This is a genomic window from Stenotrophomonas sp. NA06056, from assembly GCF_013364355.1.
Lineage (GTDB): Bacteria > Pseudomonadota > Gammaproteobacteria > Xanthomonadales > Xanthomonadaceae > Stenotrophomonas.
Genome location: NZ_CP054931.1, coordinates 4462501 through 4519894 on the forward strand (window position 1 = coordinate 4462501; position 57394 = coordinate 4519894).

General features: G+C 67.3%; 48 protein-coding genes (1 of these 48 cut by a window edge). 24 read left to right on the forward strand and 24 right to left on the reverse strand.

The window, feature by feature from the left end; all coding sequences use genetic code 11:
• A protein-coding gene (locus HUT07_RS20140; RefSeq protein ID WP_176022405.1) for a benzoate/H(+) symporter BenE family transporter crosses the window boundary here: on the forward strand, positions 1 to 8 show its 3' portion. 1180 nt of this gene lie to the left of the window's left edge; only the last 8 of its 1188 coding nucleotides appear in the window; the start codon falls outside the window, past its left edge; it ends in the stop codon at positions 6 to 8.
• Between the two features lie 5 nt (positions 9 to 13).
• Here the strand turns inward: HUT07_RS20140 and HUT07_RS20145 are convergent, their stop codons facing one another.
• The 4 genes from HUT07_RS20145 to egtB all read right to left on the reverse strand — a co-directional run bounded on the left by HUT07_RS20145 (position 14) and on the right by egtB (position 5349).
• Entirely contained in the window at positions 14 to 799 is a 786-nt protein-coding gene (locus HUT07_RS20145; protein WP_176022406.1) for a DUF2628 domain-containing protein, read from the reverse strand.
• A 31-nt stretch (positions 800 to 830) separates the two neighbouring features.
• Positions 831 to 2906: a lytic murein transglycosylase gene (locus tag HUT07_RS20150; RefSeq protein WP_254898945.1), complete on the reverse strand. Its 2076-nt coding sequence runs from the start codon at positions 2904 to 2906 to the stop codon at positions 831 to 833.
• 197 nt (positions 2907 to 3103) lie between these two features.
• Positions 3104 to 4081: an L-histidine N(alpha)-methyltransferase gene (gene egtD / locus HUT07_RS20155; RefSeq protein WP_176022407.1), complete on the reverse strand. Its 978-nt coding sequence runs from the start codon at positions 4079 to 4081 to the stop codon at positions 3104 to 3106.
• Positions 4078 to 5349: an ergothioneine biosynthesis protein EgtB gene (gene egtB, locus HUT07_RS20160; RefSeq protein WP_176022408.1), complete on the reverse strand. Its 1272-nt coding sequence runs from the start codon at positions 5347 to 5349 to the stop codon at positions 4078 to 4080. Before egtB ends, egtD begins: the two co-directional genes overlap by 4 nt.
• A gap of 143 nt (positions 5350 to 5492) precedes the next feature.
• Between egtB and HUT07_RS20165 the strand changes: the two genes are divergently transcribed.
• Positions 5493 to 6794 carry a GGDEF domain-containing protein gene (locus HUT07_RS20165; protein WP_176022409.1) on the forward strand — a complete coding sequence of 434 codons (1302 nt, stop codon included), beginning with the start codon at positions 5493 to 5495 and terminating at the stop codon, positions 6792 to 6794.
• Here the strand turns inward: HUT07_RS20165 and HUT07_RS20170 are convergent.
• On the reverse strand, positions 6776 to 7168 hold the full coding sequence (locus HUT07_RS20170; RefSeq protein ID WP_176022410.1) for a YchJ family metal-binding protein: 393 nt from the start codon (positions 7166 to 7168) through the stop codon (positions 6776 to 6778). The genes HUT07_RS20165 and HUT07_RS20170 overlap by 19 nt on opposite strands.
• A gap of 72 nt (positions 7169 to 7240) precedes the next feature.
• Between HUT07_RS20170 and HUT07_RS20175 the strand changes: the two genes are divergently transcribed.
• Positions 7241 to 8020: a sulfite exporter TauE/SafE family protein gene (locus HUT07_RS20175; RefSeq protein ID WP_176022411.1), complete on the forward strand. Its 780-nt coding sequence runs from the start codon at positions 7241 to 7243 to the stop codon at positions 8018 to 8020.
• A 194-nt stretch (positions 8021 to 8214) separates the two neighbouring features.
• Here the strand turns inward: HUT07_RS20175 and HUT07_RS20180 are convergent, their stop codons facing one another.
• The 4 genes from HUT07_RS20180 to folE form a co-directional block, all read right to left on the reverse strand.
• On the reverse strand, positions 8215 to 11595 hold the full coding sequence (locus HUT07_RS20180) for an ATP-binding protein (RefSeq protein WP_176022412.1): 3381 nt from the start codon (positions 11593 to 11595) through the stop codon (positions 8215 to 8217).
• A gap of 16 nt (positions 11596 to 11611) precedes the next feature.
• Positions 11612 to 12313 carry a DUF4194 domain-containing protein gene (locus HUT07_RS20185; RefSeq protein WP_176022413.1) on the reverse strand — a complete coding sequence of 234 codons (702 nt, stop codon included), beginning with the start codon at positions 12311 to 12313 and terminating at the stop codon, positions 11612 to 11614.
• On the reverse strand, positions 12300 to 13769 hold the full coding sequence (locus HUT07_RS20190) for a DUF3375 domain-containing protein (protein ID WP_176022414.1): 1470 nt from the start codon (positions 13767 to 13769) through the stop codon (positions 12300 to 12302). Before HUT07_RS20190 ends, HUT07_RS20185 begins: the two co-directional genes overlap by 14 nt.
• 109 nt (positions 13770 to 13878) lie before the next feature.
• Positions 13879 to 14490: a GTP cyclohydrolase I FolE gene (folE, locus tag HUT07_RS20195; protein WP_089241981.1), complete on the reverse strand. Its 612-nt coding sequence runs from the start codon at positions 14488 to 14490 to the stop codon at positions 13879 to 13881.
• A gap of 683 nt (positions 14491 to 15173) precedes the next feature.
• On the opposite strand from folE, the gene HUT07_RS20200 reads away from it, so the two are divergent.
• The 6 genes from HUT07_RS20200 (at position 15174) to HUT07_RS20225 (ending at position 20863) form a co-directional block, all read left to right on the forward strand.
• Positions 15174 to 15629 (forward strand): MarR family transcriptional regulator, encoded by a 456-nt coding sequence (locus HUT07_RS20200; protein WP_008265191.1) that lies wholly within the window; start codon positions 15174 to 15176, stop codon positions 15627 to 15629.
• Between the two features lie 108 nt (positions 15630 to 15737).
• The gene (locus HUT07_RS20205; RefSeq protein ID WP_025875651.1) at positions 15738 to 15947 is read left to right on the forward strand and encodes a DUF1656 domain-containing protein; all 210 of its coding nucleotides are present in this window, start codon (positions 15738 to 15740) and stop codon (positions 15945 to 15947) included.
• The gene (locus HUT07_RS20210) at positions 15944 to 16861 is read left to right on the forward strand and encodes an HlyD family secretion protein (protein ID WP_176022415.1); all 918 of its coding nucleotides are present in this window, start codon (positions 15944 to 15946) and stop codon (positions 16859 to 16861) included. The genes HUT07_RS20205 and HUT07_RS20210 overlap by 4 nt, the downstream gene beginning before the upstream one ends.
• Positions 16858 to 18327, forward strand: a complete 1470-nt coding sequence (locus HUT07_RS20215) for an efflux transporter outer membrane subunit (protein ID WP_176022416.1) — start codon at positions 16858 to 16860, stop codon at positions 18325 to 18327. The genes HUT07_RS20210 and HUT07_RS20215 overlap by 4 nt, the downstream gene beginning before the upstream one ends.
• Positions 18328 to 18330: 3 nt before the next feature.
• The gene (locus HUT07_RS20220) at positions 18331 to 20370 is read left to right on the forward strand and encodes an FUSC family protein (RefSeq protein ID WP_176022417.1); all 2040 of its coding nucleotides are present in this window, start codon (positions 18331 to 18333) and stop codon (positions 20368 to 20370) included.
• Between the two features lie 94 nt (positions 20371 to 20464).
• Positions 20465 to 20863, forward strand: a complete 399-nt coding sequence (locus HUT07_RS20225; protein ID WP_176022418.1) for a hypothetical protein — start codon at positions 20465 to 20467, stop codon at positions 20861 to 20863.
• Positions 20864 to 21194: 331 nt separating this feature from the next.
• Here the strand turns inward: HUT07_RS20225 and recD are convergent, their stop codons facing one another.
• The 3 genes from recD to recC are packed head-to-tail and all read right to left on the reverse strand — an operon-like array spanning position 21195 to position 30096.
• Positions 21195 to 23078, reverse strand: a complete 1884-nt coding sequence (recD, locus tag HUT07_RS20230; RefSeq protein WP_176022419.1) for an exodeoxyribonuclease V subunit alpha — start codon at positions 23076 to 23078, stop codon at positions 21195 to 21197.
• Positions 23075 to 26755, reverse strand: a complete 3681-nt coding sequence (gene recB, locus HUT07_RS20235) for an exodeoxyribonuclease V subunit beta (RefSeq protein WP_176022420.1) — start codon at positions 26753 to 26755, stop codon at positions 23075 to 23077. Before recB ends, recD begins: the two co-directional genes overlap by 4 nt.
• Positions 26752 to 30096: an exodeoxyribonuclease V subunit gamma gene (gene recC, locus HUT07_RS20240; protein WP_176022421.1), complete on the reverse strand. Its 3345-nt coding sequence runs from the start codon at positions 30094 to 30096 to the stop codon at positions 26752 to 26754. The genes recB and recC overlap by 4 nt, the downstream gene beginning before the upstream one ends.
• A 194-nt stretch (positions 30097 to 30290) precedes the next feature.
• On the opposite strand from recC, the gene HUT07_RS20245 reads away from it, so the two are divergent.
• The 6 genes from HUT07_RS20245 to HUT07_RS20270 are packed head-to-tail and all read left to right on the forward strand — an operon-like array spanning position 30291 to position 34374.
• Entirely contained in the window at positions 30291 to 31079 is a 789-nt protein-coding gene (locus HUT07_RS20245; protein WP_176022422.1) for an ATP-binding cassette domain-containing protein, read from the forward strand.
• Positions 31079 to 31828: an MlaE family lipid ABC transporter permease subunit gene (locus HUT07_RS20250; RefSeq protein ID WP_006404088.1), complete on the forward strand. Its 750-nt coding sequence runs from the start codon at positions 31079 to 31081 to the stop codon at positions 31826 to 31828. Before HUT07_RS20245 ends, HUT07_RS20250 begins: the two co-directional genes overlap by 1 nt.
• 58 nt (positions 31829 to 31886) lie before the next feature.
• Positions 31887 to 32411 carry an outer membrane lipid asymmetry maintenance protein MlaD gene (mlaD, locus tag HUT07_RS20255; RefSeq protein WP_006404090.1) on the forward strand — a complete coding sequence of 175 codons (525 nt, stop codon included), beginning with the start codon at positions 31887 to 31889 and terminating at the stop codon, positions 32409 to 32411.
• Complete coding sequence (locus HUT07_RS20260) at positions 32408 to 33070, forward strand: ABC transporter substrate-binding protein (protein ID WP_089241959.1); 663 nt, start codon at positions 32408 to 32410, stop codon at positions 33068 to 33070. Before mlaD ends, HUT07_RS20260 begins: the two co-directional genes overlap by 4 nt.
• The gene (locus tag HUT07_RS20265; protein ID WP_176022423.1) at positions 33060 to 33371 is read left to right on the forward strand and encodes an STAS domain-containing protein; all 312 of its coding nucleotides are present in this window, start codon (positions 33060 to 33062) and stop codon (positions 33369 to 33371) included. The genes HUT07_RS20260 and HUT07_RS20265 overlap by 11 nt, the downstream gene beginning before the upstream one ends.
• A gap of 1 nt (position 33372) precedes the next feature.
• Positions 33373 to 34374 carry a VacJ family lipoprotein gene (locus HUT07_RS20270; RefSeq protein WP_176022424.1) on the forward strand — a complete coding sequence of 334 codons (1002 nt, stop codon included), beginning with the start codon at positions 33373 to 33375 and terminating at the stop codon, positions 34372 to 34374.
• Positions 34375 to 34478: 104 nt separating this feature from the next.
• Here the strand turns inward: HUT07_RS20270 and HUT07_RS20275 are convergent, their stop codons facing one another.
• From HUT07_RS20275 to rmuC, 3 genes are all read right to left on the reverse strand, one after another.
• Positions 34479 to 35024, reverse strand: a complete 546-nt coding sequence (locus HUT07_RS20275) for a glutathione peroxidase (protein ID WP_176022425.1) — start codon at positions 35022 to 35024, stop codon at positions 34479 to 34481.
• A 126-nt stretch (positions 35025 to 35150) separates the two neighbouring features.
• Entirely contained in the window at positions 35151 to 35552 is a 402-nt protein-coding gene (locus HUT07_RS20280) for a hypothetical protein (RefSeq protein WP_176022426.1), read from the reverse strand.
• Positions 35553 to 35622: 70 nt separating this feature from the next.
• Entirely contained in the window at positions 35623 to 37173 is a 1551-nt protein-coding gene (gene rmuC, locus HUT07_RS20285) for a DNA recombination protein RmuC (protein ID WP_176022427.1), read from the reverse strand.
• Positions 37174 to 37218: 45 nt separating this feature from the next.
• Between rmuC and HUT07_RS20290 the strand changes: the two genes are divergently transcribed.
• Positions 37219 to 37824: a glutathione S-transferase N-terminal domain-containing protein gene (locus HUT07_RS20290; RefSeq protein ID WP_176022428.1), complete on the forward strand. Its 606-nt coding sequence runs from the start codon at positions 37219 to 37221 to the stop codon at positions 37822 to 37824.
• 257 nt (positions 37825 to 38081) lie between these two features.
• Here HUT07_RS20290 and HUT07_RS20295 read toward each other — a convergent pair whose 3' ends face one another.
• The gene (locus HUT07_RS20295) at positions 38082 to 39089 is read right to left on the reverse strand and encodes a zinc-binding alcohol dehydrogenase family protein (RefSeq protein WP_176022429.1); all 1008 of its coding nucleotides are present in this window, start codon (positions 39087 to 39089) and stop codon (positions 38082 to 38084) included.
• Between the two features lie 89 nt (positions 39090 to 39178).
• Between HUT07_RS20295 and HUT07_RS20300 the strand changes: the two genes are divergently transcribed.
• The 4 genes from HUT07_RS20300 (at position 39179) to HUT07_RS20315 (ending at position 42791) form a co-directional block, all read left to right on the forward strand.
• On the forward strand, positions 39179 to 40153 hold the full coding sequence (locus HUT07_RS20300) for a LysR family transcriptional regulator (RefSeq protein WP_176022430.1): 975 nt from the start codon (positions 39179 to 39181) through the stop codon (positions 40151 to 40153).
• 12 nt (positions 40154 to 40165) lie between these two features.
• Entirely contained in the window at positions 40166 to 40795 is a 630-nt protein-coding gene (gene leuE, locus HUT07_RS20305; protein ID WP_099819407.1) for a leucine efflux protein LeuE, read from the forward strand.
• The gene (locus HUT07_RS20310; RefSeq protein WP_176022431.1) at positions 40792 to 41205 is read left to right on the forward strand and encodes a hypothetical protein; all 414 of its coding nucleotides are present in this window, start codon (positions 40792 to 40794) and stop codon (positions 41203 to 41205) included. The genes leuE and HUT07_RS20310 overlap by 4 nt, the downstream gene beginning before the upstream one ends.
• Before the next feature lie 158 nt (positions 41206 to 41363).
• Complete coding sequence (locus HUT07_RS20315) at positions 41364 to 42791, forward strand: amino acid permease (RefSeq protein WP_099819411.1); 1428 nt, start codon at positions 41364 to 41366, stop codon at positions 42789 to 42791.
• 92 nt (positions 42792 to 42883) lie between these two features.
• Here the strand turns inward: HUT07_RS20315 and HUT07_RS20320 are convergent, their stop codons facing one another.
• The gene (locus tag HUT07_RS20320) at positions 42884 to 44125 is read right to left on the reverse strand and encodes a dipeptidase (protein WP_176022432.1); all 1242 of its coding nucleotides are present in this window, start codon (positions 44123 to 44125) and stop codon (positions 42884 to 42886) included.
• Positions 44126 to 44282: 157 nt separating this feature from the next.
• On the opposite strand from HUT07_RS20320, the gene HUT07_RS20325 reads away from it, so the two are divergent.
• Positions 44283 to 45101 (forward strand): protein klaA, encoded by an 819-nt coding sequence (locus HUT07_RS20325; protein ID WP_176022433.1) that lies wholly within the window; start codon positions 44283 to 44285, stop codon positions 45099 to 45101.
• Positions 45098 to 45964 carry a hypothetical protein gene (locus tag HUT07_RS20330; RefSeq protein WP_176022434.1) on the forward strand — a complete coding sequence of 289 codons (867 nt, stop codon included), beginning with the start codon at positions 45098 to 45100 and terminating at the stop codon, positions 45962 to 45964. The genes HUT07_RS20325 and HUT07_RS20330 overlap by 4 nt, the downstream gene beginning before the upstream one ends.
• Positions 45965 to 46036: 72 nt before the next feature.
• Here HUT07_RS20330 and HUT07_RS20335 read toward each other — a convergent pair whose 3' ends face one another.
• Positions 46037 to 47206 (reverse strand): class I SAM-dependent rRNA methyltransferase, encoded by a 1170-nt coding sequence (locus tag HUT07_RS20335; RefSeq protein ID WP_176022435.1) that lies wholly within the window; start codon positions 47204 to 47206, stop codon positions 46037 to 46039.
• 297 nt (positions 47207 to 47503) lie between these two features.
• Between HUT07_RS20335 and HUT07_RS20340 the strand changes: the two genes are divergently transcribed.
• On the forward strand, positions 47504 to 48460 hold the full coding sequence (locus HUT07_RS20340) for a TerC family protein (protein ID WP_025875596.1): 957 nt from the start codon (positions 47504 to 47506) through the stop codon (positions 48458 to 48460).
• Positions 48461 to 48566: 106 nt separating this feature from the next.
• Complete coding sequence (locus HUT07_RS20345) at positions 48567 to 49337, forward strand: rhomboid family intramembrane serine protease (RefSeq protein ID WP_176022436.1); 771 nt, start codon at positions 48567 to 48569, stop codon at positions 49335 to 49337.
• 43 nt (positions 49338 to 49380) lie between these two features.
• On the opposite strand, the gene HUT07_RS20350 is transcribed toward HUT07_RS20345, so the two are convergent.
• The 6 genes from HUT07_RS20350 to rpmH form a co-directional block, all read right to left on the reverse strand.
• Complete coding sequence (locus HUT07_RS20350; protein WP_176022437.1) at positions 49381 to 50496, reverse strand: glycerophosphodiester phosphodiesterase; 1116 nt, start codon at positions 50494 to 50496, stop codon at positions 49381 to 49383.
• Positions 50497 to 50633: 137 nt separating this feature from the next.
• Positions 50634 to 51983, reverse strand: coding sequence for a tRNA uridine-5-carboxymethylaminomethyl(34) synthesis GTPase MnmE (mnmE, locus tag HUT07_RS20355; RefSeq protein WP_176022438.1), 1350 nt, complete (start codon positions 51981 to 51983; stop codon positions 50634 to 50636).
• A 3-nt stretch (positions 51984 to 51986) separates the two neighbouring features.
• Positions 51987 to 54656 carry a polysaccharide deacetylase family protein gene (locus tag HUT07_RS20360; RefSeq protein WP_176022439.1) on the reverse strand — a complete coding sequence of 890 codons (2670 nt, stop codon included), beginning with the start codon at positions 54654 to 54656 and terminating at the stop codon, positions 51987 to 51989.
• A gap of 130 nt (positions 54657 to 54786) precedes the next feature.
• A complete protein-coding gene (yidC, locus tag HUT07_RS20365) occupies positions 54787 to 56502 on the reverse strand; it encodes a membrane protein insertase YidC (RefSeq protein ID WP_176022440.1) in 1716 nt (571 codons plus the stop codon).
• Positions 56502 to 56996, reverse strand: coding sequence for a ribonuclease P protein component (rnpA, locus tag HUT07_RS20370; RefSeq protein ID WP_176022441.1), 495 nt, complete (start codon positions 56994 to 56996; stop codon positions 56502 to 56504). The genes yidC and rnpA overlap by 1 nt, the downstream gene beginning before the upstream one ends.
• A gap of 5 nt (positions 56997 to 57001) precedes the next feature.
• Positions 57002 to 57142, reverse strand: coding sequence for a 50S ribosomal protein L34 (gene rpmH, locus HUT07_RS20375; protein WP_006404565.1), 141 nt, complete (start codon positions 57140 to 57142; stop codon positions 57002 to 57004).
• Positions 57143 to 57394: the final 252 nt, after the last annotated feature.

The window sequence follows — 57394 nt, forward strand, 5'->3', positions numbered from 1 at the left end:
CCAGCTGAGGGAATCAGCCGGTCAACACGACCCCGACGATACCCAGGGTGACGGACACGGCAATGGCGATCACGGCCCCCATCACGCTGGTATCGCCGCGTGCTGCCAACATGCTGCGCACCGCAGCCTCATTGTCCCTGTTGAGCGACTGGGCGCGCGCGATCTCACGCTGGCAGTGCTGCAGGTACCAGCTGTTGGCCAGGACACCCACGGTGGCGCTCAGACCCAGGTTGATCACCAGTGACAGGGCCTCTGGTACATCGACGAATGCCTCGACGACGCTGGAGGCCGCCAGCACGCCAACCCAGATGGCAGCCATGCGGTACATCTTCCGGTACATCATCCAGATCACGCCAAACAGGAACCCTGGCCAATGCCAGGTGCCCGTCGCGTTCGCTGTGCCCTGGTCCAGGCGCCAACGCTTGCGATAGATCGGGAAGTTGCCGCCGACAACGGCTGCATACAAGCCCATCTGGCCAGTCAGTCCGGCGCCCAGTGGAATGACATCGGGCGTTCCGGAAGCGGTCGGTGCGCGGTAGGGGTCTTGGCTGGCCGCTGCGGCGACGGCGGCCTCATCGGCACGCGGAGCTGCCGAGCCATCGGCGATATCGTCGGCAGCCGGCGCTGCCCTGGCCGTCGACTGCAGCGCCTGCAACGGCTGCCAACCCGCCATGCCTTCGCACCAGAGCAGGGTGTGACCGGCGATGACGCCGTCCTGCTGCAATTTCTGCAGCCCGGCCAGGTCCACTGGACCTTCGCTCTTGCCGTTGCGGGCGTAGTACCACTGTGCTTCCTGCATTGAAGATCTTCCTGTGAGGGCGTTGCGTGGTTTACAGCGATGCGCTGGACAGCGTCTGCACCAGCGTGTGGCGGCCACCTGGGGCGACGGTGACCACGTCGGGCCCGGCGTTGGCGGCTTCCAGGCAGACATAGTCGCGCCAGCCGTCGCCGACATCGGCCATCTTCGCTGCAGCGTCGGTACCCGGGTTCCATGCCACCAGCGAACGGCTGCCTTCGGTACGGATGTCGATGCGGCGCTTGAGCACCGGGTCGCGCAGCACATAGTGCCCGCCGGCTTGGGTGTAGATGCGGTCGCTGCGGCCCGGATCACGCGGATCGCGTAGCGACCACGGGCCCTGCTGGCGACGCGGCTGGGCGTAGTTCTCGAACTTGTCGAGGTAGTCCAGGCCATCGACGCCGTCGACGTCGACCCTGCTGGCGTCACCGACACGGAAATAGTTGTGCAGCGCCTGGGTGAAGGTGGTCGGGGCCTTGCCGGTGTTCTCGGTGACCAGCTGCTGGCGCAGTTCACGGCCGACACGGACGGTCATGGTCAGACGCAGGCCGAGATTGTCCAATGCAGGCGGCGCCAGGGTCAGTTCGATGCTGCCATCGTCGAGGCGGCGCGCCTGCTGCAGTTCCCAGGGCAAAGTGCGCACGAAACCGTGGGCGGGTACGTCATCGCCCTGCCCTTGCCGGCCGAAGTAGGGCCAACATACCGGGCTGCCACCGCGGATGGGTGTGGGCAGTGGCGCGCGCTTGGGCGAGAGCCACATCACTTCGGGCTGGCCCTTGGGCACGAACGAGAGCAGTTGACCTCCGAACACGCTGATCGCGGCAGTGGCCTGCGGTGTTTCCACCAGCCAGGCATCGAGTCCCTGGAACTGGCCGCTGCTGACACCCTTTATCTGTTGCACGCTGGATCGACTCCGGATGGCCGGCGACTGCGCGGCACTGTAGTTGGTGGGAAGGCTGAAGCGGGTGGGCGTGGCCGGAACCTTCGCCTGCGGTTCGCCCTGCAGCGCGCGCAGAATGCGCTGGCCAGCGCGACCATCGGTGTTGGCCCAGCCCAGGCGCTGCTGCTCAGCCTGGATCGCGCGACGGCTGGCAGTACCGATCATGCCATCGGCGGCACCGATGTCATGGCCGCGCGCCAGCAACAGGGTCTGCAGCTGGCGGCGCTCGTCGCGGCCAAGACCGGGATCATCGGTGGGCCAGGCGGTGACCAGACCGTTGCCGCCACGCAGGCGGTCGGCCAGGGTGGCGATGGCCAGGGCATAGCTCTCTGCGGCGTTATAGCTGTAGATCGCATCGTAGTTGCGGAACACCAGCAGCGCCGGGCCTTTGTTGCCGGCCGGCAGCAACAGCGCCGCGCGGGCATCGGCAGGCAAACCGGCCGGCGCCAGCGCACTGCCGTCCAGGCCGGTCACGCCCAGTGCGCGCCAGTCGGCCAGTGCGCGGCGCTGGGTGCGGCCGGACTGGCTGGCGTTGAAACCAGCGGGGACACGGACTTCCATGCCCCAGGGTTCGCCGGTCCGCCAGCCAGCACGCTTCAGATAGTTGGCGGTGGAAGCCAGTGCATCGGGAATGCTGCCGACCAGATCGCGGCGGCCGTCGCCATCACCATCCACGGCAATGCGTGCGTAGGTGCTGGGCATGAACTGGGTGTGGCCGAAGGCACCGGCCCAGGAGCCGGTGAGGCCCTGCGCCTGCAGGTCACCCTTGTCGATGAGCTTGACCAGCGCCAGCAGTTCGCCTCTGAAGAAGGATTGCCGACGGCCGGCACAGGACAGCGTGGCCAGCGACTGCAGCAGCGGGCGCTTGCCGAACACGCGGCCGTAGTCGCTCTCCACGCCCCATACGGCGACGATGGTGACTGGATCGACGCCGTACTGCGCCGATACGCGCTGAAGCAGATCGCGATGCTGCTGCAGCATGGCGCGACCGTCGTCAACGCGTTGGCGATCGACCAGCGCGGCCAGGTAGTCCCAGATGGGCGTGGTGAACTCCGGCTGCGCGTCGAGCAGCGGCAGCACGCTGGGATCGGGCTGCAGTCCGGCGGTGATGGCCGTGAAACGGTCGGCGGCAATGCCCTGGGAGGCGGCAGTCGTCTGCAAAGCCGCCATACAGCGGGCGAACGCGGGATCTGCGGTTGCCGCTGCTGTCGACGGAGCAGCCGCTGGCAGGGCAAGTGCGGCGGCCAGGCCGAGCGTGGTCAGTATGGGCATGGCGTCCTCCGTGTTGCCGGTGCTGCAGCCATGGTAACGCGGAGGGGCGGCCAGGTTGGTCGAGATTGCCGGCCAGCGGCCGGCACTACCTGTGGCTAGGGTGCGGGGCGAAGAAGGCGCAGGCCGTAGGCGGGATCGTCTGCGTTCCAGTGCGCCGCCACCTCCAGCCCTGCCTGCTGCAGGAGGTGGCCGAAGCTGGCGTCGGTGTACTTGTGGCTGTACTCCACGCGGATCGGTTCGCCCGCGCTGAAGTGGAAGGTGCGGCCGTCGAGATGGACGTCCTGCTCGCGCTGACTGACCAGGTCGGTTTCGATGCGCAGGCGCGCGGTGCTGTAACGCGCCTGGTGACGGAAGCCGTCGAGATCGAAATCGCTGCCGACCTCGCGGTTGAGACGCGCCAGCAGATTCAGGGTGAAGGCGGCGGTGATACCGTCGGCATCGTTGTAGGCAGCCTCGATCAGGGCCGGGTCCTTGTGCAGATCAATGCCGATCAGCGCCAGGCCCTGACTGCCCATGGTCTGGCGCATCGCGCGCAGCAGCGCGATAGCGTCCTCATCGGCGAAGTTGCCCAGGGTGGAGCCCGGGAAGAACAGCAGGCGGCGCGCGGCGGGCCGATCCGACGCGGGAACCTGCACTGGGCGGGTGAAGTCGGCGCACACCGGCAACATTTCCACGTCCGGCAGCGCAGGGGCCAGGTGGTCGATGCTGGACAGCAGGGCCGCGCGCGAGATCTCGATGGGCGTATAGGCCACCGGATCCTGCAGCGCGGCCAGCAGGCGCGCGGTCTTGCGGCCACTGCCGCTGCCCAGTTCGACCACATGCACGCGCGATCCGACCGCCTGCGCGATCTCCGGCAGCACCCGATCCAGCAGGGCCAGCTCGGTGCGTGTGGGGTAGTACTCGTGGGTGTGGGTGATCTGCTCGAACAAGCGCGAGCCGCGCGCGTCGTAGAAGTACTTGGACGGCAGCTGGCGCGAGGCGTGCGACAGACCTGCTACGGCATCGGCAAGGATCTGCTGGCGGCCGGGGGTAAGGTCGGTCAGCGCCTGCAGCGCAGCCTGGACGGTGCTCATGAAAGATCCCTTGCCAGGCGCATGCCTGAAAACTGCCAACGCGCCGGTGGCGTGAAGAAGTTGCGGTAGCTGCCACGCACATGGCCGCGCGGGGTGGCACAGCTGCCACCGCGCAACACCCATTGGCCGCACATGAATTTGCCGTTGTACTCGCCCAGGTTGCCGGCGAACGGACGGAAGCCGGGGTAGGCGCCATAGGCACTGCTGGTCCATTCCCAGACATCGCCGAACAGCTGGCGCAGGCCGTCGCCCTGCCCTGCCTGTGGATGCAGATGGTCCTCATCGGCGAAGTGGCCTTCGACCGGCTGCATGGCGGCGGCCGCTTCCCATTCGAATTCGGTGGGCAGGCGCGCACCGGCCCAGCGTGCGCAGGCATCGGCTTCGTAGTAGCTGAGGTGGCAGACCGGCGCATGCGGATCGAGCTCGCGCCAGCCACCCAGGGTGAACTCGCGCAGCAGGTCGTCGTGCCAGTACAGCGGATGCTGCCACTGCTCGGCCTCGCGCAGCGCCCAGCCTTCGCTCAGCCACCAGCGTGGATCGCGGTAGCCGCCGGCGTCGATGAAGGCGCGGTACTCGGCATTGCTGAGTGGGCGTTCGGCCAGTGCATGCGCAGGAAGCAGCACGCGATGCACGGGTGATTCATTGTCATAGGCGAATGTGGCGTGCTGCGGCCAAGCGGGTGCGCCGATGCTGACGATGCGTTCGCTCTGCTCGACCCAACCCTGCGCGCTGTGGCCGCTGACGGCGACAGGCAGGTCATCGCGATAGGCAGGCTGCAGCGGATTGCACCAGAACGCGTGCTTGATGTCGGTGAGCAGCAGCTCCTGGTGCTGCTGTTCGTGGTGCAGGCCCAACTGCAGGTGGTGCAGGGCGTCGCTGCCCAGATCGCCGTCGCGCAGCTGTGTCAGCACCTGCGCATCCACGTGCCGCCGGTAGGCATGGACCTGCTGCAGCGAGGGTCGCGAGAGCAGACCGCGCTGCGGCCGTGCGTGGGCGGGGCCGAGACTCTTGTAGTAACTGTTGAACAGATAGTCCCAGGCCGGATCCCAGGGTGTATAGCCAGGGCGGCTGGCGAGGACGAAGCGTTCGAAGAACCAGGTGGTGTGGGCCAGGTGCCACTTGGCCGGGCTGGCATCGGCCATGCTCTGCAGCAGGGCGTCTTCGGGGCTGAGCGGTGCGGCCAACTGCACGCTGCGCCCCCGCACATGGCTGAAGTGGCGGGCGAGGTCGTGCTGCGGGGCAGCGACGGCGGCGGGTACGCTGTCCATGCAATCAGCTTCGACCGGGGCCGGTGAGCGCGATGTCATGGCCCGGTGCCGTGGTGTTCACATCAGGCGCGTATTCAAGAAGGGCATGGCCACGCCGCTAACGGCAGTGCTGCGGCCGCGTCGTGACCGCGCTGGAATTCCGTGTGTCCCATCATCCGCTCCGACAGCCTGTGCACTATCTGTTCGTGCTGCCCGCCGTGCTGGTCGCACTGGTGCTGTGGGCGAGCCTGGAAAACGACGATGTCGGCCGCGCCGGGCAGCGCATCCTGCCCTGGTTGCTGGCCTGCCTGGGTGCAGGCCTTGCCCTGCTGTACAACCAGGTGCGCACGTTGTGCCTGTTGCTGCTGGTGGCGCTGGCCTTCGCGGTGCTGCACCAGGATCTGGGGCACTACCTGCGCGATGGCCGGGTAACGGCGCTGACGCCACTGCGCTTCCACGCGATCTCGACCTGGCTGCCATTGTTGTTCGCTGTGCATGCGTTGTGGCCCGAGCGCGGGCGCCGCCGCCAGGATCTGCTGCTGAGGGCCACAACCAGCGGCGTTGCCGTGGCGGTTTTCATCCTGTTGGCCGCACAGCAGCCGCAAGGCATGCACGACCTGCTGTCGAACCGGCACTTCCGCTGGATACCGAGCGACTGGAATGCGCTGGCGCAGCTGCCTGCCGTGCTGTTCCTGCTGGCCACCGCCGCACTGGGATGGCAGGCATGGCGCCAGCCGCGGCCGCTGCACACGGCGATGCTGCTGGCCCTGCTGTGCCTGTGGTGGATGCTGCCGCGGATCTTCCTGCAGCCGGTACTGCTGCCGGCGCTGAGCGTGGCGGCGCTGCTGCTGATGTTGGCGGCGACCCTGCAGGAGTCTTTCCACATGGCCTTCGGCGACGAGCTGACCGGCCTGCCCGGTCGCCGGGCATTCAACGAGACCCTCAAGCGCGCCACCGGCACTTACAGCATCGCGATGATCGACGTCGATCATTTCAAGAAGTTCAACGACACCCATGGCCATGACACCGGCGATGATGTGCTGAAACTGGTGGCCTCACGGCTGTCGCGGGTGGGCGACGGTGGCCGCGCGTTCCGTTATGGCGGCGAAGAGTTCGCCGTGGTGTTCCTCGACCGCCCGGCGTCGGCCTGCGTGGAGGCGGTGGAGGCGCTGCGAGTGGGCATCGAACAGAGCCGGATGCAGCTGCGCGATCGCAGCACCCGCAGCCGTGACGATACGCTTGGCCAGCAGCAGCGCGGGCGCGGCGGTGGCGGTGCGGTGGTGCAGGTGACCGTCAGCATCGGCCTGGCCGACAGTCGGGTTGATCCGCGCCCGGCCGGGGTGGTCAAGGCCGCCGACCAGGCGCTGTATGCGGCCAAGGAAGAAGGTCGCAACCGCGTGTGCGCGCATGGCGGCCAGCGCGTGCTGGCCGTGCGCGGCAGCCACGCTCAGACGGCGTCGAGGTAGTACCAGCGACCTTCGATCCGCAGGAAGCGGCTGTGCTCGGTCATTTTCACCGCGCTGCCGCCGCCGACGCGGTAGCGCGCGGTGAAGCGGACCTCGGCACTGTCAGTGCCGGTCACCTGGTGGTCCTGCACGGTCAGGCCCAGCCACTGGGTGCGCTGGCCGGGGGCATCATCGAGCGACAGTTCGGCAGGGCGGGTATCCGGATGCCAGGTGGCGCGCAGGTACTCCGGCAGATGGCGCACATAGGCGCTGTAGCGCGAGCGCATCAGACGCTCGGCGTCGGGCGCGGCGTCGCCGGCATGGAAGCGGCCACAGCAGGCGGCGTAGTCGGCGGCCAGGCCACAGGGACAGGGATCGGGGGCGGTTCGGCTCATGCGGGTATTGTCGCGTGGGCGGCGGCAATGTGACAGGCGTATGCTGTCGCGCCCTCTCCTTGATCGATCGCCGTGCTGGAACTGATTCCTCCTGAGTTGTGGTGGCTGGTGGTGATCGCCTTCATTGCCGGCCTGGTCGATGCGGCCGTGGGTGGGGGCGGACTGGTGCAGCTGCCGGGCCTGTTCACGGTGCTGCCGCAGCAGACGCCTGCGATGCTGTTCGGCACCAACAAGTTCAGCTCGATGTTCGGCACCGGCGCGGCGGCATGGCGCTATGCACGCAACGTGCGCTTTCCGTGGAAGCCGGTGCTGTTCGCTGCCGGTACGGCCTTCGTGTTCTCTTTCCTTGGCGCTACGGCGGTCAGCCTGTTGCCCAAGGACGCGGTGCGGCCACTGGTGCTGGTGCTGCTGGTGGCGATGCTGGCCTACACGCTGTGGAAGAAGGACTTCGGCGCACTGCACCGGCCCCGCGAGATCGGCCGCAACGAGTTGGCGATCGCGCTGGCGATCGGTGCGGCGATCGGTTTCTACGATGGCTTCTTCGGGCCCGGCACCGGCAGCTTCCTGATCTTCCTGTTCGTGCGCTTCTTCGGGCTGGACTTCCTGCGTGCATCGGCAGCGTCGAAGGTGGTGAACCTGGCGACGAACGTGGCGGCGATCTCGTTCTTCGTGCCGACCGGCAACATCCTGTGGCTGTTCGCGCTGCCGATGGCAGCGGGCAACATCATCGGTTCGGTGGTGGGCACGCGGCTGGCGCTGAAGGGCGGCACGCCGTTCATCCGCAAGCTGTTCGTAGGGTTGGTGGTGGTGCTGATCGCACGGATGGCGTGGGATACGTTCCGTAGTTCGTGATCCACCGCGTCGCGGGCGCTTTGATTGTTACGAGGGCGGTCGGGCCAGGCAGAAGCAAAGACAGAACTGCTTCTGGTAGGTGCCAACCTTGGTTGGCACGTTGTTTCCGGTCGCGCAGAGCAGCCGAGCATGGCTCGGCTCTACAGGGGATTGCCGGCCAGCGGCCGGCATTACCCGGGTGCCGACCGAGGCAGTCAGGCCTCGGCTTCTTCCGGTTCGTCGGCCTGCTGGCGGCTGCGCTCCGGCAGCTTCAGGCGCTTGCCTTCTTCGTCGTACTCGATGAGCAGCACGCCCGAATCGTGGCGGCCGCTGATCTCGACGAAGCAGGCGCCGCCGATGAACGGCTCCAGCGTCATCACCGATTTCAGCGGGGTGGCGACCACCATCTGGAAACCGAAGTTGTCGAAGATGTTCATCGCCAGCGCGGTGAACTCGTTGTCGGCCTTGTCGAAGGCTTCGTCGAGCACGACCGCGGCATAGCTGGGCAGCTGGCTGTCGGCACCGCCGAGCTGGTAGCGCAGTGCTGCCGCCAGGCAGGTGGTGGCCAGCTTCTGCCGCTGGCCACCGGACTTGCCGGCGCCGCTGCGGTAGATTTCGACCTGCTGGCGCGTCTCCACATCCAGTTCCACGCCAATGAACTCCACGTGCAGGCGTACGTCCAGCACCACCTCGCGCCAGCGCTTGTCTTCACCTTCCTGAGAACCCAGACGGTTGACCAGCTGGCGCAGGACGGTGAACTGCGTTTCGGCGACGTCGCGCTGCTCGGTCTGCTGCTGCGACAACACTTCGCGCAGCTGGTGGTGGAACTCCAGCACTTCCGGCAGGCGCCGGTCGTTCAGCTCGATGGTCAGCAGGGTGCCACGGTTGAACGGCACCTGCTCCAGGCTGGCGTTGACTTCGTCCAGGCGCTGGCCGATCGACTTGCGGGCCTCGGCGCTGTGCCGCTGCAGCGCGAGCAGGTTGTTCTTGCTCTGGTTCTGCAGCAGGTCGAAGAAGCGTTCTTCGTGCTGCGGCAGGCCATCGCGTTCAAGGCGTTCGAGGCGGGCCAGGAAATCCTCGGCCGAGGCCACCGACACGGTGAAGTCGCCCGATTCTTCCGGCCACTGCTGGATGAAGCGGCGGAAGCAGCCCAACAGCAGGTTCTCGACACGGTTGACGTCCTGCTGCGAAGACGACAGCTGTTCGTTCAGCGCGTTGCTGACCTGGCGCATGTGCGCTTCCAGCGTTTCCAGGCTGAGCGGGCCCTGCTCCTGCAGGCGTTCGGCCAGGCCGGCTTCCTGCGCTTCACCCAGGTTGGGCAGCACCAACGCACGGCTCTGCTGCCGGGCACGGTCCAGGCGGTCGCGTTCGCGCACCAGCTGGCCGCGCTCGACGCGGGTGTCTTCATAGGTGCGGCGAGCCTGCTCGATATCGGCGCGGGTGGCGTCGATCTGCTGGGCGATCCTGGCCAGGTCGGCGTTGCCTTCGCGCAGGGCGTGCAGGCTGGCCTCGATGTCGGCCAGGCGCTGTTGCGGCGCGGCGACGTCGATTTCGTTCCAGCTGATGCCGGCCAACTGGTGGCAGGCCAGGCGACGTTCGTTGTCGCGGTCACGCTGGCCGCGCAGGCGCGCGATGTCGGTATCGCAGCCGGCGATACGGGCGGCCAGCTCCTGCGCTTCCTTCTCGAAAACGGCGAGCTTGTCGCCGTTGCTGAAGCCCAGCAGCCAGCGACGGCGATCGTTCACCGCACTGCGATCGTCCTTCTCGAAGCGGTCGCCCGGATGCTTGACCTGGCCTTCGCGGGTGATGCCGCGGTCGACGTTGCGCAGCTGCTTGGCATCCACGCACTCGTAGTCGAAGCGCTTGCCCAGCTCGCGGCGCAGCCAGCTTTCGAACACGTGGTCGCGCAGTTCCAGCTTGTGCAGCAGTGACTTTGCGGACGGTTCGCGAGCGAACGCCTCGTCGTTGCGACGCACGCGGTAGTAGGTGAAACGCATGCCCAGATGGGTGCGGTTCACCCATTCGGCGACGTCGTTGTAGTGTTTGTCATCGACCAGCAGTGACTGCGCGAAACCACCGAGCACACGCTCGATCGCACCCTGCCAGCTCTGCTCCTCCGAACGGACCTGGATCAGTTCGCCGACGAACGGCAAGGCCGCTTCGGAGATGCCGGTTTCTTCCGCCAAGCGCGCACGCAGCTTCTGCATCGGCGCGGGAATGCTGGAGGGCGTGCGCTGCATCGCCTCCAGTTCACCGCGTACTTCAGAGAAGCGTCGCTCGTCATCACGCTTGCCGCCAAGCCGTTCACTGATGGCATCGTCCAGGGCGCTCGAAGCGCGCTGACGGTCTTCCAGTTCGGATTGCGCCTGCTCGATCAGCTCGGCAAAGCCATGTGCATCGTCGGGCAACGCTGCCTGCAGCTTCTGTGCGGCGTCCTGCGCCTGCGCCTGCTTGGCCAGGCGGCGGTCGCGCTCGGCTTCGGCGCGGCCCTGCTCGCGTTCCAGTTCCTCGATGCGCTCACCGCCCTGCTGACGGCGCTGCAGTTCCAGCTCAGCCAGGCGTTCGGTGTGGTTGTCCAGCGCCGCACGACGCTGTGCTTCTTCCCCCAGCAGGCCACGATCGCGCGTATCCATCTCGCGCAGGCGCGCTTCGATCAACAACTGGCGGCGGCTTTCGCGGAAGCTGTCGATGCCGAGCTTGAGCGCTTCGTCGTCGCCGCGACGGCGGCTCATCGCCTGCAGGTCGCCGTAATGCTCACGCGCCGGCTGCAGGGTTTCGACCTGGCGCCGTGCCGTGACCACGGCCTGGTGCGCGCCATCGAGTTCGGCGAAATCACTGACCAGCCGTTCGGCGGCGTCAAAGGTCTTCGGCGTGTCGAGCATGAAGTCGCGCAGGAAGACGTTGAGGTCGCCCAGGTTCTTCGCGGACTGCGTCTTGTGCAGCAGGCGCAGCGCCATCTCGTTGTCGATGCCGAGCAGGTGGCGGAAGCGTTCGGCGTAGCCGGAGAACGTATCGAAGTGGTGGACGTCAGCCAGTTTCTGCTTGAGCTTGCGCAGGTCCAGGTCGAAGCCGCCGAGGTCCTTGGCGATGTCGAACGGGCGCTCGGCGATCATGTAGTGCTTGCGGACGTCACCGGCGGAGGTGCTGCTGCCGGCAATCCAGAGCAGGCGTACCAAGCTGACCACGCGGCCATCACCGGCGCGGTACTCCAGCACCAGCGCGGTCCAGGTCGCGCCCTTGCGCAGGTACTGGGTGGCGATTTCACCGGTGCCACTGTCCTGCTGATCGGCCCACGCGCCACGCACGTAGGACACCAGGTTGCGGTCGCGGCCGCTGCGCTCGGCTTCACGCGCGGCGGCGTTGAAGTCGACGATGGCCGGAGGTGTCAGCAGTGCGGACATCGCATCGAGCAGGGTCGACTTGCCCGAGCCGGAGCGGCCGACGAACAGGAAGCCGCGCTCGGCGATCGGCACTTCGGTCAAGCCGTTGAAGGTGCCCCAGTTGTGCACCTGCAGGCGACGCATGCGGAACTGCTGCAGACGCGGGTCCGGCAGGCCGTCGTTGAACAGGGCGGGAGTGTGCTTGGAAATGGCCATGCGGTGCTCGGGTCTCTCAGGCTTCAGCGGCCGGGGTTTCACGCAGCTGGCGGTACACCGCCGAAAGCTGGGATACGTCTTCGGCGGAGAACAGCAGCTTCAACGCCGGCGAGACTTCGTGGCGGTCTTCCTGGCCGCCGAGGCGGGTCAGGATGTGGTTGTCCTTCATCTTCTGCACCGCCGAAGCGACGCGACGGTTGAAGCCGGCGCGGTCGGTGGACAGGTTCTTTTCGTAGATGGCCAGTGCTTCAGCCATTTCGGCGTCGGCGACCACGGCGCGGTTGCCGCGTGCATCGGCTTCGCCCAGCTGCTGGCGCAGGTACAGCAGCAGTACCGAATCGATGAAGGTCAACGGCGACGTGCGCAGCAGCACCGGTGCATCGACGTCCTCGGTATCGGCCTGGCGGGTGAACGCCACGCCACTGTCACGGTCAAGCACCAGTTCCAGGAACAGGTCCGACAGCGCCGAGCGGATCCCGGCTTCGCTGCGGATCAGCGCCGGCCACAGCCTGGCATGGCGCAGCTGGTCGATGCTGGGGCCGATCAGCAGCTGGCACAGCGCGCGGCGCGCATCCAGCGGCAGGCGGCCGGTATCGCCCATGTAGTAGACGTCGTTGCCGCGCCGGGGCTGCGCCACGGTTGCCACCGGCTCGGCCTCGTAAGCGTCTTCGGCCAGGTCGGCATGCGGTGCGTCGATGGGATCTTCATGCCAGCTCATGGCGTCTCTCCTGGGTGAACCAAACCAGCGGGATGCGGGCACGACGGATCTGGCCGTCGCCACCACGCCATTCGGCAAGCTCCTGTTCGCCGGCGATCACGCTGCCAAAGCGCGTGCCCAGCGAGAGGTAGCCGATGACACTGCCCAGTCCCTGTGGCGCTTCGCGCTGCGACAGGGCCTGGGCAATGCTGAGTTTCGGCTGCGCATCGAGCAGGTCGTGCAGATCGCGGCGCAGGGTACGGAAATCGATTTCTGACGAGGCCACCAGGTCGCCCACGCTTTCCAGGCTGATGCTGGCCGCATCGTTGTATTCAACGTTGCCATCGACCTGGGCGCTGCGCGGGTCGTGCAGCTTCCACTGCGACCACGAGCGCAGGCGGCTGGTGGTCAGCTGCAGGTCGCGGCCGATGGCGCGCTGCGCAGGGAAGTCATCGCGCAACGCCAGTGCTTCGGACTGCGCCTGTTTCAACAGCTGGTTGAGGCGGCGCTGTTCCAGGTAGCCTCGGCTCTGCACGAAACCGCGCAGGCTGCGCGCGAAGTTCTGCAGCACGTCATGCACCTGGCCACCACGCTCGAGCATGGTGCTGGTGAAGCCGCGCAGGAAATTGCGCTCGTTGCGATCCAGCCGTCGGGCGAAGCCACGGGCCAGCAGCGTTTCCAGCGCAGCATCGAGCTGGGCGCTCTGTTCGGCGTCGTTGAGCAGGCGCCAGAACGCCTGGAAGCTGCGGCCCGCGTCGCTCTCGCCGATCACGTCCACGCCTTCGAACAGCTTGGACAGCACGTCGCCGCGCTCGCCCTCGTCATCGATGATGCGTTCGCGGAAATCACGGTTGAGCTGTTCGAAGTCGTCGCGCACGCGGCGGAAGTCTTCGGTCAGTTCGTCGGCCAGGCCGATGATCTGCCGCGTACGTTCCAGCGCGCGCTTGCCATCCAGCGCGGTCACGCGGCCGGCACCGACACGGGCGATCTCGGCATCGATGCGGTCGCGCTCGTCGCGCAGTGCGGACAGGCGCGCGTCCGGATCGGCCTCGGTCTGCGCGGCCAGCTGCGACAGCTGCTCGATGACCAATGCCAGGCGGCTTTCGGTGGCGGCCACGCGGGCCTGCTCCATGCTGTCGGCGAAGCGGATCGCCTGCAGCGCCTGGGTCGAGAGCTCGTACTGCTCCTGGTCGGCGCCTTCGGGCAACCGGCGTTCCAGCCAGCCCTGCGCCAACCAATGGGCGACGTAGGCCTGCGCGGTCCGCGGCAAGTCGCGCGACAACTCGTCACCGTTGAGCTGGTCCAGCGCGCGTTGCAGGCGCTCGTTGAGGACCGAGGCAGGCAACGTGCGATCGCCGTCCATCAGCAGGCCCTGCAGCAGGCCGATGATTTCCGGTGCATGGTCGGCGGCGAGCAGCTTCCATTGTGGCTGTTCACGCAGGTGGCGGTAACGGGTGATGCGTTCGCGATGCTTCATGCAGCGGGATCGGTCGGAAGGGCGCGGCGGCCGACGCGCGCGCGCAGGCGCGACGCAGGCACGGCGAAGGCGGCGGCCACGCGGGGCCGCCACCGGGAGGCGACGGCGCTCAGCGCTTGCCGCCCACTTCGATGAAGCGCAGGAACTCGGCGCGGGTTCGGGCGTCTTCGCGGAAGCTGCCCAGCATCTTCGAGGTGACCATGCTTACGCCCCGCTTGTGGATGCCGCGGGTGGTCATGCACTCATGGGCGCCTTCGACGACGACGCCGACACCGACCGGCTGCAGCACATCCTGGATGCACTGGGCGATCTGCGCGGTCATCTTCTCCTGCACCTGGAAGCGGCGGGCGTAGGCTTCGACCACGCGTGCCAGCTTGCTGATGCCCACCACCTTGCCGGCCGGCAGGTAGCCGACGTGCACGCGGCCGATGATCGGCGCCATGTGGTGCTCGCAGTGGCTTTCGTATTCGATGTCGCGCAGGACGATCAGTTCGTCGTAGCCGGCCACTTCCTCGAAGGTACGTTCCATGTAGGCGCGCGGGTCGTCGCGGTAGCCGCTGAACCAGTCGCCATAGGCTTCGGCCACGCGGCGCGGGGTATCCAGCAGGCCTTCGCGGGTCGGGTCCTCACCGGCCCAGCGCAGCAGGGTGCGCACGGCATCCTCGGCCTGGACCTGGGTCACATCGCCCTGCGGGGCGGCCTTTTCGTTGTTCTTGCTCATTGCATACAGCGCCCGAACGGGGGGCGAGCATCGTACCCGACCGGGGGGTGGGTCGTCCTCTGGGGACGGTTCATCGGGGGGCGCGTTAGCGCGTCGTTGCTATCGGTTGGGAGGTTGAGAGGGGACTGCGCAGGACACGCCGTAAACCCCCCTCCGGGGTCCGGCCCAGCCGCTGGCGGCTGTGCGTTCGGGCGCTTGCGAGGCATGCCTCGCAGGCAAAACGCCCTCACCCATGGGGGCTCGTTGGCGCCATCCATGGCGCCAACGGTCCTGCGCAGCCCCCTCCCAACCTCCCTGACAGTTTCCTGCGGGCGCGGCCGGACCGCCCGAAAGCGGGGCTAAAAAGGCTGGGGTTCATGGCTTCGGAGGCGGCCCGTCACCGCCCTGGTGGGTGCGGACCGTTGGTCCGCACTGCTTCTGCTCCCGCTCTTGCCTTTAAAGAGCCAACCCACCGCGCTCGCGGGATGTGGGGTGGGTGGCGGAGGGCCGGGCGGGGCAGGGCCGTGAGGCGCATGGATGCGCCGATCGAGCTTACATGGACGTACTTGCAGCGTGCCCTGCCCCGTCCGGCCCTCCGCCGCCCCAACCGATAACCAGCAGGCGCAACGCTTTCCTCAACACACCCACCCATTCAGCAAAACCCATTGATAGGAATGAAATTAGTAGTATCCTATCTATTACTTATGGACCGACCCCTCGACGAGCGCACCGTGCTGCAGATGCAGCTCAGCTCCGGCCTGCTGTACGCAGGGCGGCAGTGGCAGCGCCTGGCCGACAGCCGGCTCGGCAGCTACGGCATCTCCACCGCCTGCACCATGCCCCTGCTGATGATCGGCCGCTCCGGGGGTGGCATCCGCCAGGTGGCGCTGGCCCAGCAGCTGGGCATGGAAGGTCCTTCCCTGGTGCGCTTGCTGGACAAGCTGTGCGCCAGCGACCTGGTCCGCCGCGAGAGCGACGCCAGCGACCGTCGCGCCAACCTGTTGTGGCTGACCGACGCCGGGCAGGCGCTGGTCAGCGAACTGGAAGACCAGTTGATCGGCCTGCGCCAGGACGTGTTCGGCGAGCTTTCCATGGATGAACTGCACGCCGTACTGAAGGCGTGGCGCCTGCTGGCCGAGGCTGCCGACCGCATCACGTAAGCCCACTGCCTGTGAACACCGCCGCTGCCGTGCATACGCCAGCGGCTTTCGCCCGTTGCCGTTGTTCTGTTCCACCTCCCCTTCCCCATACCGCCCCTGCCCCTACCGATGCCCGGTGAATTCAGTCTCCACGGAGTGTTCGTCCCGACCCTGCTCGGGTTGATGGTGTTGGCCTACCTGGTCAACAGCGGCCTGCACGCGCTGCTGCAGCGTGCCGGCGCCTATCGCCACGTATGGCACCCGGCGCTGTTCAACCTGGCCTTGTACGGGATCGTGCTGGGACTGCTGTTCCACCTCCTGCGTTGGATGCAATCGTGAACAAGATCGTGAAGAAAACCGTGCCGGTGCTGCTCACCTGTGCAGCCGTGATCGTCGCCCTGCTGGTGCTGCGCCAGCTGTGGGTCTACTACATGGATGAGCCGTGGACCCGCGATGCACACGTTGGCGCCGACGTGGTGCAGGTGGCGCCGGATGTGTCCGGCCTGGTCGAAACGGTGCAGGTTGCCGACAACCAAGCGGTGAAGAAGGGCGACCTGCTGTTCGTGATCGACCGCGCGCGCTATCGCATCGCGCTGGAACAGAGCCGCGCCAGCCTGGCCGAACGCCAGGCGTCGGTCGCACAGCTGCGCCGCGAGATCGGCCGCGACCGCAGCCTGCAGGACCTGGTTGCCGCCGAGGATGCCGAAGTGCGCCGGGCCAAGCTGCAGGCTGCACAGGCCGCACTGGCCACTGCGCAGGCCGCGGTGGACCTGGCCGAGCTCAACCTGGCCCGCACCGAAGTGCGTGCCCCGGCCAACGGTCGGGTCAACGACCGCACCATGCGCGTGGGCGACTACGTGGTGGCCGGCAAGCCGGTGCTGGCGCTGCTGGATACCGGTTCGTTCCGCATCGATGGCTACTTCGAGGAAACCCGCCTGCGCGGCGTGGCCCCTGGGCAGCGCGTGGACATCCGCCTGATGGGCGAGGACATCGCGCTGACCGGACATGTGGAAAGCATCGCCGCCGGCATCGAGGACCGCTACCGCAGCAACGGCAGCACCCTGCTGCCGAACGTGACCCCGGCGTTCGACTGGGTGCGGCTGGCGCAGCGCATCCCGGTGCGCATCGCCATCGATGAGGTGCCTGCTGGAGTGGAACTGATCGCCGGCCGCACCGCCACGGTGACCGTGGACACCGGCCGCCACGTGCAGAACAAGAAGGCCGGCGCAGCGCCGACACAGGCGGGCCTGTGAACGCCGCCCTGCCCCGCCTGGGCCTGATCGTCGCGCTGGCCAGCCTTGCCGCCTGCAGAACCGTCGGCCCGGATTACGCCCTGCCGGAAGGCTCGGCGTTCAAGCGGCCGGAGGCCAATGCGGCCTTCATCGATACCCAGAACCCGCAGGTGACCGCCAACCAAGCGCTGCCCGACCGTTGGTGGTCGCTGTACAACGACCCGGTGCTGGATGGGCTGATCACCCAGGCGCTGCGCGACAACGTCGAACTGAAGGCCGCCGATGCGCATCTGCGCCGCGCCGCTGCCGTGTACGAACAGGCGATGGACGCCGGTGGCTTCGAGTACGAAGCCGAAGCCGGCATCAGCCGCGCACAGTTGTCGGCCGAGTCGTTCCTGCAGGAGCACGAGCTGCCGGTGATCAATCTGGCCGACGGCAAGTTCGCGGTCAGCTACCAGTTCGATCTGTTTGGCAAGCTCAAGCGTGGTGCCGAAGCGGCGCGTGCCGACGAACAGTCGGTGGCGGCGGCACGCGATCTGGCCCAGGTCAGTGTGGTCGCCCAGGTGGCCGACAGCTACCTGGAAATCTGCCACGCCAACCACGAACTGCACGTGGCCGAGCATTCGCTGCAGCTACAGCAGCGCAGCCGCACCGTTACCGAACGCCTGATCGCAGCCGGTCGTGGCACGCCGCCGGAGCTGGCCCGCGCCAATGCCCAGGTGGCGCTGCTGGAAGCTGCGCTGCCGCCGCTGCAGGCGCAGCGGTCGGCGGCCGCCTATTCGCTGGCCGCACTGCTGGGCCAGACCCCGGGCCAGCTGCCGGCCGGCGTGATCGACTGCGCGCACGCGCCCAGCCTGGCGCAGCCGCTGCCGGTCGGTGATGGCCGTACGCTGCTGCAGCGCCGCCCGGACGTGCGCCAGGCCGAACGCAAGCTGGCCTCGGCCACCGCGCGCATAGGCGTGGCCACGGCCGAGCTGTACCCGGACATCCGCCTGGGTGCCTCGGTGGGCGCCGCCGGCCTGCTGGAAGACTTCGGCACGCCGATGACCCAGCAGTGGTCGATCGGCCCGCTGATCTCGTGGACGTTGCCGTCGTCGGGCACGCACGCGCGCATCCACGCCGCCGAAGCCGGTGCTGACGCCGCCTTGGCCGAGTTCGACCACACCGTGCTGCAGGCGCTGCGCGAGACCCAGACCGCGCTGGACCGCTATGCACAGGACCTGCGCCGCCTGCAGTCACTGCGCATCGCGCAGGAGCAGGCCGCGCTGGCCGCCGAGCAGAACCGCCGGCTCTACCAGGGTGGCCGTACGCCCTACCTGTCCAGCCTGGATGCCGACCGCAGCCTGGCCACCAGCGACGCCACCCTGGCCGCTGCCGAAGCGCAGGTCTCGCGCGACCAGATCCATCTGTTCCTGGTGCTGGGTGGCGGCTGGCAGGCAACGGTCGCCCCCGCTGCACCGTCCACCGCACAGGCCTCGGCGAAGTAAGCCATGAACGCGCTGACCGACCGCCAGGCCTGGCTGTTCTCGATCAAGACCTATCTGGCCGCGGTGGCCGCGCTGTACATCGCCATGGCCGGCAACCTGTCGCGCCCGTACTGGGCGATGGGCACGGTGTACATCGTCAGCCAGCCGCTGCTGGGCCCGACCCGTGCCAAGGGCGTATACCGCATCGTCGGCACCCTGGTGGCCGGGCTGGCCACCCTGCTGGTGCTGCCGGCACTGGTGGAAACGCCGCTGGTGCTGAGCGCGGCCATGTCGATCTGGCTGGCCGGTTGCCTGTTCATGGCGCTGCTCAACCGCGGACCGCGCGGTTACGCGTTCCTGCTGGCCGGCTACACCACCGCCTTCATCGGCTTCCCGGCGGTGACCTCGCCGGAAACCATCTTCGACACGGTGGTGGCGCGCAGCGAGGAGATCATCCTCGGCACGGTGGTGGCAGTGCTGTTTGCTTCGCTGCTGTTCCCGGCCTCGGTGCGCCCGATGCTGCGTGCCCGCATCGGCAACTGGATGGAGGACGCCGCGCAGTGGTGCCGGCAGATCCTTGAACGTGGTCGCGCCCATGCGCCGCGCAACCGGCTCGCCGCCGACCTGGTGCAGTTCGAGGCGCTGATCGAATTCCTGCGCCGCGATGATCCACGCCATGCAGGGTCGGCGGTGTCGATGGAGCGCCTGCGCGAGCGCATGCTGCTGCTGTTGCCGGTGCTGTCCTCGATCGCCGACCGGCTGAGCGCGCTGCGCAGCGACGGGCAGGCGTTGCCGGAAGGCCTGCCGGCGCTGATCGACGACATCCACGACTGGCTGGACGGGCCGACCAATGCCAGCGAGTACGCTCGCCTGCGTGCGCGCATCAGTGCGCTGAAGCCGCAGGTGGACCGCGACCTGCAGCACCTGCAGCTGGCCAGCCTGCTGCTGCGCCTGGAAGAACTGGTGGACCTGTGGCAGGACTGCCGCACCCTGCAACACGCGATCGACCACGGCACCGCGCCGCTGGACCGCGCGCACTACCGCATCCGCACCGAACGGGTGGCCGCCGACAAGCACGTCGACTACGGCATGGCGATGTTCTCCGCGCTCAGCGCCGGCGTGGCGCTGATGAGCTACTGCGTGCTGTGGATCGCGTTGGGCTGGGAAGGCGGTGGCAACGGCGCGATGATGGCGGCGGTGACCGCCGCGTTCTTCGCCGCACAGGATGACCCTGCGCCGAGCATGGTGTCGTTCCTGGTGTGGGCGATGGTCGCCTCGGTAGTGGCCGGCGTGTACCTGTTCGGCGTGTTCCCGGCAGTGCACGACTTCGGCCTGCTGGCGCTGGTGCTGGCGGTGGCGTTCCTGCCGCTGGGGCTGATGCTGCACCACCCCAAGAGCGCGTTGTTCGCACTGCCGCTGACAGTAAACCTGGCCGCGCTGCTGAGCCTGCAGAACACCTACAGCGCCAACATCCAGACCTTCCTCAACTCGTCGATCGCGATGTTCATCGGCATTGGGTTTGCGGTGGTGATGACCCGCCTGTTCCGTTCGGTCGGTGCCGAATGGACCGCGCGCCGGCTGGTGCGGCAAGGCTGGACCACGCTGGCCGAGGCCGCCGAAGGCCGTGGCCAGCAGGACCGGCAGCGCTTCGCCGCACGCATGCTCGACCTGCTGGGCCTGCTCGCACCGCGCCTGGCGGCGACGCCGGAAGGCAGCGACATCGCCTCGGTGGACATGCTCAACGAAGCACGCATCGGCCTGAACATCCTGCAGCTGCGCCGCGCCCGGCTGGAGCTGCCCGAGCGCAGCCGCGAGGCGGTCGAGCACATCCTGGAGGAAATCGCCGCGCACTACCGTCGGCAGATTGCCGCGCGCAAGCCGATGGTGGCGGCCGAGGCGCTGCGCGAGCGGCTGGATACTTCGCTGGGCCGGGTCGGCAGCGTCGGCGCCTGCAAGGCCCGCGACGAGGCGCTGATGGGCCTGATCGGCCTGCGCTTCGCGCTCTTCCCGGAGGCGAAGGCGTTGGCGCCGGGTTGGGCGGACGCCGGCGCGCCGTCCATGTAATGCGATCCGCCGGGCATGGCCCGGCGCTACCATCGTCATCCGGTAGCGCCGGGCCATGCCCGGCGTCCTTACGCCACGGCAACAGGACAGTTCAATGAGTTACGACATGATGGTGTTCGAGGCCAGCGTGGCCCCGCGTGACGCGGCGGCCTTCATCGCCTGGTTCGAGAAGCAGACGCAGTGGAATGAACGCCACGAGTACGACGACCCGGCGGTCAGCAGCCCGGCGCTGCAGGCCTGGTTTGCGGAGATGGCGCAGGAATTCCCGCCCTTGAACGGGCCGTTGAGCAACGACGATGACGACCGTGCCGAGGTGACCGAGTACAGCATCGGCCAGCAGGTGATCTACGGTGCATTCGCGTATTCGGTGGCTGAGCGCGCGCATGGCCGCGTACAGGACCTGGCCGAGAAGCACGGCGTGGGGTTCTTCGACGTGAGTGCTGACGAAGCGGCGATCGTGTATCCGGATGGGCTGGTGTCGATGCCGGAGTAGGTCTGGCGGCAGGGCTGCGCCCTGCACCTGCCGAATCAACGGCAACGGCAACTGCAACGGCAACGGCAACGTCAAATGCGTGCTATCCGTGGGGTGGCGGGGTGGGTCCGGTTGCGGGGGACGCCGTAAACCCATCCATGGGGGCTTGGTCGCGGCATCCATGCCGCTCACCCCCCCCCAACCGGACCCACCCCGCCTTCGACAGTTTCCCGCGATCTGTCGGAATAACATGGCTTGCTTCTGGTGGGTGTCTACCTTGGTCGACACGTAGATCCACGCCATGCGTGGATGAGGGTGCGCGTTGTGATTGGAGGAATTGGAAGGACTGAAGTCAGAACAGCTGGCCCTGCACCGTCGGTTCTTCGATCGGTGTCGATGGCGCTTCGATGACGTCTTCCGCACCCAGCCGCCAGGCCAGTCCACCCAGACGGCTGGCATGCCGTTTCAACGCGGCCTCCAGCACTTCCGCGCTGCCAGCTACATGTAGGCGCTGGCGGGCGCGGGTCAGGCCGGTGTAGACCAGTTCACGCGACAGAACGCGGCTGTCCTGCCGTGGCAGCTGCAGCCACACTTCGTCGAACTCCGAGCCCTGCGCCTTGTGCACGGTCATCGCGAACGCGCTTTCGTGCGCGGGCAACGCGGCCGGGTGGAAGGCGCGCGGCTGCTCGACGGTATCGCCCGGGAACCACGCCACCATCGCACCGCTGCCATCGCGCAGGCAGATGCCGATATCGCCGTTGAACAGGCGGTGCCGGTAGCTGTTCTCGGTGACCAGCAGCAGGCGGCCCTGGAAGTAGCCCGGGGTGTTGCCAGCCAGCAGCTGTTCGATGCGGCTGTTGAGGCCGCGCGCGCCCTGCGGGCCTTCGCGCAATGCGGTCAGCACGCGCAGGCGGCCGGCCTGCTGCAGGGCAAGCACCGGATCGGCCGCCTCGGCCAGCGCGCGCCAATGGCCGAGCAGATGCTCGCGCTGGCCGCGCAATGGATCGGCCTCACCTTCGTGGAAGTGCACGCCCGCCAGCGACCCACCGCGTAGCAGCTGCAATGCAGTGCTGCTGTCGCCTTCGCGCACGGCATGCGCCAGCGGCGCCAGGTCCAGCGCATCACTTTGCCGGTAACCACGTTGCAACTGCACGCGGCGACCGGCGAAGGCGCGTGGTGCGGCCTGGGGCTGCAGCGTGGCCGGCGCCAGCAGGCCATGCAGTGCCTGCGTATCATCGGCGCGGGTGCCGATGCCATCGCCGCTGGCACGCAGGATCGCGCTGAGCACGTCGCCGGCTTCGACCGACGGCAACTGATCGGGATCGCCGAGCAGGATCAGGCGGGTGCCGCTGGCGATCGCGTCGACCAGCTTGGCCATCATCGGCAGATCGATCATCGACGCTTCGTCGACCACCACCACATCCATCGGCAGCGGGTTGTCGGCATGGTGCCGGAAGCGTGGCGAATCGGGGATCACCCCGAGCAGGCGATGCAGGGTGGTGCCAGTAATGGGCAATGCCTTGCACAAGGTCGGGTCCAGTCTTTGTTCCTGCAGCCGCTGCACGGCCACGCGCAGGCTCTCGGCCATGCGCTCGGCGGCGCGCCCGGTAGGCGCGGCCAGCGCCACTTCGGGCAGCGGCTGGCCGGCGTACCGGGCCTGCGCCGCCAGCAGCAGCAACAAGCGCGCGATGGTGGTGGTCTTACCGGTGCCGGGGCCGCCGGTGACCAGCGCCAGCGGATGGCGCAGGGTCACGCCGGCTGCGCGTGCCTGGTGATCCTCGCTGCCCAATGCCTGCGGGAACAGCTGCGCGAACAACGGCGCCAACGCCGTCATGTCCGGGGCCGGCAGCGGATGCCGGCCGATACGCTGCAGACCGGCCGCCAACTGACGCTCGTACTCGCGGTAGCGGCGCAGGTAGAGCAGGCCGTTTTCCAGCACCAGCGGTGCATCCTCGGCGATGGCCTCGGCCTGCTCCGGCGTCGCTACCCACGGCGATGCACACAACTGTGCCAACCAGTCCTGCGCGGCAGGCCACTCGGGCACGCCTTCCAGCAACCGCTGTGGTTGCGCAGGGTCGAACGCGGCGTGGCCCTGCGACACCGCCAGCGAGGCCAGCGCCGCCGCCAGCGCCACGCTTTCCGGCGTGTCGTCGCGCAGCCGCATCAGGCTGGTCGCCAACGCATGGTCGAGCGTGCGCAGCTGGCCCTTCTGGTGCAGTTCCTTCAACAGGCTCATGCGCTGGCTCCACGCGCACGCGCCACCAGTTCGGCCTGGGCCTGTTCGCCACCGGCGAACAGCGCGTCCAGTGCATCCACCAGCGCCAGCGGGAAGCGGTCCACATGCACGCCGTTGCCGGCGCCATCCAGCCCGCGGCAGAACAGGTAGCGGATGCCGCCCATGTCGCGCTCGTAATCGTAGGCCGCGCCCAGGCGGAAGCGCAGCCAGCGGTGCAGGGCCACGGTGTAGATCAGTGCCTGCAGGTCGTACTCGCTGTGGCGCATGGCGATGGCCAGCAGGTCCGGGCTGTAGCCGGGCAGGCGGTTGGACTTGTAGTCGAGCACGTACCAGCGCCCGTCGCGCACGTAGGTCAGGTCGATCATGCCGGTCATCAGCCCTTCCAGCCGGTGGCGCTGACCGAAGCCTCGACGACCACTGGAAACGCCGTGCGCATGCAGCACCTGCAGCAGGGCCGGCACCGTGGTCGGTTCGATGGCGAAATGGAAATCGATTTCCGCGCGGCGCTCGCCTTCGCCCAGGCTGTGCAGCGCGCCACCTTCGGGTAGCGGCGCGGTGAGCGTGTGGCCGACCAACGGCGCCAGCACCGCCACGCCATCGTCCAGGTCGACGTCGGCATAGCCTTCATCGTGCAGCGCCTTGCGCAGTACCTCGGCCTGCCCCTCAGGGGCTTCCAGGCCTGGCTGCCAGTCACCCCATGCAGCGAAGTCGACGTTCTCCATCGCCTCGTGCAGCACGTTGCCGAAGCGACTGCCCATGAAACGCGGATCGAGCGGCGCGCTGTCTTCGGCGGCCGCGATGGGTTCCGGCAGGGCCGGTTCCAGCGGCAGTTCCGGGCCAGCCGGTTCATCGGCGGCCGGTGCCGGCAGCTCGGTGGCGGCCGCTTCGATATCACTGTTTGCGCCGGCGTCCGCATGCGCCAGCTGGGTGAAGCTGTACACCCACCAGTCGTGCGGCACGCGCCGGGTCAGTGCACGCACCGCCGGAAGCTCACCTTCCACCTCGGCCGCCAGCTGCGGCAGCGTGGCCGGCGCCTCGCTGTCGTCGACATGTACATCGGCATGTGTGCGCAGCCCCTGCAGGTCACCCAGCAGGGGCGCCAGCCGCGTCCTGCCGAGCCCGGCCAGGTCGCCCACGGCGATCCACAGCGCATGTTCGGCACGGGTCAGGCCGACATACAGCAGGCGTGCATCTTCGGCACGCTGCTCGCGTTCGCGCTGCGCGGTGGCCGCTTCCCAGGCCTCGTCCTTGTCCAGCTTCCAGTGCAGCTGGCGCTGGCCGCCCACATGCACCGTGCAGTGCGAGGCGGTGTTCGGCGCACCGCCATCGATGCCCACGAAGGGCAGGAACACCAGCGGATACTCCAGGCCCTTGCTCTTGTGCAGGGTGATGATCTGCACACGCCGCGCATCCGATTCCAGGCGCAGCAGCTGCTGCTCGTCATCCTGGTCGGCGCTGGCCATCTGCCCCTGCAGCCAGTCCAGCAGGCCGTGCATGCCCAGCGCCTGTGCGGAGGCTTCCTGCAGAAGTTCACCCAGCTGCAGGTAGTTGGTCAGGCGGCGCTCGCCATCGATCAGCGCCAGCAGGCGCTCGCCTTGTGCAGCACAGACGTCGGCGATCACCGCGAACGGTCCGCCGCGCTGCCAGCGCTCGCGCCAATGCAGCAGCTGCGCCTGGAACCCGCGTTGCAGGTCGCCCTCGCGTTCCATCGCCGCAATCGCACTTGCGCGCTGGCCGAGCAGCACGGTGGCCAGCGCCGCACGCAGGCGGCCTTCGTCGGCCGGTTGCAGCAATGCGAGCAGCAGCGCACGGAGATCACGCGCTTCAGGGGTGGCGAACAGGCTCTGCTTGCCGGCTGCCACTGCCGGAATGCCAACCGCGGCCAGCGCGCGCTGCACCAGGGTGGCCTCGCGATGCGAACGTACCAGCACCGCGATGTCACCTGGCTGCACCGGTCGCCCGCGCAGCACGGCGTTGCCGGCCCGCGCATCGACCAGGGTCTGGTGGATGGCGGCGACGCAGGCCTGGGTGGCCGCGTCACGCGAGGCGTCGGCACTCATCGCCTTTTCGCCGCCACTGCGCAGCACGTGCAGGGTCAGCGCGATGGCGACGCGGCCATCGCGCAGGTAATCCTCGTCAACGCGCACGCCACCGGGCCGCACCGGCTCGAACTGGATGTCGCGTTCGAGGAAGGCGTCCTCACCACCGTTGTCATACAGCGCCTGCAGCGCACGCAGCACGGCCGGGCGCGAGCGGAAGTTCTGGTCCAGTACCGGCGCCTGCTGCGCCACCTGCTTGGCCTTCAGGTAGGTGTGGATGTCGCCGCCGCGAAAGCCGTAGATCGCCTGCTTGGGATCACCGATCAGGAACAGCGCCGGCGCCAGGCCGAGTTCACGCACCTCCAGCGAATCACCGAACACGGTGTGGAAGATGCCCCACTGGCGGTCGTCGGTGTCCTGGAACTCATCGACCAACGCGATGCGGTACTGCGCGCGCAGCTGCTTCACCAGTGCCAGCCGCTGCGGGCCTTCCAGAGCCAGTGCCACGCCATCGATCAGATCGTCGTAAGTCTGCACCCGGCGGGTGCGCTTCAGTGCCTGCAGGCGCTGCGTGGCTTCGTCGCGAAGCGCGTGCAGGAAATTCAATGCGGTGGCACGCAGCCAGGCATCGCGTTCGGCCAGCAACGCGACATAGCGCGCCAACGGCGCCTGCAGCGGCGACGACGGCGTGCGATCGGGGAATTTCTTGTTGGTCTTGTCGGCCAGCACCTCCGGCAGCAGTGCCGGCAGGCGCTCGCTGGCCAGCAGTTCGCGTGGATCGGCGCGCTCGGCCCAGGCCAGCAGCTGCCGGCCCAGCGGGTGCAGCCAGCCCAGCTTGTAGGACACGCCGTTGAGCCACTTGTTGTCGACCGCATCGCAGAGGTCGATGAAGAACTGCTCGCCATGCTCGCGCACGCTTGCCGACAGTGCTTCCGCCGCGCTCTGCAATGCCGGGTGTGGATCGGCCAGTGTCACCGGCTGCGGCAACGGATGCAGTTGCGGCGCGGCCAGCAGCGCGCGCAGATCGGCGGCCAGCGCGTCCGGGGTGGACCACAGCCAGGTCAGCGGTTCCAGCGTGGCCGGGTCGTTGGCATGCACCCGCCACAGGTCCGCCGCCAGCTCCTCCAGCAGTTCACGATCGCTGGCCAGCAGTTCCGGAGGGTCGAAGGTGTGGCCGCTCTCCAGCGTATGCTCGCGCAGCACGCGGGTGCAGAAACCATGAATGGTGAAGATGGAGGCCAGGTCGATCTCGTCGGCGGCGACCTGCAGGCGGCGCTTCAGTGCTGCGGCGCTTTCGCTGCCCTCCTGCAGATGACGCTGCAGCACCGCGCGAGTGAGGCGCATGTCCGGCGCTTCGCCCTCGACCGGTTCCAGGTCGACCAGCCGCGCGGCCAGCGCCAAACGCTCGCGGATGCGCTTGCGCAGTTCCTGGGTGGCGGCATCGGTGAAGGTCACCGCCAGGATCTGGCCGATGCGCAGGCCCTGTTCCACCACCAGGCGGGTGAACAGCGTGGCCAGGGTGAAGGTCTTGCCGGTGCCGGCGCTGGCTTCGATCAGTCGTATGCCATCCAGCGGCAGGGCCAGGTAAGGGTCACCGGCCATGGGCACGATCGGCTCATCTGCGAGGGCACTGTTCATGCGCCATCCTCCCGGCTTGATTCGGCGCCCAGCGTGCGGCCTTCGCGCACCGCGCTGAAGACCACCTGGCTGTTGCGCAGCAGGTCGGCATAGCTGGCATCGGTGGCGAACGGGTCGGCACCGCGCAGCAGCAGCTGCCAGGCGTCGCTGCTGGATTCACCCCAGCTGCGGTCGCTGCCGTGCCACTGCTTCCAGCCTTCGCTGCGCTGTTTTTCTGCCGGCGCGTTGTACAGCACCCAGCCGGTATACGGGGCAAAGCGCAGCGGCTCACGCAGGCCACGCTGGCGCAGCTGCAGCAGCGCACGCAACGCCGCGCGTGCAACGGGAACGCTCAGCGCCGGTACGACGTGCGGGCCGGGACCGGCATCGCCGCCATCGTGGAACTGCACCAGCGGCAGCGCATCACCGGCGGCATTGGCCAACAGCCAGTCCAGGCCCTGGCGGATCACTGCATTGCCATTGAGGGTGCCGGCACGCAGGCGCACCAGCCCTTCTGGATGTCGATCGGCCACGCGGCCATGCAGGCGCACCCCGTCGATTTCCACCTCGTAACGACGGCTTTCCAGCGGTTCGCCCTGCATCCAGCCCAGCAATGCACTGGCATACGGACGCGTCTTCAGCTGCTCCACCTCGAACTGGCGCTCGCCCAATGGACCCGACGGCAGCAGGCCGCGTGCGCGCAGGCGCGGATACAGCGGCTCGGTATCGCCGCTGAGCGTGGCACGTACCACTGCGGCCTGCACGCTGCGCTTTTCCGGCCCGCGCGGGGACAGCACCAGCGGTTCCAGGTCGTCCACCTCCTCGACCTCGTCGGCCAGGCGCAGACCGAGCGACTGCGCCAGGAACTGCCCGGCCGGATCGCACAGGAAACGGCGCAGGGTATCGAGCGCGACCTCGTCTTCCACCGCATCGTCGAGCGGCGGCGGTAATGGGGCATCAAACCACGGCAGCAGGCCGCCGCGCTGGCCGGTAAGGCGACCCGCCGCCGGATGCCACTGCCGGCGATAGCTGAAGCGACGCGGATCACCATCGCCAAACGCCGCAGGTGAGAACGGCTGCAGGGCATGGCGCACGGTGAAGTCGCGCACGGCCGCCGGTGGATCGAGGTGATAGGCGGCAGCGGCGTCGATCAGTTCGCTGACCAGCACCGACGGCTCGCGCACGCTGCCGTCGCGCGGGTCGGCGCCGAGATAGCTGAGATAGAACACCTCCTGCGCGGCCGCGAACAGCTGCAGGAACAGGAAGCGGTCGTCTTCCCGGGTAGAGCGGTCACCCGGGCGGCGACGCGGTGTGTCCAGCTCGGCGGTGAGCTGGTTGAGACCGGCAGCCGGGTCACGACGCGGGAAATCACCATCATTGAGGCCCAGCACGCAGATCACCCGGAATGGCAGCAGGCGCATCGGCACCATGCGGCCGAAGCTGATGCCACCCGTCAGCAGCGGTGCGCGTGTATCGGCCTCGCCCAGCGCGCCGGCGAAGTGCGAACGCACTACCTCCGGTGGCACACCGTCGGCGAAGCCGGCCTTGGCAGCATCGTCGGCAAACTGGTTGAGCAGCTTGCGCAGGCGCTCCAGCGCGCGCTGGCTGTTGGGGGAGCTGGGCGCATTGGGCAGCAGTGCATCCAACAGCGACAGCAGGCGCTGCCGCCATTGCCCCGGGGTGAGCAGCTCACCGAGGCGACGCTGATACACGGCCAGCACACGCAGCAGCCGCAGCAAGCGGTCCAGCGCGTCCAAGGCACCACCTTCCAGCTCGATCCACGGCGCCACGCCGGCCAAGTCGGCTTCGCTGCCGGTGGCATGGCCGAGTACCAGGCGATCCAGCGCGAACTGCCAGGTGTAGGCATCGTCGGCCGGCGCCTGGTGCTGGTTGCGATGCTTCGCGTCCAGGCCCCAGCGCGCGCCGGCCTGCTGCAACCAGCCATGCAGGCGGTCGAAGTCCACCGCTTCCAACCCGGCCGCTTCGGCCAGCGGCGCGCTGGCCAGCAGGTCCAGCACCTCGTTCAGGCCGAAGCGCGAGACCGGCAGGCCCAGCAGGTGCACGAACACATCGGCCAACGGCTCGCCGGCCAGCGGGCTGCTGTCGGCCAGCGCATACGGAATGTGCTCGTCGTCACCGCCGCGGCCGCCGAACACCGCTTCCAGGTACGGCACGTATGGATCGATGTCCGGCGCCAGCACGGCGATCTCGCGTGCCTGCAGCGGCGGGTCGAAGCGCGGGTCCTGCAGCAGGCTGCGCAACTGGTCGTGTAACACCTGCAGCTCGCGCAGGCGGGTGTGGCAGGCATGCACCTGCAGGCTCGGGTCGTCGCTGCGCAGGCCATCGCGCAGTTCGCCCCAGGGCAATGCGCGGCGGTGGAACAGGTCGCGCTGCAGGCGGTGCAGCAGGCTGTCGGACAGGCCGCCTTCGTCCAAGGTCGGGCGTCTGTCGTCTTCCGGATCGGAATAGGCGGCGATCTCGCCGGCCGGGTGCACCACCTCGTAACTGCCCAGCACCGCCATGAAGTCGCGACCGGCCGCACCCCAGGCTTCCAGCAGGCGGTTCTCGCCGGCCGCTTCACCGAAGGGATCGGGCGCGCCGCTGCGCAGGCGCTCGGCCAGCGTCTGCAGGTCACCCCAGTACGACTGCACCGGGGTAGGCATGTAGAAGTGCAGCTCGCCCACACGCGCCTGCGTGGCCATCACCCGCAGCACGTCGGGTGAGATGTTGAGCGTTGCGAACGCGGACATGCGCGGCGGCAAGCCCTTCGGCAGCGGCTGGCCGGCCCCCTCGAAGCGGTCCAGGTATTCCTGGATGCGACGTGCGCGATAGTCATGGCCGTGGGTGATGGTGCGCCACAGGATCGCCTGCGGATCGGCCGGATCGGCGCCGGCCGCCCAACGCAGCAGCCAATCACGGCGCCAGGCCTGGTACTTCTCGAACACCGAGGCCATCTCGCCAGCCAGCGCCCACGGCTTCAATGCGTCATCGCCGGCAAGATAGGACTGCAGCGCGCGCATCGGTGGCTGCGCCAGCAGATGCGGGTCGCGCAGTGCCTGGTACAGCCTCCAGTGCAGGCCGGCGGCATCCAGGTCGTCCTGCTCCCCGCTGACGTTGGCCTTCAGCGCGCGGGCCACGAACTCGCCCGGCGTGAGGAATTCGAGGTTGGCGGCGACACCGAACTCGGCGGCGAGTGTCGCTTGCAGCCAGCGCCGCATCGCCACCTGCGGGATCAGCACCACCTCCGGCGCCAGCAATGGCTGCCCTGGCACCGGCACACGCACGTTGCGCGCCAGCAGGGCAGCCAGCACGTCCAGCGAATTGGAATGGTAGAGGCGGAAATCGCTGCCCGGGTCACTCATCGTGCACAGTGTGCAGCACACCCGGCCGTATTCAATGCCGGGGGATGGTGATCGCGACGGATTGTTCCGGCCGTTTCCGGAATTGTCCCGGTCTGGCAGCGGTCCGACCGTGCAACAATACTGGACCGTCCAGTCTGCTTATGTTCAGCAGTCTGACCCGATGCTTCAATGTCGAAAAAACGTTAAGGGTGCCCATGTCGGCTGCCACTCCCAGTCTGGTGCAGTTGTCCAACGTCCGCATCGACCGGAGCGGGCGCACGATCCTGCGCGACGTTTCGCTGCAGGTGCCCCAGGGCAGCATCACTGCTGTGCTCGGTCCGTCCGGCAGTGGCAAGTCGACCCTGCTGGCGGCACTGACCGGCGAACTGCGCCCGGCTGCGGGTGACATCACCCTGTTCGGCAAGCCGATCCCGCAGCGCAGCGCCGAACTGCTGGAGATGCGCAAGAGCGTCGGTGTGCTGCTGCAAGGCAATGGCCTGCTGACCGACCTGACCGTGGCCGAGAACGTCGCCCTGCCGTTGCGCACACACACCCGCCTGCCGGCTCCGGTGCTGCGCCGGTTGGTGCAGATGAAGCTGCATTCGGTCGGCCTGCTGGCCGCCGCCGATGCCTGGCCGCGTGAACTGTCCGGTGGCATGGCCCGCCGCGTGGCACTGGCCCGCGCGCTGGCCCTGGACCCGCCGCTGATGATCTACGACGAGCCGCTGACCGGGCTGGACCCGATCGCCTCCGGAGTCATCATGAGCCTGATCCAGCGCCTCAACCACAGCCTGGGCCTGACCAGCATCATCGTCAGCCACCACGTGCATGAGACCCTGCCGATCTGCGACCAGGTGATCGCCATCGCCAATGGCGGCATCGTGTTCCAGGGCAGCCCCGAGGCGCTGCAGTCCAGCCAGGACCCGCTGCTGCGGCAGTTCCTGCACGGCCAGCCCGACGGCCCCATCCCGTTTGATGCCGCACCGCGTGCGAGGGTTGCCTGATGCCGTTCGTGCAAGCCACCCGCTCGCTGGGACGTGCCGGTCTGTTCTCGCTGACCGTGCTGCGCGGCTCATTGCCAACCCGTGATTTCCTGGCCGAGCTGACCCGCGAGATCTACAAGATCGGCGCGCGCTCGCTGCCGATCATCGCCGTCGGCGGCGCCTTCGTCGGCCTGGTGCTGACCCTGCAGGGCTACCGCACGCTGACCACCTTCGGTGCGGCCGACGCGCTGTCGACCCTGCTCGGCCTGTCGCTGTACCGCGAACTGGCACCGGTATTGACCGCGCTGTTGTTCATCGGCCGCGCCGGCAGCTCGATCGCCGCCGAACTGGGCCTGATGCGCGCCACCGACCAGATCAAGGCCTTGGAACTGATGGCCATCGACCCGGTGGCCAAGGCCGTGGCGCCGCGCTTCTGGGCAGCGGTACTGACCGTGCCGCTGCTGACCGGCATCTTCTGTTCGCTGGCGATCAGCGCCAGCTACTTCGAAGCCGTGCACGTGCTGGGCCTGGACAATGGTGTGTTCTGGTCGGCACTGCGTGGCAGCGTGGACTTCTGGGACGACTTCGGCGTGGCGATGCTGAAGTCGGCGATCTTCGGCGGCACCGCCGCGCTGGTTGCCGCCTATGTCGGCTTCCACGCCGAACCGACCATCGAAGGCACGTCCGTCGCCACTACCCGCGCGGTGGTCAACGCCTCGCTGCTGGTGCTGATGTTCAACTTCGTGCTGTCGGCAATGTTGTTCACCTAACCCCTCCATCGGCGGCGCGCATCGGCGCGCGGCCACCACGACTGATCAGGTAATCCACATGGCCATCCGCGGTCCCAGACTCGAATTCTCCGTCGGCGCTTTCCTGCTGCTGGCCCTGGCCTCGCTGATGGTGCTGGCCGTCGCCTCGACCAACCAGCGCTGGAGCTGGGGTGGCGAAGGCTATGAACTCAAGGCCCGCTTCTCCCAGGTTGGCCAGTTGCGCAAGCAGGCGCCGGTGAAGATTGGTGGTGTCACCGTTGGCCAGGTCGCGGCGATCGACCTGGACCCGGTCAAGTTCGAATCGATCGTGACCCTGCGCATGGACAGCAAGGTCAAGGATCTGCCGGCGGACACCTCGGCCGGCATCTTCACCAGTGGTTTGCTCGGCGAGAGCTATATCGGTCTGCAGCCCGGCGGCGATCCGGACGTGCTGAAGCCCGGCGAAGAAATTGTCTTCACCCAGCCGGCCGTGGACCTGATCCAGCTGGTCGGCAAATACATGTTCAGTGGCGGCGCCGGTGGCGGCGCTGCTCCGAAGCCCAACGATGGCGCGCAGGCGCCTGCAACGGAACCGCAACCATGAAGATGAAACTGATCCCGGCCCTGCTCGCCTCGTCGCTGCTGCTGGCCACCCCGTTCCTGGCACAGGCGCAGGCCGCCGCCCCCGCTGCTGCCGCCCCCCAGGGCCAGGCCGGCAAGGTGGTGATCGACGCCAGCACCCGCATCCTCAACACCCTGCAGCAGCGCCGTGCCGAATTCAGCGGCAACCCGGCCAGCCTGCGCAGCTACATCGACAGCGAGCTCAACCGCACCTTCGACCGCGACTATGCCGCGCGCCTGGTGCTGGGCACGCACGCGCGAGGCGCTGCTGACGCGGACATCAAGCTGTTCGCCAATGCGATGGCCGACAACCTGATGCAGCGCTACGGTTCCACGCTGCTCAACATCCAGGGCAAGCCGAGCTTCCGACTGAAGGGCGAAAGCCCGCTGCCGGGCAACCGCGGCGTGCGCGTGAGCACCGAGCTGGTGCGTGCCGGCAGCGAGCCGACGCCGGTCGAGTACTGGATGCGCAATGAAGGCGGCCAGTGGAAGATCTTCGATGTGAACATCGAAGGCATTTCCTACGTACAGACCTTCCGCAACCAGTTCGATGCCCCGCTGCGACAGAAGGGCATCAAGCAGGTGGCCAACGATCTGCGCAGCGGCAGCATGCAGGCCGGGCCGGCCGGCAATGGCAAATAAGGCGCTGGCGCTGCTGGAAGGTGACACCCTGCGCCTGCGCGGGGTGCTCGACCGTGCTGCGGTGATCGCGCTGTGGCCGCAACTGCAGGCCCTGCCGGCGCAGCTGTCGCGGCTGGAGCTGGCGGAGGTCGAGCGCGTGGACAGCGCCGGCCTGGCGTTGCTGGCCGAGCTGGCCGCACGCGCACGCCAGAGTGGCCATCCGCTGACGATCTCCGGCGCCCCCGCCGGCTACAACGAACTGAGCGCGGCCTACCGGCTGTCGCCCGACCTGGACTTCAACGCTACTTCTGCTGCGAGCTGACATGAACGTCGTACGCGTTTTTCCTCTGATCCTCCTGGCTGCTGCGCTCAGCGCCTGTGCCGGCAAGCCGGCACGCAGCGACGCGCCGGTGGCCGACACCGTGGTGCCGGCGACGAGCATCACCCCTGTCGACAACGCTGTTGGTGCCGATGCACCTGCTGCGAGCGCGGTTGCCGATGCCCCCGTACCGCAGGCAACCACGCCGGCACCGGCTACCGCCGCACAGGGTGCGACCGGTAGTGACACCGCTGCTGCCGCTCCGGGCGGCGATGACGACTTCGACGCGTTGTACGGCGCCAACGGCAGCACCACCAACACCACCGCGTACGACCCGTGGGAACCGTTCAACCGCAAGGTGCACGGGTTCAACAACGCCGTCGACCGCGGTATCGCCCGTCCGCTGGCGACCGCCTATACCCACGTGGTGCCGCGCTTTGCCCGTACCGGTGTGAGCAACTTCTTCAGCAACCTGCGTGCGCCGCTGACCATCACCAACCAGCTGCTGCAGGGTCGCCCCGCCGATGCCTGGGACAGCCTGGGCCGGTTCCTGATGAACACCACGCTGGGCATTGGTGGTCTGTTCGACCCGGCCAGCAGGGCGATGGTGCCGCGTCGCAACGAGGACTTCGGTCAGACCCTGGGTGCCTGGGGCTGGCGTCGTTCGCGTTACGTGGAACTGCCGTTCTTCGGCCCGCGTACCGTGCGTGACGTGTTCGGCCTGGCCGGTGACATCCCGCTGTCGCCGATCCGCCGCATCGAAAGCGACAAATACCGCATCGGCCTGCAGGGCCTGCAGCTGGTCGATACCCGTGCGCAGCTGCTGGCGATCGACGACCTGCGCGATACCGCAGTGGACGAATACGCCTTGGTCCGCGATGCGTGGATGCAGCGTCGCAACTACCAGATCGAGAACGACCTGCGCGGCAAGCGCGAGCGTGGCAGCGACGATGCGAACTCGCCGATCCCGGTCGATGCGATGCCGATGCCGCAGTGGACCAACTGATCACTGCTGGCACCGCATGAAAAACCCCGCCTTGGCGGGGTTTTTTGTTTTACCGGCATCCATCCACCTTCCGGCAGCTGCCAACCTTGGTTGGCACGTCGTTTTCAGGCAGCCAGCGCCGCCTCGACGGCCTCGCGCAGGCGCGCGTCATCAGCGGCAACGTCCGGGGCGAAGCGGGCGATGACCTTGCCATCGCGGCCGACCAGGAACTTCTCGAAGTTCCACAGCACTGCCGGTGCCGCGTGGATCGGAATCTCCTTGCTGGCCAGGCGCTCGCGCAGCGGGCCTTCACCGATCGCCTGCGGCTGTGCGGCAGTCAGCTGCTGGTACAGCGGATGGGTGTCTTCTCCCGCCACGCTGATCTTGGCGAACATCGGGAAGCTCACGTCGTAGGTCAGCTGGCAGAACTGCTGGATCTCCGCCTCGCTGCCCGGCTCCTGGCCGAGGAAGTTGTTGGCCGGGAAGCCCAGCACTTCCAGACCCTGCGCGTGCTTTTCCGCGTACAGCGCCTGCAGGCCTTCGTATTGCGGGGTCAGGCCACACTTGGACGCGACGTTGACCAGCAGCAGCACCTTGCCCTGGTAGTCGGCAAGCGAGGACGGCTGGCCGTCGATGGTGGTGAGGGAAATATCCTGGATCGAGGTGCTCACGCGGGACTCCGGCTACAGCGGGGAAAGGCCCACCAGCATACCGCCGCGCGCGCTGCGGTAGAGCCGAGCCCATGCTCGGCTGCCGTGGCATCAGCCGATGCATGGGCTCGGCTCCACAGGACATCCTCAGTCGACGCAGATCGTGCCCTGCGCCTTGCCACCTTCGATACGCTGGCGGCAGCCGAAGGTCTGGCTGGCATCACGCTGGCAGGTGCCGGTGGCCACCGCACCGGCAGCCACCTCGCCCGTGGCCAGGCACTGGCCGCTGCAGTCGCTTTTGTTGCTGCAGGTCTTGCCGGCGTCGGCATAGGGAATCACGCACTGCACCCGTTGCAGGCGGCCCAACGGCTGCAGGGTACCCCCGGCCGCACGGCAGTCCACGTCGCGTGCTTCTTCATAGGCTGTGGCGGCTTCAGGGCTGTCGGCCGCCGTGGGTACCGCACCCGCATCCTCACTGGCCGGTGGGGTACTGCTGCAGGCGGCAAGCAGCGCGCTCAGGGCAAGGCTGGCAAGGAATCGGAGGCGCATGGCAGTACCTGATCGGTGTGGACGGCGCCAGCATACGCACCCGACGATGCAGATGGCGTGTCAGCCGGCGTCAGGCGTCCTCACCCTCGCCTTCTGCCGCCTCTTCGTCGCTGGGTGCTTCGCCCAGGTCACCCAGCAGGCCTTGCGCCTGTTCGCCGGCCAGTGATTCCACGCCACGCAGGCGGCGTTCGATGGTGCGTGTCTTGCGGCTGGCCTCGCCGATGCTGCGGCCCACCGTGGTGATCTGTTTCTCGGCCTTCTCGAGGATACCGGCGAACTTGCCGAACTCGCTCTTCACTGCGCCCAGCAGACCCCATACTTCGCTCGATCGCTGCTCGATGGCGAGGGTGCGGAAGCCCATCTGCAGGCTGTTGAGCAACGCGGTGACGGTGGTCGGGCCGGCCACCACCACGCGGTGCTCGCGCTGCAGCAGATCGACCAGGCCAGGGCGTCGGATCACTTCGGCATACAGGCCTTCGGTAGGCACGAACATCACCGCGAAATCGGTGGTGTGCGGCGGCACGATGTACTTCTCGCAGATCGACTTGGCCTGCACGCGGATCGCGCGTTCCAGCTGGATGCCCTGCAGGCGCACGCCCTCGGCATCGCCCTGCTCCTGCGCATCGAGCAGGCGTTCATAGTCTTCGCGCGGGAACTTGGAATCGATCGGCAGCCAGACTGGCGTGTCGTCGTCGCGACGGCCCGGCAGGCGTACGGCGATATCGACCATCTCGTTGCCGTCAGGACGCACTTTCACTCCGCGCGCGTACTGTTCCTGGGTGAGGGTCTGCTCGAGGATGTTCTCCAGCTGCACTTCTCCCCAGCTGCCACGGTTCTTGACGTTGGTCAGTACCCGCTTCAGATCACCAACGCCGGTCGCCAGCTGCTGCATTTCACCCAGCCCGCGCTGCACCTGTTCCAGCCGTTCGGACACCAGCTTGAACGAGTTGCCCAGCCGCGTTTCCAACGTGGACTGCAGCTTCTCGTCCACGGTGTGGCGCATCTGCTCGAGCTTCTGCGCGTTGTCGGCCTGCAGCGCGCGCAACTGTTCTTCCAGGGTGGCGCGCATTTCCGAGATGCGCTGTTCATTGCGCTGGGTCAGCTCCTGCAGGCGCAGGCCCAGGCTCTCGGTCAGTCGCTGCTGCGACTGCGCTCCCTCCTCTCGGCCCTTGCGGGCGTCCTCCACCAGCGCCTGCCGCAGCGCACCGAACTGGGTATCGGTACGGGCGGTCAGTTCCTGCAGCTGTTGGCCGAAGGCATGGATGCGCGCCTCCTGCTGCTGACCGAACACATCCAGCTGCACGCGCAGTTCCTGCAGGCGCTCGCCCAGCGAAGCAGCACTGCGTTGCTGGCTGTCGGCCGCCTCGGCGCGGGCCTTGCGCGCATCTTCGCCCAGCGCTTCGCGCAGCAGATCCAGACGCTGATCGGTGCGCGTGGACAGGTCCGTCAGCGCGCGCGCGAACCCATCCAGCTGCTCGCGCAACTCGCTGCGGCCAGCGCGTGCTTCATCACGCACGGCCTGTTCCAGGCGATCGTGGGGCGGACGGCGCAGCAGCGCCACCAGTTGCAGGATCAGCACGACCAGCAGCAGGCCGGCGACGAGGAGGAATTCGGTTTGCATGTGGCAAGTGTAGGCTGGGCCAGTCTCACGTGCTGAAACCCGCCCATGTTTGTTCTCTACGGAAAACCCACCTCGATCAACGTACGCAAGGTGCTGTGGCTGTGCGCCGAACTCGATCTGGCGTTCACGCATGACCCGGCACCCGCGCCGGACCTGCTGGCCACGCTGAATCCAAACCGGCAGGTGCCGGTGCTGCGCGATGGCGACGTCGTGCTGTGGGAGTCCAACAGCATCTGCCGCTACCTGGCCGCGCGCCAGGGACGCGATGACCTGCTGCCCGCCACGGCGCAGGGCCGCGCCAAGGTGGAGCAATGGATGGATTGGCAGGCCACCGACCTCAACAGTGCCTGGCGCCACGTGTTCATGGCCCGCGTACGCCAGCACCCCGACTTCGCGGACGACGCACGAGCGGAGGCCAGCCTGGCGCACTGGAACCATCTGATGACACTGCTCGATGCACAGCTGGCGACGACCGATGGCTACGTGGTGGGCAACACCTTCACCCTGGCCGACATCGTGCTCGGCCTGTCGGCGCAGCGCTGGCGCAGCACCCCCGGCAACAAACCGGCGCTGCCCTACGTGGAAGCCTGGTTCGAGCGCCTGCGCCCCCGCCCGGGCTTCGCCGAGCATGTGGACAACGGTGTGGCGTAGCACGCTTGCTTGGCTTCATCCACGCATGGCGTGGATCTACTGTGTCGACCAAGGTCGACACCTACCAACAGCAGCGGGAAACCGTCGAAGGCGGGGCGGTGTGGGTTGGCAGGACCGTTGGCGCCATGGATGGCGCCATCGAGCCCCCAAGGACGGGTTTACGGCGTGTCCTGCCAGCCCACACCGCCCCGCCAACCCGCAGGAGCCCCGCTTTGGCTTTGGCTGTCGCCTCTGCGGGTGCCGGGCGCAGCCCGGCGTCACCAGCCCTCGAGCACGATCTTGCCCTTGGCCCGATGGCTCTCCAGCAGCGCATGCGCCCGCCGCAGGTTGGCCGCATCGATGCGGCCGAAGTGCTCGCCCAGCGTGGTCTGCAGCACGCCGGCATCGACCAGTTCGGCCACTCGGTTCAGCAGCTCATGCTGGCGTTGCATGTCCGCGGTCCTGTACAGCGGCCGGGTGAACATCGACTCCCAGTGCAGCGACAGTGCCTTGCGCTTGAGCGCCATCACATCGATCTGGCCCGGATCATCGATCAACCCCAGCTGCCCTTGCGGCGCCAGCAACTCGACGAGCTGCGCATAGTGCTGGTCGGTGTGGGTCAGGCTGGCCACGTGGTCCACCTCGGTGATACCGAGCCGGGCCAGGCCCTCGGCCAGCGGCCGGGTGTGGTCGATCACATGATGTGCGCCCATTGCCTGCACCCAGTCCTGGGTCTCCGGGCGCGAGGCGGTACCGATCACCGTCAGCTTGGTCAGCCGACGCGCCAACTGCACCAGGATCGAACCCACGCCACCCGCTGCACCGATCACCAGCAGGGTCTGGCCGTCACCACCGCCTTCGGCGATGCGCAGGCGGTCGAACAGCAGCTCCCAGGCGGTGATCGCGGTCAGCGGCAGCGCTGCCGCAGCGGCATCGTCGAGGCTGGTCGGCTTGCGGCCAACGCTGCGCTCGTCCACCAGCTGGTATTCGGCGTTGCTGCCCGGGCGATCGATCACACCGGCGTAGTACACCGCATCGCCGGGCTGGAACAGGGTCACCTCGCTGCCGACTGCATCAACCACACCCACCGCATCCCACCCCAGCACGCGAGGGCCGTCGGTGGCAGCGCCGCGGCGTACCTTGGTGTCGACCGGGTTCACCGCTACCGCGCGCACCGCTACCCGCAGGTCACGCGGGCCCGGCTGAGGTACGGGCAGGTCGAGGTCGATCAGGGCCTGCGGGTCGTCGATCGGCAGGCCGGCTTGGGTGTAGGCAATAGCGCGCATGGGGGAGATCCAATGAGGAGAGGCCACAGCGTGCGCCGTGCGCAGGGGGGTAGAAAGGCGCAGAATCGGTCAACACTTTCACTGCAGCAATGAAAATGGTCCGTTTCGATGATCTGCAGCTGTTCGTCCGTACCGCCGCACTGGGCAGCTTCTCGCAGGCTGCGCGCGAGGCCGATCTGCTGCCGGGACAGGTGGCCGCAGCGGTGGCGCGGCTGGAACGCGAACTGGACCTGCGCCTGTTCGTGCGTACCACCCGCAGCCTGCGGCTGACTGCCGAAGGCGCGCTGTACCTGCCCTATGCACAGGACGTTCTGACCACCCTGCGCGAAGGCCAGGCACGGGTGCAGGGCGAGGATGCCGAACTGCACGGCACCCTGCAGTTGTCGGCGCCCTCGGATTTCGGCCGCAACCTGCTGCTGCCGTGGCTGACCGCGTTCCGTGCCGCGCATCCGCGGCTGCGTCTGCACCTGCGCTTGTCCGATGAAGTGGCCGACGTGTTCCGCGACCCCGTCGACGTGGCCATCCGCATCGGCCACTTCGACGACGCCAACTACGTCGCCCTGCCGTTGCTGGAAGGCAACCGGCGCGTGCTGACCGCATCGCCCGAGTACCTGCGGCGGCGTGGCACGCCGACCCGGCTGGAGGATCTGCGTGAACACGATTGCCTTGTCTACCAGCTCGGCGGCCGTGCCTACGATCGCTGGTCGTTCGAGCTTGAGGGGCGCCGCGCGGTGATCCCGGTACGCGGGCCACTGGTCTGCGACGACGCCGACGTGGTGCGGCGCTGGGCGGTCGCCGGCGAAGGCATCACCTACAAGTCCTGGCTGGACGTGCGCGAGGACGTACTGGGTGGACGCCTGCAGGTGCTGCTGGATGGCATCGGCAGCCACATCCCCCTGCAGCTGGTGTGCCCGCACCGCAAGCAGTTCTCACCGGCCGTGCGGCAACTGCACGCGCAGCTGCGCCAGTACCTGCAACCGCTGCTGTCCGCGATGCCCGGCCATGGCGACACGCCCCTGTCGCCTGCGTCGTCACTGGCCGACAATGGGCCTCCCCCGTTGTAAGAGAGTCGCGCCATGCCGTGGATGGGCATCCAGGACCTGTGGACATTTCTGGTCGCCGTGCTGGTGTTTCTGGCCCTGCCCGGGCCGGGCACCTTCACCCTGCTGACCGCCACCGGTCGTGGCGGTGTACGCGGCGGCTACACGGCGCTGGCCGGCCTGCTGGTCGGCGACCAGATCCTGATGTGGCTGGCACTGGCCGGCGTGGCCGCGCTGCTCAAAGCCAATCCGACAGTGTTCCACGCGGTGCAGTATCTCGGCGCGGCGTACCTGGTGTGGGTAGGCATCAGCCTGCTGCGCACGCCCAAGGGTGACGGTGCCGAAGTTGGCCCGGTGCGCATGCAGCCGGGCCGCTACTTCCACCAGGCAATCCTGGTCAGCCTGCTCAATCCGAAGGCGATCCTGTTCTACATGGCTTTCCTGCCGTTGTTCATCGACCCGAAGGCACACCAGGGCATGGCCACCTTCGCGGCGCTGGCCGGCATCATCTTCGTGGTCAGCATCGCTTACTGCTCGCTGTTGATCTGGGTTGGCAACCTGGCCCGGCGCCGGTTGATCCAGCACCCGCGGGTCAGTGATGCGCTGCGACGCGTGGCCGGTCTGTTCCTGGTCGGCTTCGGCATCCGCCTGGGCCTGAACGGGTGATCGCGCGCTTGCCGCTGCTGGCGCTGGGACTGATCCTGGCCGGCGCCGCCAGCGCTGCGCCGGAACACCGCTGCCTGACCGGCGGTCGCAATGACAGCATCCATCTGGAATGGCGCTGGCTGGAGGACGGCCAGGCCGATGTGCGCTACGCCGGGCACCGCGAGCGCCTGCAGTTGCGCCGGGTTTCGCTGGAGACCACGGTGCTGGCCGAAGATCGCCCCTACCAGTTCGACAGCGTGTGGGAAGAGCGCATCGACGGGCGCCTCAACGGCCGCTACCGGCTGAGCACACAGGGCGCCCTCGTGCTGGAACTGCGTTATGAACGCGCCCGCGACGGCCGCAGCACCCTCTTCCACGATGACAGCGACGCGTGGCAGGAAGACGGCTGCCACTGGCCGAGCCCTCCCTGACCCAACACTGGGCCGACTCCCCTTTATGCCGATTCCGGCAGCCTGGCCGGGGCGCAGCGCGCGCCCCGCCCTGCATGACCCCCGTCAGTGGCAATGCTGCGCTGCGTTCGGTCACACTCGGGAACTTGTCGTTCTCAGTCACCCCTTCCGAGGCCTGCATGTCCCTGCTCCGGCGCAAGTCCCTAGATTCCGTCACCGTCCATGAAGCCGGCCGGCGCCTGGTCCCGACCCTCAGCTGGCCGCATCTGATCGCGCTGGGCATCGGTGCCATCGTCGGCACCGGCATCTACACCCTGATCGGCGTGGGTGCCGACCGCGCTGGCCCCGCCGTGCTGATCTCCTTCGCCATCGCCGGCGCAGTGTGTGCCTGTGCGGCATTGGCCTACGCCGAACTGTCCACGATGATGCCGGCCGCCGGCAGTGCCTATACCTACAGCTACAGCGCGCTGGGCGAGGTCTTTGCCTGGGTGGTGGGCTGGAGCCTGATCCTGGAGTACTCACTGGTGGTGAGTACCGTGGCGGTCGGCTGGTCGGGCTATTTCGTCGGCTTCCTGGAATGGGTGCATACCCAGTTCGGCTGGGACCTGCGCCTGCCGGCCATGCTCGCGGCCGGACCGCATGTCGATGGCGGCATGATCAACCTGCCCGCGATCGTCATCACCTGGCTGGTGGCCCTGATGCTGATGGCCGGCACCAAGGAAAGCGCCACCCTCAACGCGATCCTGGTCGTGTTCAAGCTGATCGCGCTGGCCATCTTCGTCGCAGTGGCACTGCCGGCGTTCGACGCCAACAACCTGCAGCCGTTCATGCCCTACGGGTTTGCCAAGACGCTGGGACCGGATGGCGTGGAGCGCGGCGTGATGGCTGCAGCGGCGATCATCTTCTTCGCGTTCTATGGCTTCGATGCGATCTCCACCGCCGCAGAAGAAACCAAGAACCCCGGGCGCGACCTGTCCATCGGCATCATCGGCTCGATGGTCGGCTGCACCATCGTGTACGTACTCGTGGCGCTGGCCGCGATCGGTGCGATGAGCTACACCGTGTTCGGCCAGAGTGCCGAGCCGCTGGCACTGATCATGCGCCAGCTGGGCCAGCCGACTGCCGCGATGCTGATCGGCGTGATCGCCATCATTGCCCTGCCGACCGTGCTGCTGGCCTTCCTGTACGGCCAGAGCCGCATCTTCTTCGTGATGAGCCGTGATGGTCTGCTGCCGCGTGGCCTGTCCAAGGTCAATGCACGTACCGGCACGCCGGTAGCGACCACGCTGTTCACCGCTGTGGTGGTGTCGGCGCTGGCCGGTGTGGCGCGCCTGGACGAGATCGCCGCACTGGCCAATGCAGGCACCCTGGCCGCGTTCACTGCCGTTGGCATCTGCCTGGTGGTGCTGCGCGTGCGCGAGCCGAACCGCGAGCGCACCTTCCGCACGCCGTTGGCCTTCATCGTCGGCCCGCTGGCGGCGCTGGGCTGCATCTACCTGTTCATCAGCCTGCCGCACACCACCCAGCTGTACTTCCTGGCCTGGAACGTGGTCGGTCTGGTGCTGTACTTCGCCTACAGCCGTCGCAATGCGCTGATCGGCCGGTAAAGGTAGCGCCGGGCCATGCCCGGCGGTCTTTGAGGATTGCCGGCCAGCGGCCGGCACTACCACGGGGCGGCTGAGGGATTGCCGCAGGGCGGCTACCCGCCCTGCTTTGCCGCGTAATCCTGCGCCTGGCGCATCACCCGCAGCAGATTGCCGCCCCAGATGGCGGCAATCTGCTTCTCGGTGTAGCCCTTGCGCAACAGCCATGCGGTGATCTTCGGCAGCTGGCTGACATCGGACAGGTCGCTCAGGCCACCGCCGCCATCCCAGTCCAGGCCGATGCCGACGTGCTCGGGGCCGACCACCTTCAGGATGTGCTCGAAGTGGGCAAAGAAGTCGTCCAGGCTGGCGTGGCGCACGGGATGTTCGTGGTCCAGTGCCTGCTCGGCCTTCTGCAGCGCCACGCCCTGTTCGATGGTCATGCCTTCCCAGCCACCCAGCTGCTTGCTCAGCGCTTCCTCGGCCTGCTTGCGCTCGGGCGTCTTCGCGGTATCGATCAGGTAGCCACCATAGGCGTTCACCTGGATCACCCCGCCGGCCTTGGCCAGCCTGCGCAGGCGCGCGTCGTCGAGGTTGCGGGGATGGTCGAAGACCGCCTTGGCCGAGCTGTGCGACAGCACGAACGGCACCGGCATCATTGCCAGCAGGTCATCGAACACCGCGTCCGACGCATGTGACTGGTCGATCACGATGCCCAGCTTCACCGCGTGCCGCACCAGATCCTTGCCGGCCGGGCTCAGGCCTTTCCATTCCGCGCCCTTGGGGTCGGTGGCCGAATCGGCGAACTCGTTGTTGGCGAAATGCACGGTGCTGAGCAGGCGCAGGCCGGCACGGTGGTAGAACGACAGCAGGCTGGGATCGGCCACCAGCGGGCTGGCATTCTCCATGCTGATGTAGACCACGCGCTTGCCGGCGGCCTTGATGCGCGCCGCGTCATCGGCGGTCAGCGCCAGTGCGAAGCGCTCGGGGTTGGCGGCCAGCATCTGCCGGATCTCCAGCAAGCGCTGCAGGCCGTGATCGCGTTCGGCCAGATGCGCAGCGGCCGTGCGATCGCCCTGGTCGGTATAGATCGCAAAGAAACCGCCATCGAGCGCGCCTTCGACCATGCGCGGGTAATCCACCTGCGAGAGCGCATTGCGGTCGTGCCGCTGCTCGATGTCGAAGCCGTCGCGGCCGAAGTTGGCCGGCGTATCCAGATGACTGTCCAGGGTCAGCAGGCGCTGCTGCAGTGCCTTGGCCCGGGCCAGCTCCTGCGTGCTGAAGTCGATGGCATGGGCCGACAGCGGCGCACTCAGCGCCAACGCGAGCAGCAGGGAGAGACGACGCAACGACGGCATGGGCATCCACCGGCAATGGGAAGGAGATGACCATAGCGCCGGGATGGCCAACGCGGGTAGTGCCGCGTTGACCAGCGCGCTCCATTACACTCGCCAACAGCCGATAAGGGCAGCGTGCAGCACCGCGTGCTGCGTCGACCATGGAATGGAAACACCGATGTCGAAGTCCCAGACTCCGCCGCTGCCCGTACAGGGCGAAGCGCCTGTCCCCGCCAGCGTGGTCACCGTCGAACAGCTCAAGCGTGACGTGCTGCCAACGTTGTTTGCCGGGCGTACCGACATCGGCCGCTATGGCCCGGCCGACCTGGCCAGCGCCAGTGCAGAGCCGGCCTGGCAGGATGGCAGCGCCAACGCGCTGGCCCAGGCGCTTGCCGAGCTGGTCAACCGGCTGTCAGAACACGATCCCAATGCCCTGCTGCAGCGCGCGGGGTGGTGGCAGCGGTTCACCGGGGCCGATATCGAAGAACGCCTGCGCCGGCGCATCGCGATGGGCAGCAACGGCGATGTACTGGCCAGGATCGAGCGCGAGGCCGTCGCCGTGCGCGCCAGCGTCGATCGACTGGATGCGCAGCTGATCGAGCATGACGTGCAGGGTGTGCGACTGCAGGTGTACATCGATGCGGGCGTGCAGTTCCTGCAGGAACTGCCAGCGGCCGTCGACAGCGCCGATGATGCGCCTGTCCTCGACCGCCCGGTCGAGCGGTTGCAGCGCCGGGTGGCCAACCTGACCGCGCTGCTGGCCAGCCATTCGATGAGCCGGATGCAGGTGCAGCTGGCACGCAGCAATGCCATCGACCTGCTGGACCGCTACAGCGAGACGGTGCAGATCCTGCTGCCGATCTGGCGCCAGACCATCCAGGCGCTGCACAACAGCGACAACGCCAGCCCGCAGATGATCGCCAGTGCTGCGCAGGCGCAGGACCAGCTGAAGAAGGCGCTGCAGCAGTTGCTGCGCACGTCCGGGGTGCCGGCATGAGCGCGCCGGTACGCGATCCGCTGCAGATTCCGCCGGACCTGCAGGCGCGGGTGGAAGCCGTTCCGGGCCTGCGCGCGTTCTACCGGCGGGCCTCGCTGCTGCGGGTCTTCGGCCTGGCCTGCATTCCGCTGGCGGCCATGGCGCTGTCCTACATGGCGCTGGCATTCACCGGTACCGAACTCGGTCCCCCCTCATGGGCACACGTGCCGGCCGGTTATGGGGAGAACGACACAGGCAAGCAGTTGCTGATCCTGCTGGTCATCACCCCCTTGCTGCTGGTGTGGATGTTCTTCGGTGTGCGCGACCTGCTCGGCCGCCATCGCCTGCGCCGCTTCGCGTGGTCGTTCGCGCTGGGTTCGATGCTGCTGTGTGGCGCATGGGGAAGCATGGGCATCACCGCACCCAGCATGGGCCAGGGTGATCGCCTCGACCATCGCAAGTTGGACGCACTCATCGCCAGCCCGGACTTCAGCGGCTTCAACCCGCAGTGGCAGGCCTATCTGCGTGCGCAGCAGGAGCTCCCCTACGGCGTTGCTTCGTCGGCCGTGGTCGCTACCGCCCGCGCGCTGGCCAAGGGCGAGGACATCGGTGTTCCGGTATCGCCGGCAATGCAGTCCCGCTTCGAGAAAGCAGCCGGCCTGCCCCGCTCCGAACGATCGCAGCGATGGCATCAGCAGCGTCTGCTGGGCTGGCTTCTGTTCGACGTCGGCTGGGTGCTGGCGCTGCTCGCGGTACCGGCGCTGCTTGCGTTGGGCGCCGTGGCGATCGTGCTCGGCCGCCACCTGCGTCGCAGGTCCGACGTGATCAACGGCTTGTTGCAGCAACTGCAGCCGGCTTCTGCGCAGCCGCGCGCGCAGCCCTGAGGCCGGCGCGCGGGGTCGGTCTTTCGTGCGGTGTGCGGGAGCCGGGCATGGCCCGGCTCCACGCGCCGTGGGTCAGTCCACCACGCGGCAGAACACGGCCTTCAGGTAACGCGATTCCTGCACATGGGCCATGAACGGATGGTCCGCACCGGCACCGGCCACCTTCAGGATCTGGATGGTGCGGCCGGAGAAGTACGCCGCACGACGCAGCATGTCGAGGAACTGGTCTTCGGCCACCAGGCCGGTGCAGGAGAACGTGGCGAACAGGCCACCGGGCTTGACCACACCCAGCGCCAGCTTGTTCATGTCCAGGTACTTCTTCAGCGCGGTGATCACCTGGTCGCGATCGCGGGTCATCTTCGCCGGGTCCAGGATCACCACGTCGTACTGCTCACCGCGGTTGGCCGCGTCGCGCAGCCACGGGAAGATGTCGGACTGGACGAACTTCGGGCGCACGTTGTTCAAACGCGAATTGCCCTTGGCGATCTGGATGACGTCTTCATCGATGTCGATGCCGACCACTTCCGATGCACCGCGCGCGGCTGCATACACGGCGAAACCGCCGGTGTTGCAGCACAGGTCGAGCACGCTCTTGCCTTCCACCTGCTGGCTCAGCCACTCACGGTTCTCGCGCTGGTCGGCGAAGAAGCCGGTCTTGTGCGCACCAGCCGGGTCGGCGCGGAACTTGATGCCGTACTCGGTGATCACCGACGCTTCGGTGGTGGTATTGCCGTGGAAATCGAAGCTTTCCTGCTTCTGCACGTGCTCGTCGGCGAAGCTGTGGAAGCGGCAGCCCGGGAATTGTTCACGCAGCGCTTCATAGATCCATTCGCGGTGGCGGAACATGCCGGCGGCGAAGAACTCCACCACCACCAGGTCGTTGTAACGGTCCACCACCAGGCCGGACAGGCCGTCGCCTTCGCTGTGCACCACGCGCCAGGCGTCGGACACCGCGTCAAGCTTCAGCACCTCACGACGCAGCGACACCGCCTGGGCGATCTTGCGCGAGAACCAGCCGGCATCAACCGGGATCTGCGGGTCGGTTTCGAGGATGCGAACGGCAATACGCGAATGCCCGTTGTAGAAGCCACGGCCGATGAACTCGCCATCCACACCGACGACGTCGACGAGGGAGCCGGGCTTGGGCCGGACGGTCGGCTTCTCGACCAGTTTCTGGAAAATCCACGGGTGGCTGGAACGCCACGCGTTCTTGAGGCGTACAACGGGAAGGGGGGTATTCATCCGCCTATTGTAGCCGGGGCCCGCGGGGCGCCGGAAATCCGGTGAAGGCCCGGGGCATTTGACGCCGGCCCGGCCAGGCCGCAGAATCGGCGGCAGAAGGGGAGTAGCTCCCAGACGTTGTCGCCGTCAATTCGAGCCCGCAGGCTCCGGTGCAACGGCAGTTCCGGCCCATCGGAACTGCGAGCGAGACCTTCGCCGTACTGGCGAAGCTCTGTCCCTGGATCCCCTCCCGATCCTCCGTTGCAGATCCTCGCCGTCCGGCTTGAGGCATTTTTCATTTTCCCAACGGACAAACCCATGCAGACGATCGGTAATTTGTGGTTGTGGGGCGGCTTCGCAGCGGTGGTGGTCATCGCCCTGCTGGTCGACCTCGTATTGATGCGCCATGGTGGCCCGCACAAGGTCACCTTCAAGGAGGCGCTGTGGTGGTCCATCGGCTGGGTGGCGCTGGCGCTGGCCTTCAACGGCGGCCTCTGGTTCTACCTGAACGAGACCGCCGGCCAGGTCGTGGCCAACAAGGTCGGCCTGGAGTTCCTGACCGGCTACCTGGTCGAGAAGGCGCTGGCGGTGGACAACATCTTCGTCTTCCTGATGATCATGAGCTACTTCGCGGTGCCGGAGGAACAGCGCCAGAAGGTACTGATCATCGGCATCCTGGGTGCGATCGTGCTGCGTACGATCATGATCTTCGCAGGTAGCGTGCTGATCACCCAGTTCCATTGGCTGCTCTACGTGTTCGGCGCCTTCCTGCTCTTCACCGGCTGGAAGATGTGGTTCGCCGCTGGCCAGGAACCCGACCTGGAGGCCAATCCGGCCCTGCGCTGGATGCGCAAGCACCTGCGCCTGCTGCCGGATTACGAAGGCAACGCGATGAGCGTCAAGCGCGACGGCGTGCGCTGGTTCACCCCGCTGTTCGCGGTGCTGATCCTGATCGCAGTGACCGACGTGATCTTCGCGGTGGACAGCATCCCGGCGATCTTCGCGATCACCACCGACCCGTTCATCGTGCTGACCTCCAACGTGTTCGCGGTGCTCGGCCTGCGTGCGATGTTCTTCCTGCTGGCCGGCATGGCTGACCGCTTCCACCTGCTGCCGTACGGCCTGGCCCTGGTGCTGGCCTTCATCGGCATCAAGATGATGATCATCGACCTGTTCAAGATCCCGACCCCGATCTCGCTGGGCGTGGTCGCGGTGATCATCGCCGCCACGGTGGTGCTGAGCCTGAAGAACCCGCCGAAGGAAGGCGGCGCCTGATTCAGGCGGCTTGAACGATGCGGCCGGCGGATTGTCCCGCCGGCCGCCCCCACTCTCCCGCGGCGGTGGCCTTGGTTTCGCGCCAGCCACCGCCATTGCAGAGGGTATGAACACGAACGCGCCCCTGCCCGCCGGCGACGTGCCGGCCGACCGCAACGACCGTACGCGCATCCTGCGCGCCTTCAATGCCAGCCTGGCCACCGTGCTGGTGCTGGTGGCCGTGTTCGCCCTGCAGGACCATTTCGACTGGCGGCCTTGGGCCGTGGCACCGCTGGAGGCCAAGGGCCTGCTCGGCCTTATCGGCGCACCGCTGCTGCATGCCTCGGTCGAACACATCGCCGCCAACAGCGCCGCGATCCTGATCCTCGGCACCCTCGCCGGCAGCGTCTATCCAAAGGCCACGCTACGTGCCCTGCCCCTGCTGTGGGTCGGTTCGGGCATCGGTGCGTGGATGCTGGGCAATCCCGGCAGCTTCCATCTCGGTGCCAGTGGCGTCACCCACGGCCTGATGTTCCTGCTGGCCAGCCTCGGCCTGCTGCGCCGCGATCGCGCGGCCATCGCCACCGGGCTGATCGGCATGCTGTTCTACGGCGGCATGCTGATGACCGTGCTACCGCACGCCGACGGCGTGTCCTGGCAATCGCACATGGGCGGTGCCTTCGCCGGCATCATCGCCGCGCTGCTGTTCCGCAACGCCGACCCCTTGCCGCCGCGCCCGCGTTACAGCTGGGAAGACGAGGAAGAGGACGTCGAGCCGCTGGCCGACGACGAACTCGAGCCGCCGTCGCCGCAGCGCGTGCCGGTGCTGTGGCAGCCGCGCGAGGGGCAGGACTATGTGGTGATTCCGTTCCGCCGGCCGGACGACCCGCGCGGTTGAGCGGGTGGATACGCCGGACATGGCCCGGCGGCATTGACGCCGGTCAGTCCGCCGCGTTCCCCGACGCGCCCATTCCGTCTACCGCCTGCCGGCCCAGTGCCGGGTCATCGGTGAAGAAGGCATCGATGCCGGTCGCCAGATAAGCACGCATCTCCGCGATCGACCCTTCCGCATTGCGCGCGTTGTCGGCGCCCTTGCGCAGGTTGCTGGCCTGGAAGTGATTCTCCGGGCGGAAGGTGTACGGGATCACCATCAGGCCGGCCGCATGTGCGTCGCGCACCAGCGATGTCGGCGTGCCCAGCGCTCCGCTGGCATCCAACGGGATGACCGAACGCAGCTCCGGGCCGATGCCATCGGCATAGGTTGCGATGTCCTTCAACCCGGCTGGGGTCATCATCTGCGCATAGGTCAGCGCGCCGCCGGCCTTGGCGATGTCAGCCGGCTGGGTATCGCCTTTCCACAACAGCTGCAGCAGGCGGATGTTGCTGCCACGCGGGATCTTGCCGCGCAGGTAACGCAGGTTTGCCGTCTCGAACGACTGGATGGTGACCGGGCCAACGTTGGTATAGGCGTTGCCACGCAGCGCAGCCAGCACCTTGTCTTCCATCGGCAGGCCGATCGACTGGAAATAGGTCGGGTGCTTGATCTCCGGCACCAGGCCGATGCCGCGGTTGGCACGACCTGCCTGCTGGACCAGGAACGCGAGGATCTCGTCCAGGCTGGCGATGCGGAACTGGCCGTCATAGGCCGTGCTGCGCAGTTCCGGCAGGCGCTCGCGGGCGTACAGGGTCTTCAGCTCAGCCAGGGTGAAGTCTTCGGTGAACCAGCCTTCGACCGTCTGCCCGTCGATGACCTTGCGGGTCTTCCGCTTGGCGAATTCCTTGTGCTCGGCCACATCGGTGGTGCCGCCGATCTCGTTCTCATGGCGGGCCACCATCACCCCGTCCTTGGTCATCACCAGATCCGGTTCAATGTAGTCGGCGCCGTCGGCGATGGCCTGCGCATAGGCGGCCAGGGTGTGTTCGGGCAGCAGCGCGCTTGCGCCGCGGTGGCCGTAGACCGACGCCTTGGGCGCGGCCGGAGGGGAGGATTCAGCACTCATGGCCACCGATGGTGCCACGGCCAGCGACAACAGCAACGCACGACCCCACGACTTCACTGCGACTTCCCCAAGCGGATTGTGATGGGCGTCAGTATGAGGCGGGAATATGACAGGTGGGGGAAGCCTGCACCTGTAGAGCCGAGCCCATGCTCGGCTGACTGGAAGAACAGCCGAGCATGGGCTCGGCTCTACAGTTACTTGCCGATGCAGAAACTGGAGAAAATCCTTCCCAGCAGGTCATCCGCACTCATCTGCCCGGTGATCTCGCCAAGTGCATCGTGGGCCAGTCTCAGCTCCTCGGCGGCCAGTTCCAGATGTTCATGCACCAGCTCTCCATCCGCGCGCTGCGCATGTTCCTGCGCGCGCTCGATGGCATCCACATGGCGGGTGCGCGCGGAGAACTCGCCGTCCACCTGCTCGCCCGCACCAGCCGAGGCAATCGAACGCAGCCGTGCATGCAGGTTGTCCAGTCCCGCGCCGGTCGCAGCGGAAACGAACACTCTGTCCGGGTCATCCACCACCGGCATCGCATCCAGCAGATCCGACTTGTTGTGGATGTACACCTTGTGCGGCACCGCCAGCACGGCATCACCAATGGCTGCTTCGCCCGCAATCGGGTCGCGCGCGTCCAGCACGATCAGCGCCAGGTCGGTGCGTTCGATCTCCGCGCGCGCGCGACGCATGCCTTCGCGTTCGATGGCATCGCCACCGTCGCGCAGGCCGGCGGTGTCGACCAGGGTCAGCTCCAGCCCATCCAGGCGGATGGTTTCGCGCAGGGTGTCGCGGGTGGTGCCGGCGATGTCGGTGACGATGGCGCGCTCGCTGCCGGCCAGCGCGTTCAACAGCGAACTCTTGCCAGCATTCGGTGGGCCGATCAGCACGGCGTGCAGGCCATCGCGCAGGCGACGGCCGCGCTCGGCATCACGACGCAGCAGGGCCAGGTCGCTACGCGCCTGTTCCAGTCCACGTCGCACCTGTCCACCGCCGAGTGTGTCCAGCGGCTCATCGGCGAAGTCGATCGCCGCTTCCACGTGGATGCGCAGCAGTACCAGCTGTTCGACCACCGCATCGATGCGGCGCGAGAACACGCCATCCAGTGAGCGTCGTGCTGCGCGCGCGGCACGGTTGTCACCGGCCGCGATCAGATCGGCGATGGCTTCAGCCTGGGCCAGATCGAGCTTGCCGTTGAGAAACGCGCGCTCGCTGAACTCGCCCGGCCGTGCCTGCCGCGCGCCGAGTGCGATGCAGCGTGCGGCCAGTTGCTGCAGCAACACCGGACTGCCATGGCCCTGCAGCTCCACCACTTCTTCGCCGGTGAAGCTGTTCGGGGCCGGAAACCACAGCACGATGCCATCATCGATCACCTCACCATCGGCATCACGCAGGCGCGCATAGTGCGCGTGGCGCGGGCGCAGCGTGGGCGCGCCCAGCGCGTTGGCAATCGCCGCAGCACACGGGCCGGACAGACGCAGCAGGCCGACACCGCCCGCGCCGGGGGCACTGGCGATGGCGACGATGGTGTCGGTGCGGGTCACATCGTTCATGGCTCAGAGCTTCTCCAGCTGCGCGCGCGCCTGCGCTGCACCACTGCCCTGCGGCTGCAGCGCCAGGTAAGTGGTGTAGGCCTGCTTGGCCTTGGCCTTGTCGCCCGCGTTGAAGTAGGCATCGCCGAGGTTGAGATGGGCTACCGCGCGCGACGGATCGATCTTCAGTGTGTTCTCCAGCCAGCGCGCCGCTTCGGCGTAGCGTTGCTGGCGGTAGTAGACGAAGCCGAGGTTGTTGGCCGCCTGGGCGAAGTCCGGGCGCAACTTCAGCGCCTCGGCGAACTGCACGGCAGCTTCGTCGTAGCGCTTCTCGCGGTACAGCTGCAGGCCACGGTCGTTGGCCTGCTGCGCGCGCTGGCGGTCCGAAGCCGGTGCGGCCGTCGGCACCACCAGCTTGGCCTTGCCGCCCTGCAGGTCGGCCACGGTCACGGGCGATTCACTGTTCTTGGCGTCCTGGGCAGCGTCGACCTTGTTGTTCAGTGCGATCGCATCGGGCGTCAGCTGCCGCGTATCGGCGTTGAGGTATTCCTGGCTGTCGGGCACCTGGAACACGAACTCACCGCCCTGCGAACCGGGCAGGCTGCCGAACGCTGGGGTCTGGTGCGAGACCGCCGACACCGCCGGCGCCACATAGGCGGCCAGTTCGGTGCCGGTGATCAGGCCATCGCCATTGAGATCGCCCTTGCCAGCCAGCGCCTGCAGCAACACCCAGGTAAATACCGAGTGGCCGTTCGGGCCGGCATCGGCCACCTGCTGGTCGGCGCCGCCGGCGGTCAGCATCTGTCGCGCGCTTCGGCGTGCGTTCTCGCGCAGGAACGACGACGACGACGGGCCACCGCGGGTCAGGCCGAGGCCGCTGTAGCAGGCATCCATCACGAACATCACATGCTTTGCCTGCATGCTCTCGGCGATGTTCTGGATATCGGTCATCGCGATGGCATCGGTAGCGAATTCCTTCGGGTCCGAATCGACCGGGATGATGTAACCCAGGTCGCGGCCGGAGGCGAGCTGCCGAGTCGCGCCATGGCCGGCAAAGAACACGAACACGCGGTCGTTCTTTCCCGTGCGGTCATCGGCCAGGCGGTCGTGGAAGGCGGCCAGGATGTTGTTGCGGGTGGCCTGCTCGTTCTTCAGCACGATCACCTGCGAGGACGGAAACCCGAACTGCCCGGTCAGCGTATCGGCCACGGCCTGCGCATCGTGGCTGGCGTATTCCAGCTTCGGCCACTTGGCGTAGTTGTCGATGCCGACCATGATCGCCCACGACTTTTCATAGCCGGTGGTGACGGTGGCATCGCGGTCGCTGCCCTTGCGCGGTCGGGCAACGCTGAAGTCGCGGCCATTCCAGCCAGCGAACTGGTAGCCATCGGCGATCAGCCGATCCAGGATCTGCGGCAGCGCCTTCACGGCACGGTCGTGGATGTCGTGGAACAGGATGATGCCGCGCTGCTCCTTGTTCACCTGGTCGAGCACGCGCTGCACGATCGATTCCGGCACCGGATCAGCCCAGTCCATCGAATCGATGTTCCACATGATCGACTTCAGCCCCGCTTCGTTGAGCAGCTGCAGGCCTTCGGCGTTGCGCGCGCCGTATGGGAAGCGGAACAGTGGTGCACGCTTGCTGTCCACGTCCTTCAGCAGGGTGTCGGTATCCAGCACCTGCTGGCGCAGCGCATCGCCGGTGGTACGCGACAGCTGTGCATGGGTCAGGCTGTGGTTGCCGACGGCGTAGCCCTCTTCCATCAGGTTGCGGCTGATCTTCGCCATCGGCCCGAGACTGACCTTGCCGTCGGCCTCGACCTTGCCGAGGTTGCGGCCCACCTCGAAGAACACGCCCGGTACGTCGTAGCGCTTGAGGATGGCCACCACTTCATCGGTATAGGCCTTGTGCGGGCCATCGTCGAAGGTCAGCACCACGGTCTTCGGTGGCAGGTCGCGGCCGAAGATCTCGCGGTCGCTGTCCTTCATCGACATCGGGTAGGGCTCGATCACACCGTAGTCGCGCAGGATCCCTTCACGGCTGTAGTCCTTGTGCAGATGCGCGATGTAGTCGTCCCACTTTTCGCGCTTCAGCTCGATGGCACGGGTGCGCTCGAAGCGGCTGAAGATGCGGGTCAGTTCCTGGTTGTAGTTGCGCTCGATTTCATCCAGCGCCTCCAGGTCTTCGCCAATGCGCTGGTGCAGTTTCACCGCCGGCAGCGATGAATCGGCGCCGATGCGTTCGTGCAGGTCGCGCAGCACTTCGCGGAAGGCCAGTCGGTCGGCATCAAACAGTTCCGGCGCCGATTCGATGTAATCCAGCACGGTGCCAAGCGTGGCGAAGCGCTGCGGGCTGGTGCCACGCAGCAGCGTATCGAACTGGGTGGCAATGGCGCTGCGCTGTTCCAGGCCATCGTGGAACAGCTGTTGGCCGATGCGGGTGGAAGTGGTGCGATCGGCCGCGGACTGCTGTTCCTCATCAGCCAGCAGCACGATGATCCGTCGATAGCCGTCGAGCTGCTTCTGCAATGCGCCCAGCAACGGGGCGGCGGCCGGGTCGGCACCAGCGGCAGCCTGTGCGCTCGGCTGGGTGACCGCCGCCGGTGCGTGCGCGTCCTTGTCGCCGCAGCCGGCCACGAGCAGGGTCAGCAACAGGCTGGGCAGGAACAGACGGAACGACGACGCACGCGGCATGGCGGACTCGAACAGAGGGGAATGGTGTGCCGGCAATTCTAACGCCGCATGCGAAAAGCCCGCCTTGCGGCGGGCCTTTGCAGGGTCGATCGACCCTGGAGAGCAGTCGACCAACGTCGACGCCTACCTCTTACTTTTTCTTGGTCGGGGCGGTGGTTGCCGTCGCCGGAACCGGATCGCTGCCGTGGCGCTTGGTCATCCACCACTGCTGCAGCAGGCCCAGGCCACCGTTGACCACCCAGTACAGGACCAGGCCGGACGGCATGAAGGCCATCATGACGCCGAACACCAGCGGCATGAACTGCATCATCTTCTGCTGCATCGGGTCCATGCCCGGTGCCGGCGTCAGCTTCTGGGTGAACCACATCACCGCCACGTTGATGACCGGCAGGATGAAGTACGGGTCGCGGGCGGTCAGGTCCTGGATCCAGCCGAACCAGGGCGCCTGGCGCAGTTCGACCGATTCCACCAGCACCCAGTACAGGGCGAAGAAGATCGGCATCTGGATGAGGATCGGCAGGCAGCCGCCCATCGGATTGATCTTTTCCTTCTTGTACAGCTCCATCATCGCGGTCTGGAACTTCTGGCGGTCATCGCCATAGCGTTCCTTCAACTGCGCGATGCGCGGCTGGAAGCGACGCATCTTGGCGCCACTCTTGTACTGCGTCGCCGACAGCGGGTAGAGCACGATCTTCAGCAGCACCACCAGGCCGACGATGGCCCAGCCCCAGTTGCCCACCAGCTTGTGGACCTGGTTGAGCACCCAGAACAGGCCCTGGCCGATCACCGCCATCATCGAGAAGCGGCTGTAGTCGACCACACGGTCCAGGCCCGGCACGTCTTCCTTGGCGATCAGGTTGACCAGCTTCGGGCCGACCCACAGGCGGGCCTCGGTGCTGGTGGACTGGCCCGGGGCCACGGTGAAGGCCGGACCACGCGCTTCGATCAGGTCACGACCGGCCACCTGCGACAGCACGTAGTGGGCGGTCTGGTCCTTCTGCGGGATCCAGGCGGTGAAGAAGTGGTGCTGCAGCATCGCCAGCCAGCCGCCGGTGATGTTCTGGTTCAGCGCGCCATCTTCCAGGTAATCCTTGAACGCACGACGCTGGTACTTCTTGTCGTTGTCGTACCAGGTGGCACCGTTGAAGCTGAACGAGTCCGGATTGGTCATGCTCCGCGACAGGATCGTCGGGGTGCGGTCCAGGGTGCGGTACACGTAGCCGTTCCACGGCGCGGCGCCAGCATTGCTGACTTCGTCCTTGAAGCGGATCGCGTACTCGTTGCGGCCCACGATCAGGGTGCGCTTGATGGTCACGCCGTTGTCGGCGGTCCACACGAACGGGACCTGCAGCTCGTTCTGGCCATCGGCCAGCACGAAGTCGCGGGTATCGCCGACCAGCTTGAAGCCATCGGCACCCGGCACCGGGGTGTTCTTGTCTTCGCTCGCCCAGCCGCTGATCGCGCTGTACGGATGTGCGGGATCTTCAGTCAGCAGGCGTACCGGCGGGCTACCCTCGTCCTTGCTCTGCGGGAACTGCAGCAGTTCGGCATCGAGCACGCGGCCACCATCGAGCACCAGGCGCAGCACGTCGGTGGTGATGGTCACGCGCTGTGCGGACGGGGTGGCGCTGGCCTGGGCCTGTACAGCGGCCTGGCCCGTGGCACCGGGAACCTGCGCGCTGGGGATGCTGCCCGGGGTTGCACCCGGAACGCTCTGTGCGGCGGCCGGGGCCGAGCTGGTCGTCGGCGCCGGGATCGGGGCGGACTTCTCACGGCTCCACTCCATCCACAGCAGCACGGCCACCATCAGCCAGGCAAAGATCAGGAAAACACGGGTCTGGTTCATCAGCAGGCAGGCTCAGCGGGGCCGGGACGCGGTGCCGGCTCGGTGATGGAGGAAATGGCAATGCCATCAGGCGGCGGCATTGTGCCGTCCACGCCCGGCGCGGGCAATGCGCGCAGGCGCCGCAGCAGGCGCATGAAGGCCTGGCGGATATCGTCATTGCTGGCATGACGCGCAGCAGTACGAGCCACGACGACGAAGTCGCCTGGCTGTATGTCGGTTCGTGTCTGACGCAAGGCGTCGCGCAGGACGCGCTTGATCCGGTTACGCCCAACGGCGTGAGGATCGACCTTGCGGGAAACCGCCAGACCCAGCCTGGCCGGCCGGTCAGCCGGCAGCCAGTGCAGGGTCATCAGCGGATCGGACACACGGCGGGCGCCGTTGAAGACCGTTGAATATTCGGCACGCGTGCGAACCCGCGCAGAGCGAGGGAATCGCTTGCGCGGGTCTGCAGTATTCACTGTCGAATGGATTGCGTCTGCCGCTGGATGCGGCATGGCAATCAGGCGCTCAGGACTTTGCGGCCCTTGGCGCGGCGACGCGACAGGATCTTGCGGCCGTCAGCGGTCTTCATACGGGCACGGAAGCCGTGGTCGCGCTTACGCTTGAGGTTGCTGGGCTGGAAGGTGCGCTTGGTGGCCATGTGGGCCTCTCGTATGAATGGGACGGAAAGAACCGGAAATTTTAGAGAGGTCTCCCCCCTCCCGTCAACCCCTGTCTGCTACGCCAATTCACCGGGCTGTGCAATAGCTGTGGATCTTTTTGTGAATAAGTAGGGGACAAGCATTCCGAAGGCGGGCGCTCGGTGGTAGTCTGAGCCATCCATTTCCCCCTTTCAGGCCTGTGTTTGGGCGCCTTTTCGCGCCTATGCATCGGCCACCGGACAATTATTGCT

Coding starts and splice junctions, on each gene's coding strand:
- HUT07_RS20185 (WP_176022413.1), bottom strand. CDS start 12,313: ATGAGCTGGCATGAAGATCCCATCGACGCACCGCATGCCGACCTGGCC.
- HUT07_RS20225 (WP_176022418.1), top strand. CDS start 20,465: ATGAGTTACGACATGATGGTGTTCGAGGCCAGCGTGGCCCCGCGTGAC.
- HUT07_RS20270 (WP_176022424.1), top strand. CDS start 33,373: ATGAACGTCGTACGCGTTTTTCCTCTGATCCTCCTGGCTGCTGCGCTC.
- leuE (WP_099819407.1), top strand. CDS start 40,166: ATGCCGTGGATGGGCATCCAGGACCTGTGGACATTTCTGGTCGCCGTG.
- HUT07_RS20340 (WP_025875596.1), top strand. CDS start 47,504: ATGCAGACGATCGGTAATTTGTGGTTGTGGGGCGGCTTCGCAGCGGTG.
- HUT07_RS20150 (WP_254898945.1), bottom strand. CDS start 2,906: ATGGCGGCTTTGCAGACGACTGCCGCCTCCCAGGGCATTGCCGCCGAC.
- recD (WP_176022419.1), bottom strand. CDS start 23,078: ATGAGCCTGTTGAAGGAACTGCACCAGAAGGGCCAGCTGCGCACGCTC.
- HUT07_RS20145 (WP_176022406.1), bottom strand. CDS start 799: ATGCAGGAAGCACAGTGGTACTACGCCCGCAACGGCAAGAGCGAAGGT.
- recC (WP_176022421.1), bottom strand. CDS start 30,096: ATGAGTGACCCGGGCAGCGATTTCCGCCTCTACCATTCCAATTCGCTG.
- HUT07_RS20245 (WP_176022422.1), top strand. CDS start 30,291: ATGTCGGCTGCCACTCCCAGTCTGGTGCAGTTGTCCAACGTCCGCATC.
- rpmH (WP_006404565.1), bottom strand. CDS start 57,142: ATGGCCACCAAGCGCACCTTCCAGCCCAGCAACCTCAAGCGTAAGCGC.
- HUT07_RS20190 (WP_176022414.1), bottom strand. CDS start 13,769: ATGAAGCATCGCGAACGCATCACCCGTTACCGCCACCTGCGTGAACAG.
- HUT07_RS20330 (WP_176022434.1), top strand. CDS start 45,098: ATGAGCGCGCCGGTACGCGATCCGCTGCAGATTCCGCCGGACCTGCAG.
- folE (WP_089241981.1), bottom strand. CDS start 14,490: ATGAGCAAGAACAACGAAAAGGCCGCCCCGCAGGGCGATGTGACCCAG.
- HUT07_RS20220 (WP_176022417.1), top strand. CDS start 18,331: ATGAACGCGCTGACCGACCGCCAGGCCTGGCTGTTCTCGATCAAGACC.
- HUT07_RS20260 (WP_089241959.1), top strand. CDS start 32,408: ATGAAGATGAAACTGATCCCGGCCCTGCTCGCCTCGTCGCTGCTGCTG.
- HUT07_RS20300 (WP_176022430.1), top strand. CDS start 39,179: ATGAAAATGGTCCGTTTCGATGATCTGCAGCTGTTCGTCCGTACCGCC.
- egtD (WP_176022407.1), bottom strand. CDS start 4,081: ATGAGCACCGTCCAGGCTGCGCTGCAGGCGCTGACCGACCTTACCCCC.
- egtB (WP_176022408.1), bottom strand. CDS start 5,349: ATGGACAGCGTACCCGCCGCCGTCGCTGCCCCGCAGCACGACCTCGCC.
- HUT07_RS20170 (WP_176022410.1), bottom strand. CDS start 7,168: ATGAGCCGAACCGCCCCCGATCCCTGTCCCTGTGGCCTGGCCGCCGAC.
- HUT07_RS20265 (WP_176022423.1), top strand. CDS start 33,060: ATGGCAAATAAGGCGCTGGCGCTGCTGGAAGGTGACACCCTGCGCCTG.
- HUT07_RS20360 (WP_176022439.1), bottom strand. CDS start 54,656: ATGCCGCGTGCGTCGTCGTTCCGTCTGTTCCTGCCCAGCCTGTTGCTG.
- HUT07_RS20250 (WP_006404088.1), top strand. CDS start 31,079: ATGCCGTTCGTGCAAGCCACCCGCTCGCTGGGACGTGCCGGTCTGTTC.
- HUT07_RS20315 (WP_099819411.1), top strand. CDS start 41,364: ATGTCCCTGCTCCGGCGCAAGTCCCTAGATTCCGTCACCGTCCATGAA.
- yidC (WP_176022440.1), bottom strand. CDS start 56,502: ATGAACCAGACCCGTGTTTTCCTGATCTTTGCCTGGCTGATGGTGGCC.
- rnpA (WP_176022441.1), bottom strand. CDS start 56,996: ATGCCGCATCCAGCGGCAGACGCAATCCATTCGACAGTGAATACTGCA.
- HUT07_RS20325 (WP_176022433.1), top strand. CDS start 44,283: ATGTCGAAGTCCCAGACTCCGCCGCTGCCCGTACAGGGCGAAGCGCCT.
- HUT07_RS20205 (WP_025875651.1), top strand. CDS start 15,738: ATGCCCGGTGAATTCAGTCTCCACGGAGTGTTCGTCCCGACCCTGCTC.
- HUT07_RS20320 (WP_176022432.1), bottom strand. CDS start 44,125: ATGCCGTCGTTGCGTCGTCTCTCCCTGCTGCTCGCGTTGGCGCTGAGT.
- HUT07_RS20200 (WP_008265191.1), top strand. CDS start 15,174: ATGGACCGACCCCTCGACGAGCGCACCGTGCTGCAGATGCAGCTCAGC.
- HUT07_RS20345 (WP_176022436.1), top strand. CDS start 48,567: ATGAACACGAACGCGCCCCTGCCCGCCGGCGACGTGCCGGCCGACCGC.
- HUT07_RS20335 (WP_176022435.1), bottom strand. CDS start 47,206: ATGAATACCCCCCTTCCCGTTGTACGCCTCAAGAACGCGTGGCGTTCC.
- mnmE (WP_176022438.1), bottom strand. CDS start 51,983: ATGAACGATGTGACCCGCACCGACACCATCGTCGCCATCGCCAGTGCC.
- mlaD (WP_006404090.1), top strand. CDS start 31,887: ATGGCCATCCGCGGTCCCAGACTCGAATTCTCCGTCGGCGCTTTCCTG.
- HUT07_RS20295 (WP_176022429.1), bottom strand. CDS start 39,089: ATGCGCGCTATTGCCTACACCCAAGCCGGCCTGCCGATCGACGACCCG.
- rmuC (WP_176022427.1), bottom strand. CDS start 37,173: ATGCAAACCGAATTCCTCCTCGTCGCCGGCCTGCTGCTGGTCGTGCTG.
- HUT07_RS20180 (WP_176022412.1), bottom strand. CDS start 11,595: ATGGCCATTTCCAAGCACACTCCCGCCCTGTTCAACGACGGCCTGCCG.
- recB (WP_176022420.1), bottom strand. CDS start 26,755: ATGAACAGTGCCCTCGCAGATGAGCCGATCGTGCCCATGGCCGGTGAC.
- HUT07_RS20290 (WP_176022428.1), top strand. CDS start 37,219: ATGTTTGTTCTCTACGGAAAACCCACCTCGATCAACGTACGCAAGGTG.
- HUT07_RS20280 (WP_176022426.1), bottom strand. CDS start 35,552: ATGCGCCTCCGATTCCTTGCCAGCCTTGCCCTGAGCGCGCTGCTTGCC.